Genomic DNA, 57,671 nt, shown 5'->3' on the forward strand with positions numbered 1-57,671 from the left:
GTCGCGCGGCGGCAAGGGCGTCATCAACATGAAGGCCAACTCCAAGGTCGGCAAAGTCGTCAGCATCCAGCTCGTCGACGACACCACCGAGATGATGGTCATCAGCCAGTTCGGCAAAATCATCCGCATCGACACCAAGAGTGTCCGCGCCGCCGGCCGCTCCACCTCCGGCGTCCGCCTCCTGAATCTCGAGGCCGACGACAAGGTCGCCAGCGCCACCGTCATCCCACCCGAAGACCCCAAAACCAACGGCGAAAACGGCACCCTCGTGCAGTAACCGCCGCTTCAAAGAGCGCAGCCTCAGGGCTGCGCTCTTTTTGTTGTCATTCCCGAAGGGCATCTGCCTCTCCTTCGGATCACAACCAAACTTGAAGGGGCACGGCTTCAGCCGTGCCATAAGACACCCCATAACACCAAAGGCTCGGGCTTCAGCCCGAGCCTTTGATTTCGTTGTGAGCGCGATTATAGCGATCGATGAGTGAGCGGTAGGTATCTGCAGACGTCATCCAAAATGACCAGTATGTCTCGAAAAAAAGTTTTCCATAAAGCCTTTGGGTGGTATTAATCTGTCTGCATTCATAACAACTAATCCGCCGCAGTACTAAACCGCTGAGTAATAGGAGACTGCTATGGCAACCCCCTTCAAGCGCCTTGTGGTGTTGATGATGGAAAACCGCTCGTTTGACCACATGCTCGGTTTTCTGAAGGCAAAAGACTATCCGATCGATGGACTGAACGGCGACGAAACTAATCCCGCCGCAGATGAGGGAACACCTATTAGGGTCAGTCCGGATGCCCGCAACGTGAATGATCTAACTCCAGATCCAAGCCACGAGTTTCCCGACATCAACTGGCAGATATTTTCTAATGCCGAAGGCACCGACAACGGTCAGGAGAAAATGCAGGGCTTCGTCCAGAACTATGCAACTGATAGCAACGACGCTGTGCATGGTGCAGTTGTGATGAAGTGCTTTCACGAAGGTACACTGCCAATCCTATCGACACTGGCCAAGCAGTTTGCAGTTTCGGACAAATGGTTTTCATCGCTACCAGCATCAACCATTCCGAACCGGTTGTTCGCGCACGCCGCATGGTCTGGTGACTCAATCACGCAAGATGCAATCGCAGCGCCAGCAAAGGCCAGAACGATTTTCGAAGTTATCGACGATCCCAACAATCTAGATGCAACGTACCGCATCTACAGCAGCGGCTCTACGATTCTATTGGCGAACATTTATCTGATGCATCATCAAGACAAATTCTTCGACATAGGAGACTTTGCTCAGGACTGTAAAGATAATGTCATCCCTCAATACACATTTATCGAGCCGATCTACGATGGAGTGAACGCCAACAGCCAGCACCCTGATTTCGCGGTAGACAAAGGCGAGAGTCTTATCGCGGAGGTCTACAACGCTATACGGGACAGCCCATTGTGGGAGGACACCCTACTCTTAATTGTTTACGACGAGCATGGCGGCCTCTACGATCACGCGTATCCGCCTACTCTTCAGAACAACACTGGTTTGCCCGATCTACCGCCCACTAAGGATTTCGGGTTCCGCTTCGACCGCTTGGGGGTCAGAGTTCCGGCCGTCTTCGTGTCGCCATGGTTGGCGCCTGGAACTATTCTCGCGGATCAGTTTGACCATTGTTCGATTGTCAAGACCGTTCGGGAACTGTTTTGCCTTGATAAGCAACCGTTCAATTGGAGAGAGGCGCAGGCGGCGAGCTTTGCCAACATTGCGAATCTGACCGAGATGAGGGTTGACAAACCCGCACTTCCCGACGTTGTAGCGTCAGACGGGACGATGCAGCTGTCGGCTAGGCGGAAAGTGCTTCCAGCAGCACACAGAGGCTCTCAGGCTCAGAGCCCTGGAACCATCCAAACCATCCAAGCTCTATCGAAAAGCACTCGAGTCCCCAAGCTTCCAGCTCAGCAACCGCCAAAACTCCGAAAGCCCACGGACCTCACAATGCTAATGGCCCAAGCGATGGAGTACTCACTCCACACACAAGGCATTAATTTGAGCAAGAGTACCCATCAAATCTACTCAGCCCAGGATGCAGTGAATTACCTCAAGGAAGCCAAGAACGCGATAAAGGCTATAGGTCAATAATGAGACGACTGTCATACGCGATCTTAGGTTCCACTGTCCTTTTTGCCACGTTCCTCCATGCACAGACGATCGGGGTCTCGTGCCCGCAGTTCTTCAAAGATGGCCATCAACGTATCGCCTGTGTGGAAGCCTTGCTTTCGCAGGATGACTATCATTTCACCCTCGCATCCTTGCCCCCCTCTAACGGGTTTGGCCTCGGGCTTGTTCTTATGCATTCGTTCAAAAGCACCAAGAGTGACAACGAGGTCGACCTCAGTGTCACTGCCGCCGGCACAACGAATAATTCGTGGTACACAGGTGGCGATATTGTCTGGTCCCTACCTTTCCGCACGTCGGAAACGGACGGTAACGAGGCAAAGCTTGCATCCGCTACAGAAAAGAATTGGCATCAAACAGCATTTCATTTCCAGGTAGCTCACCAATCGGTGAAGACGCTGTACTTCTATGGAATTGGCTCAAGGGCTCCTGCTACTGCCTACGTCTACGCAGAAGACGACACATGGGAAAAGTTATCAGGTCGATTGCCAATCTCTCATCATATTGTGCTAGTAGCCGAAAACGGCGTGCAGGCGACGAATCTGCCTATGTCATCCGATCCGTCCGCCATCACCGCCAATGTGCCAAGCAGCCAAGTTCCAGGAATAGATCATCAACCCACCATGTTGGAGACCAACGTCGGTCTTCAAACCCGTGCTCTCAAACGTATTAGTCACGAAATCGAGAAATTGCCTAAAGGCGGGACCCCACACCTTCAACCATTATCGCAGTTCCTGTTCGAGAACGACGCGACCGTCCAGTGGGATCATCCCCTCGACGGATCGCAATTGGCATTTAGGCAATTTCGTTTTGATGGCGACGAAAAGCTCAATCTGCGAGCATGGCTGCGGAACTCATTCGTTCCGGCGCAACACCCATTTGTCTATCATGTGCTCTGTCAGGACAGTAACAAGCAGACCGATGAATGCAATCTGGGTCAGTTTGATGTTAGAAGCAGACTCATCTTGTCAGGAACGCCAGCCAATAACCAAGTACCGTTCTATCTCCAACCCACATTGGGTGGCAGTGATATAGACAACAACGTCACCCTGCGTGGATGGGACAATTACCGGTTTCGCGGACGTGATGCCGCGCTGCTTCAGTTCGAGTCGAATTTCGTTGCATGGGATCCGTTTGGTGTATACCTCTTTTACGACGCGGGCGGTGTTGGCCAGAACGCAGGCGACCTTTCTTTAGCTCACCTGCGGCAAGACGCAGGAGCGGGAGCATCGTTGCGCATACAAGGCAGTATTGTGGCGCAAACCTACTACGCGTGGGGCGCAGGCCACGGAGGCCGGTGGGGATACAATTTTGCAAAGGTTTTTTAAGCTCCAGTGTTGGCTGATTGGGACATTGCGCCGCTTCGCCAAAAAAGCTTAGTGGGCCAGAGAAAGGCAGGCTACACGGCTACCTTCGCTGCGGCTCCGCCCACGTCTAACCTCTGCGGAGCCTCACCATGATCCGCGCGACTCTCCTGCTCGCCGCTGCAGCCGTCCTCATCCCCACCGCCCACGCGCAAACTCCGCAGGACCCCTGCACCCTCCTCACCCCCGACCAGATCAAAGCCGTCCTCAACTCGCCGGTCGAGCCCGGCCAGCCGGGCGTTGCCAAAGGCTCCAACGAATGCACCTGGGGCGACGCCCACGGCGAGGACCGCGTCTACATCGCCCTCCGCCCCGCCGCCGACTTCCGCACCACCCGCACCAGCCTCGAGAAGTCCGGCGTCCACCCCACCCCCGTCGTCGGCCTCGGCGACGACGCCTTCTTCGTCTCCCCCGACGACTCCTCGTCAGCCCTCTATGTCCTCACCAAAAACCACCTGCTGCTCCTCACCGTCACCCTCCCCGACGCCACCCAGCAGACCAATCAGGCAGCCGAAAAGTCCCTCGCCACCCAGATCCTTCCCAAACTCTAACCAACAGAAAAAAGTGACCCCCCCCACCCGTTAACTTCCCTGAATCCAATACTTTACCTATAACTCAATTCAAGACTTTGCGCAAAAAGTCCAAGCCTAAGTCCCATCTTCTGAAGACTTTGCACAAAAACCGGGGGGAGGGGTACCCGTCCTTTATTTGCAAGGCGCCGGCAGCCGCGAACTCCCGCACGTGAATTTCGCAGTTGCATTCTTAAGTGGAAAGGCCGATATCGCCTTCGAGCACTTGCTGGACGAGCTTCGGCCTTTCGCCCGCTCGCCAAAGCCGCGCGGTATGCACGACGCGATAGCGAAGGGGTCCGCCGTCGGCGCGTTCACTGCGCGTGATCGGCCGCGGGATGCAGACGAACTCGGTGCGCATTTCATTCGCGGTGAGCCGAACCGTTGCATAGCCGTGGCCGCCAAGGTCGACGAACTCGAGGTGTGGGGCGAGTTCGGGGTTCGAAGCGGCATGGGCGCGCTTCAGGTCAAAGCTCTTCGCGTACTCAAGGCACGACCGGACGCCGTGCTTGAGCAGCATGTTGTAGGTCCAGTCGGGTTTGCCTCCGCCGGGGCGATCGGCAAGGAACAGCGGACGAAGCGGATCGGCTTTCGGAAAACCATGCTCGAGCGCTTCCATGGTGCCAGCGCTCGAAAGCGACGCGCCGACGAAGCTCAGGCCTACGGGATAGAACTTGCCCGGCGGCAACTCCGACGTTGCGTAGCCCGCCCAGAAGCTGTGCCGGTCGCCGGAGACAATCGCGAAGCCCGTAATTTTCTCGTCGCGCACAAGGTCGTATATCTCGGCGCGCTCCCGATAAGCCGATCCATAGTCGCCGCTACTCATCAGGGCGTAGGTGGACTTCGGCCATGTCTCCTTTGTGAGTCCAGGCGGAAGGTTTTGCGGGTCGCTCCGCCAATCCGGCGCGCCTTCGGAATTGCCCCAAATCTTCCAGGTCGCATTGGATTTGCGTAGCTGGTCCTTGAACCAGGTCTTCTGGGTGGCGCCGAGGATCGTTTGCGGTGGCGCATCCTTTCGCGTGTTCGGAACGTGCGCGCCGTTGAAGGAGATTTCGTTCGGCGGGTTGCCGCCATTGAAGGTACGGCCTCCATCAAAGATCTGGGCGGCATCCTCGGGGTACATGCCGGTGAATTCCGGACCAAAGCTGGCGACAGCTTTGTCGGTGAAGGGATCTGCACTGCGGTAACTATGCTGGTCGGTGATGATGAGATCGAGATGCCGACCGTAGCGGTAGGACCGATAGCCGATGAGGCTGTTGATCGCCGTGAGATTGTTGGGCTCGAGGCCGAGGCCGTTCTCATCCCATTGCTCGATCCGCACATCCTTGACCGGGGGCGGACCGAACGTCTCGAGTGATCCGCTCGGCGGAGCGACGCGCGCGGGCAGATATTCGAACCATGCCTGGTTGGCGGCGATCTTGATGCTCTGTCCCGGGCGTTCTGGGCCACCTGCCTGCTGGATGCTCTGCCAGCCCTGCCAGGAGAATTCGTGATTGTCCCACATGGCCACGAACGGCCAGCGAGCCCTTGCATCCTGCAAGTCTGGATCGGCAAGATAGCCGCGATAGATCGCGCGGTAGCCTTCGACCGTCAGCGGATAGTGGAAGTGGCCGACCTTGCCGCCATCGGGGATCCGCGCGACCTCGTAAATCGTGCGGTCGTAGCGTGTCTTCACTTCGTCGGGGTATTCGACGACCTCGTATATGAAATCGCCGAGGTGCAGGACAAAACCGAGTTGGTCGGCCGGCGCCGCCCGCTCGTCCTCGAAGATCATGCGGCGGTAGGCGTTGAGCTTGCCTTCGTTGACGTCCTGGCAGCTAATGAAGGCGAAGTTGACCGGGCGCGGATCATTGGTTGTCGGCGCAGTAATCGTTCGGCCCACGCGACTTCCATTTCCCTCGCTGTCGGTAAAGCGATACCAGTACACCCTCGCCGGCCTCAGTCCACCCGCCAACACGCGGCACGTCCAGTCGGACTCCACCGAAACTCGCGCTGCCGCGCTCACCACGACCCGCCGGAACGCAGGGTCTTCGGCCACTTCGACATGCAGCGTCCGCGGCGCAACACCTGCAGCGTAAGGCCGTCGAGTCCACAACAGAACGCTGCTATGGTCCGGGTCGCCCGAAGCGACGCCCTCTGGGAACATCGTCCGTTGCTCACGCCACGCAACCCGCGATGCGTGCGCGACGCCATTGCCCCACGCCGCCGTGGCGCCGACGCTCAGAGCTGCCTGGAGAAACGCGCGGCGATCGATGCGCGACATGAGTATCCTCCGTTGAGCTTCTGATTATTATTTGTCCGGGCAGCACATGGCTGAAATTGTGACGACTGGTATGTATGCAAGGCTGAATGGCGCTTTACCGCCGCCGTAGCCAGTAAACTCAAAAAGAAGCTCCCAAAGCTTCCGGTCGCCGCGCCGCTGTTACTAGCGCTTTGAAAAGAGACCGGCTACACCACAGCTGAGAGGGCAATGTTCGCGCATCAGGGCCAAACGCCCCATTGGGACCGGGGCAAGAAATCTAATTGGTTGTTCCTCTCGTCTGCGCGGACATCGGTTCCAAGGTAGATGGCAATAAACCGCTTAATAGAACGGGCACAATACTGCAGTCTCTTCACTTCTTCTCGAACAGGGACTTGAGCATCGACTGCCCGGATGGCCTCGCTGCAGGTTCGCCACGTACGGGGAGAGCGCTTTCCAAGAACCGCTACGATAAGCCGCGGATTGCGGGCGGGTCCAGTTGCTGTCCAAGGCCGCCTTGGATTTCCGCTGTCTGCCTTCACTGCGGCGCCGTCCATCCGACGAAACGTCTTATCGTCTTCAAGCCTCCAATACTGTAACGCCCCGGCCGGCCCATTACTGTCTTGCGGAGTCACCGCTAACTCCTTTACTGCTCTCGTTCGCGGCGTTAAGTTCGCCATGGGCGAGTTATCTCCTTCGTTTTTCAGCGGCGGTATCCCACCTCCGCGTCATTGGTGAACTAAAGTCGCATTGGCCTTTTCTTTAGTAACCCCTACACCTATGCCCACGACTTCTCTGTTCCTGTGAGGATGCTCAAGAGCACGGAACGGCTGAATCGTCGGTCGTAATCGACCGTTGGGTATGCAATGACGTTTCCGTCCAAAGCGGTTGTATGCGCGGTGGTGACTGCCGGCGCTGCCAGTCTCTACTCGGCGCGCGGAACCCCGGGTCGGCACTGGCTGCATTTCTTCGTCTACCTTCTCGCGATACTTCTCAGCTCGGGGATGAAGGTCGCGATGCCCAAGACCAACGGGACGATGTCAGTAAACTTCCCGTTTGTCCTTCTCGGTATCGTTCAGCTTTCGCCGCTCCAGGTCATCGCTTTGGCGGTCGCGAGCGTCATTGCGCAATGCCGGATCAAGGTCGTCAAGTCATTCACCGTAGTTCAGATTATCTTCAACGTGGCCAACGTTACCACGGCGACGGTGCTGGCATGTTTCATCTATACACGGTCGCTGCATGTGGTTCACGGCGAAGTCGCGCCCGCACTCACGATAGCGGCAACAGCGTACTTCCTGGCGAATACCGTTCCGTTGGCTCTGGTGCTCTCTTGCGAGTCGGAGTCCTCGCCTTTCAAGCTCTGGGGCCAGGAATTCCCATGGTATTTCCCGTTTTACGTCGTGGGCGCGATTCTGGCGTTTCTAGCCGATTTTGTTGGCATCCACTTCGGCTGGATGACATCGCTGCTGATTATTCCAATGGTCTACACCGTCTACCGCGCGTATCGCGCTCAGATGGCGATCATTCGCGATCGCGAGCAGCACATTGTTGAGATCGAGGCTTTGCACTTGCGCACCATCGAAGGCCTTGCTATGGCCGTCGAGGCAAAGGATCAAAACACCCACGAACACCTGATGCGGGTGCGCGTCTACGTGTCCGAGTTGGGCAAGATCATGGGCCTCGACTCACTGCAAATGAAGGCGCTGGCCACGGCCGCCTCTCTGCATGACATTGGCAAGCTGGCGGTGCCTGAACACATCATTAACAAGCCAGGCAGGCTGACCCCGGAAGAATTCGAAAAGATGAAGATTCACCCTGTGGTCGGCGCCGATATTCTGGAGCGCGTACGGTTCCCGTATCCGGTCGTTCCCATCGTACGGTCGCATCATGAGGCTTGGGACGGCAGTGGCTACCCGGATGGCCTGGAGGGTGAAGAGATTCCGATCGGAGCGCGCATCCTTTCCGCGGTCGACTGTTTCGATGCGCTTGCTTCGGACCGGCCATACCGCCGGGCATTGCCGGTTGAGGAAGCTCTGGCATACCTGAAGAGCAAAGCCGGCGTTCAGTTCGACCCTGAAGTCGTTCGCCTGTTGGAAGAACATTACCCAGAGCTTGAAGCGCGCGCGCACCAGGAAATCGAAGAGATGATGCCGCTCGACACAGACCTGGTCATCGAGCGCGGCGCAGCGCCCAGCGCCGGATTTGAGCAGGAGCATGTCGCGCTGGAATCCGCCTCGCCGATATTGCAGTTCAAATCTCCGCGACTGGCGGCCACGAGCGATCAACGAGCCCAGGCAATTGCCAAATTGAAACAGGCGTTGGCAGCGTCGCGTAGTTTGCGCGGAGCAAGCAGGGCGATCGCTGAGGTCTTGCAGTCCGTGACTCCCTTCGATTGCTTTGCGGTGTATCTGAAGTCAGAAGCAAGCATCATTGCGATGTACATCGAGGGTCCTGGCGCCGAAGGATTCTCGACGCAGCCGATTCCGATAGGAGAGGGTCTATCGGGATGGGTCACGAAGAATGCACGTAGCATTCTCAACGGTAATCCCACGGTGGAACCCAACATTCTCATCGAAGCCGACTTGTTTACAAGCCGCAGTTCTGCACTTTCAGCTCCCGTGTTGAGTTCAAGCGGCGATGTCATGGGTGCGATCACGCTTTATTCCCGCGAACAATCGGCGTATTCGAAAGACCATCTGAGAGTCCTTGAAGAGATCGCGCGGGAGTTTGCATGGGCGATGCAGAATGTGCCCCAAGACACGGATGCAGCATTGGAGGGAATTTACTCGGACGCAGTGGACGGCTCCATTCTTGAAGTCGAACACGCGTCATGAGGCGAATCTTCGCGATCATCAAGTGGCTTGGCAGAACGCTGGGCATCGTTGTCCTGGTCATGATCGGCTCTACCGTTCTCGTTCGCTACGCTCCCGGATACTTGAGCGACCCGGGTGAGATGGACGCGCGTTACGCGCACGTAGTTCGTGCAGAACTGTCGGAGGAGGCCGCGCGAAGCCACTCCATCACGCAGATGCTCGGCACCGAAATCACGGGAATGAGCCGGGGGAGCGCCGGGATTTCGCGGCAATTTGACGTCCCGGTCCTAGAACTCATCCGCCCGCGCCTGGCAGTTACAGGAGAGCTGCTGCTGCGCTCGCTGCTTGTTGGCTGGGCGCTGGCGTTGTGCGCTTCGCTTATTGCGAGCGCAGGAAAGGAGCCGTCCCTGCTGTGGCAGGCCCCAGGGACGCTTTTACTCGCGGTGCCCACCGCAGCCATGGCGACTCTGTGTCTGCTGGCGGAGAAGGGCGGTCCGGTTCTCGTGATGGCTCTCCTGATTGCAGCACGCGACTTCAAATTTCTCCATCGGCTATTGCGCAAGGCATGGCTTGACCCGCATGTGTTGCACGCGCGCGCCCAGGGGATCAGGCAGCGGCGCTTGCTTGTGGCGCACCTCTTGCCGGCGTTCGTTCCCCAGCTTGCCGCGCTTGCCAGTCTCTCCATCGTGACGGCGCTGAGTGCGTTGGTGCCCGTCGAAGTCCTCTTCAACGTACCCGGGCTCGGCCAATTGGCATGGAACGCCGCGCTCAACCGCGACCTTCCCGTATTGCTGGCCGTTACGCTGACGATGGCGATTGCGGTTGCGTGCTCTGGAATGGCGCCGAGCCGCAAGGTGGAGCTGTGCGCATGAAGTTCCATCGCTTGCCGGCCTGGCTCCTTCTCGGTCTTGTTCTGATTGCAGCGGCGATCATCGCCGCACCGGGCGCAAGCTATTCTCATCAGGATCGCGACCAGCCTCTCGCCATTGCTTCCGTGCGCCACCCGGCTGGCACCGACGCTCTCGAACGCGATCGCCTGGTGCGCGTCTCGGCTGCTCTCTTGCTCAGCCTGATCGGGGCGCTGGCTGCCGCAGCCGTCACGACCGCCGCCGCCGCAGGTGTGGGGACGTTGGCAGCCTTCGCGGCGAGCGGCCTTGGTTGGATCCTCATGCTCGCTTGCGACGTGTTTCTCGCGCTCCCATGGCTCTTTCTGCTCATGATGGTTCGTTCTGCGCTGCCGCTGAACACGTCGCCTGCCCATTCGGCAGCCATTACGTTTTTCGTCCTTGCGGCTCTGGGTTGGCCCGCATGTGCCCGCGCGGTCTACCAGGGAGCAATCGACCTGAAAAACTCCGAATGGATGCTGCAAGCTCGTGCGGCAGGACTGCGGCGCCCTCAGGTGGTTCGCCATGTTGTACCCAACCTGCTGCCGCTGCTTCTGCCGCAGTTTCTCGTTTGTGTTCCCGCATTCGTGATGGCCGAAGCGAACCTTGGCGCCCTGGGGCTGGGAATCGGTGAGCCGCTGCCGTCCTGGGGAGGGATGCTGCTCGAACTCGACAACTCCTCTATGCTGCTCCAATCCAATTGGGTGTATTTTCCCGTTGCCCTGCTGGTTGTGGTTCTGCTTCTGCTTGAAGCAGTCGCGGTGGAGAACTGAGATGCGGCGCGTTCGCATTCACACGGTCTCGTTCGCTGCCGTCCTGGCGATCTCGGCCGTCACGCTGATCGCGAAGTGTGGTGCCCAGGCCGCGCAGCGCCTGCCCGGCGAACTCGCATGGACCATTGGCTACGACCCGAAGACCTTCGATCCCGCCAAAGTCGACGACCTCGATTCGGAGACGATTCGCTATCTCACGGCCGGCGTCCTGCTGCGCGTCAATCGGCTTACCCAAAGTGTGGAGCCGCAGCTCGCCCAAAGTTGGGACCTTTCGCGGGACGGCAAGACTATCGTCTTCAAGGTTCGATCCGGACTCAGGTTCTCTGACGGCAGCAGCCTGACTTCACGCGACGCGGCCTGGTCTATACGCCGTGTTCTGCTTCCGGCCACGGCCGCTCCGGTCGCAGATGAGTTCATCAATGCGGGCGGCGTCACCGTCGAAACCCCCGACCCAGCCACGGTCATCGTTCATCTGCCCCAGCGAGTGATTGGCATCGGCAAGGTCTTCGACGAGATCGCCATTGAACCTGCCGACCGTCCCAGCGAAGGCCGGATCACCTCCGGCCCGTTCGTCGTGGCCGATTACCTGCGGTCGCAATACGTGCGCCTGCACCGCAATCCTTACTACTGGGAAAAGGGCTCGAACGGTCTCTCCATTCCATACGCAAGCGGCGTACGCCTCGACATCCTCAACAATCCCGAGCAGGAGACCCGGCTCTTCCTGCGCAGCGAATACGACCTCATCGATCACATCCCACCGGATTACTTCGAGCTTCTGAAGAAGAAGGCTCCATCCACAGTGCGCGACCTCGGCCCATCGCTGAACACCGAACAGATGTGGTTCAACCAGTCGCCGTCGTCGCCGCTTCCTGCGTGGGAGAGATCCTGGTTTCAACAACGAGCGTTTCGCGTCGCTGTTTCGGAGGCCATTCACCGCGACGACCTGGCGCGTATCGCCTATCAGGGCCACGCCACTCCGGCTTATGGTTTTGTCTCGCCGGTTAACGCGGTCTGGTACAACCGAAACCTGTCCGCGCCCCACACCGATATCTCAGCCGCAAAGGCTGCGCTCGCCCGCGCCGGCTTCCATTGGGCTGGCTCGCGGCTCGAAGATGCGGCAGGCCACCCCGTCCGCTTCTCAATCCTGACCAACGCCGGAAATGCCGCGCGGCAAAAAATGGCAACTCTGATTCAGCAGGATCTTGCTGCACTGGGCATGGAGGTCAATGTCGTCGCACTCGACTTTCCCGCGCTTGTCGAGCGCTTGATGCATACCCAGGACTATGAAGCCTGCTTGCTCGGACTCGAGAACGTCGAGCCCGACCCCAACGCCATGATGAACGTATGGCTCAGCTCCTCGCCCAACCATCAGTGGAGCCCGTCGGAAAAAGCGCCGGCAACACCGTGGGAGGCAGAGATCGACCGTGAGATGAACGTGCAGGCCACGAGCATGAAAGATCCGGTCCGTAAGCAGGCTGTCGATCGTGTGCAGCAGATCGTCGCCGATCAGCAGCCTTTCATCTACCTCGTTTATCCCAATGTTCTAGTTGCGGTCTCACCGCGCATTGAAGGCGTGCAGCCCGCAGTGCTCGAACCGGAACTGATCTGGAATGCTGAGTATCTTCGGCTGCGGAGTTCGCGATGAGCACCCAGCCTCTTCTGCGTGTGCGGCTTCGCGCCAGTTATGGCGACAAGTCCGTCCTGCACGACATCGACTTCGATCTTCATCGCGGTGAAGTGTTGGGACTCGTCGGCACCAGCGGCGCGGGGAAGAGCACGCTGGTCCTGTCGCTGCTAGGCCTGCTGCCCTGGCGTGGTGGGCGAGTCACCGGCCAGATCGTCCTTGACGGACAAGACCTGCTTCAACTCTCCGAGGGCAGACTGCGCGAACTGCGTGGTCGTCAACTTGCCTTGATTCCGCAGAGCCCCATGACCGCGCTCAACTCTGCAATCAGTCTTGAGAATCACTTCCGCGAAGCATGGAGAGCGCATGAGAAGAATGGGAGTGCAGAATTCTCGGCGCGCGTGCAGAGGCTTTTCGACGAGGTCCAACTGCCATCGGACCCGGAATTTTTGCGCCGGCGGCCATCGCAGATTAGCGTTGGCCAGGCCCAGCGCGTACTTATTGCACTCGCGCTGCTGCACTCCCCGGCGCTGATTATTGCCGACGAACCCACCAGCGCACTCGACCCTGTAACGCAAGCCCAAATCGTCGACCTGCTCAAGGGATTGAGCCGCAATCACGGCGCCACGCTTCTCTATGTCTCGCATGACTTGGTCTCTGTGCTCAGGATTTGCGACCGGATCGCTGTGCTCGAATCCGGGGCGATTGTGGAGACGCTGCCTGTTCACCAGCTCGCTGCCGCTCGGCACCCCGCCACCCTCAATCTCTTATCGACGCTCCCCGTGCCTCCTTCCGTTTTACTGAGTTACCGTAGCCGACCTGTACGAAAAGGTAGCTATGCAGAAGAGCATTTCCGTACCAAAGCGCTCTCGCAATTCGTTACCTAAGTCGATAATGTGACCCACTCTGGTTACAACGAAGGGGTCATTGAGGTTGTAGATCCCCCCCCACTAAAGTTGCGTGAACACAGGGGTATTTCAAGTTGAACGGCCCTCTTGCCGTCACAACTTCGTACCCACGTGAGCCAGCAACTGTGAGACGACCTGGCGGGAGGTAACCATCTTGAATTCGAGGCTTCGTTCGATTCTTGTCCTTGGGTTAACGATTGCGATTGTGGGCTCGACCTCTGTCGACGCGCAGACCACAAACAGCAAAATATCGCCTGATCTGGCGGCGAACCCGACCTCCGGAAATGTCCAGGTAATCGTGCAGTACTACAAGCCGCCTTCTGCTGGTGAAGGTGGGCTGCTGGGCGGCGTGCTCGGCCTTGTTGGAGGCTTGGTCAAAACGGTGCTCGGGATCGTCGATGCCGTCGTGGAGGTCGTTCCCTACAGCAATCTCAACAGCATTGCCGCTGATCCAAACGTGAAATACATATCGCCCGACCGGACGGTCGGCGCGCGCCAGGTTGTGTCGATCCCCAGCGCCGAATACACGACCGAGCCCATCAACGCACCTGCGGTGTGGCACGCGGGCTATCAGGGAACGAACGTCGGTGTGGCCGTGATTGATAGTGGAATCACACCGGTGCCCGATCTCAACCTGACCCCCTCACTCATGCTGGGCACTGCCATTCTGTCCGAGCCGCTGTTCTCGTCGACCGAGGCGCCTCCTTATGCCACCGGCAGGATCGTGTACAGCCAGAATTTCGTGCCGGGTCAAAACGATGCGCTGGATCACTACGGACACGGCACGTTAGTCGCGGGCCTCATCGCCGGAAACGGCGCTGCGTCTACGGGCTCGCAATATTTCCGCACCTTCCGCGGCTCCGCTCCCAACGCCAACATCATCAACCTGCGGGTCCTCGATCAGAATGGCGCGGGAACCGATTCGGCAGTGATTAGCGCGATCGGTCAGGCGATCTCTCTTAAGAGCAAGTACAACATCCGCGTCATCAATCTTTCGATTGGGCGCCCGATCTATGAGAGCTTCACACTGGACCCTCTTTGCCAGGCCGTGGAGAAAGCCTGGAAGGCCGGCATCGTGGTGGTGGTCGCGGCAGGCAATGATGGTCGCGACCTGACGCTGAATCCTGAAGGCTACGGCACCATCGACGCGCCCGGCAACGATCCGTATGTCTTGACGGTCGGCGCGATGAACACCAATCTCACGCCGCAAATCAATGACGACGTCATTGCAAGTTACAGCTCTAAGGGTCCTGCGTTCATTGACCACACAGTGAAGCCGGACATCGTTGCGCCGGGCAACATGGTTACCAGCCTCAGATTCGCGAACGATCCGCTCGCTACCGATAATCCCGGTTTCTACACGTTGTATTCCTTCTACCAGACCCACGGCGCGAACAGCCCGTCATCATCCTATTTCGCGATGAGCGGCACCAGCATGTCAGCAGCTGTGGCTTCCGGTGCCATTGCCGATCTGTTGCAGGCCGCCCCGAAGCTGACCCCGGATCAGGCCAAGGCTCTGCTCATGGCCAACGCCGACCGCAGCTATTTCCCGGTTACCAGCAGTGTCTCGGCTGATGGAGTGAACTACGTCGCGAATTACGATGTGTTCACCGTCGGCGCCGGCTATCTCGACATCGACAAAACAATCCAGGCTGCGCTCGTGAAGAATGGCTCGGTGCCGTCGGGCACCGCCATGTCACCGATCGCAACCTACAACACGTCGACCGGCAATATCACTGCCATTACTGATCCAAGCGCGCTTTGGACGAACTCCGGGCCTTGGTCGGCATCCAGCGTCTACGCCGGCAATGCGTTTCTCTCTGGAACAGATTCCGCCGCGATGTGGGGCGTAACCCCGCTGTGGACCAACGACGACCCTGATGGCGCCACGGCTCTGTGGGGTAAGACGGCTCTTTGGGGCAAAGGTTCCCCCGAAGCCGAAACGGCTTTATGGGGCAAGACCGGAACCGACGCCTCGTCAGTGCCACTCCAATTCTGATCGGCCAGTTGGCCGATCAGAGTTCGCCACTATAGCTCAAGTAATAGGGCTCACTCTCGCCACCCCAGCCTTGCCGCCTGCTCCGCAGTGAGGTGTAACAGATATAAGAAGCCCTCATGGCTCTCAATGTGAGCCAAGACATCTCGCACATCAGAACCCTGCGGGAGAAGGGGATTTACGGCTTCGACTAGTTCGAACTCGTCGCCGAAGTCGTGCTCCCGCGGCCTCGCCCCTTGCCGGGTGCTTGGTACCCACGGGCGTATGTGCCCGACGTAGTGCCACTTCCCGGATTCCCCCCCCCAAGTGCACGAAAGATGGAGTACGTACCGTCTGGTCCGCCGGGCAATGCTCTGTTTTGGATCCAGCGAAGTCATGAGAGTGCAGTAAAAGAACTTGTGCGTGCGAAACGAGCAAGTAGGATCCTGTTATAGCGTTGCGCGAGGATGCACGGCAGATTCGCTGCCGACGCATAGGAGATGATCACCACTCGCGCCCAGAGTGGATTCCACAGCAGAAAAAGCGGCAAGAACCCGAGCATGCACCAATGGGCGATCTCTGCGCGACGCGTCTCGGCAAGAAACCTGAGAACCTGTTTGTGGTTCCACGCAAAGAGCCCCGTCTTTGCTACGCCGCCAATCCAGGGCGCACCGTCTGGCAAAAGGCGCTTCCACTTGCGGATGGCGAACACGTCGCGGTAAATCCTGCCGTCTCGCTCCCAGTGTCTCGGCGCCGTGAGCCATGTATCGTGTGCGAAGAACTCGTCCGGGATGCGAACGGCAGCGCTGCCAATGAGAAGGTGAATCGCCGGCCAACCAAGCACGTTCGCGATCCATGCTCCTGGGTTCATACCTCCCGCCCTCGCCACACCGATTTTTGCTTTAACATGCGTCGCAATGCAGACCGACTGAATACCGCACAGTAGTAGCTGAGCGGGACAGGGTAGATGAGACACGTGAGGAGCCGGTAGCTCCCGAACTGCCGCGCCAGCCACGCGAGCTGCAACGCAAGCAGAAGATAGATCATCAACAAGGCGCCGCGATTCGCGACATCGAATCCGATCATCAGGACGACGCTCCAGAGTGCTGAGATCCAGACGATGGAGTACATAACAACGCCTTGACCTGAGGCAGCGGCGCCCTGCACGAATGCTTTGGCCCAGCTCTCCGACATCTGACGCATCCCGTCAGGGAACATTCGCATGTGCATTGTTCCGCGGCCGCCGAAGCAGAGAATGCGTCCGCCGGATTCCTGAATTCTGCTCGAGAGCCGCAGGTTCTCGAGGATGACATCGCGTACCGCGGAATGTCCTCCTGCAGCAAAGTACGTCGACTTATCGATCAGCAGCGACTGCCCGAAGAGGCGAGGCACAACGCGAACTCCGAATCCGCCGGCACCCGCAGCCATCAGGATGTTGAAAACCAGCGAGAGTTGCTCATACTCTGCTCTCGTCTCGTGATACGGCAGGATTGAAAACACAAGGCGGGGGTCGCGGTAACGAGACCACAGTGAGAGCGTGCGATCAAGGCCGCCCGGTCGCAGGTATGTGTCTGCATCAAGAAACAGCAGTATCCTGCCCGACGAACCTTCTGCTCCTTGCTGACAGGCCCACGCTTTTCCCGTCCAGCCGGGTGGTAAAGGCTTGGATCGCACCACCTTCGCGCCTAGGGCCTCTGCTATAGCCGCGGTTTCATCTGTAGATTCATCGTCAACGACGAGGACTTCAAGTGGAGGTGCTCCGGCCGCCGGAAGCGAGGCTAGCAATCGGGCCAGGTTCCGTTCCTCATTGCGAGCGGGAATGACGATCGATAACCCCGGTGCGTCGTACGCGCACGCTGGTGGACACACGGGTACCCTCCGTATCAAGAAAAATCCCGCGCTGAGTCCAACCACCGCAATGATTAGTGGCACGATCACGAGTGTCGCTCCGCTGCATCCTCAAGTATGGTCTTCGCTACCAACTGTCCGCTGAGCGCAACCATAGGCATCCCTGCGCCCGGATTCACGCTTCCGCCCACGAAGAAGAGATTGCTGAACTCCTTACTACGCTTAGGCGCTTTGAACGCGAAGTTGCGACGCCTGTCGCACACCACGCCGTAGATCGATCCGCGATTAGAGTTGTAGCGCTCTTCAATGTCGAAAGGTGTCCAGAAGTCTTCCACAATAATGTGGCGGCGCAGATCCGTGAGTCCCATACGCTCCAGCTTGTCGAGACAGAGCTCCTTGAGCGCTACATAATCCTGTCGAGTGTAGGGATGCCGCTCATTAACGTGCGGAATATGCGGAAGTATCTTGATGTTGTCGCATCCTACCGGTGCCTGCGTCGGATCACTGCGCGTCGGTGCTACCAGGTAGATCGTCGGATCGTCGGGCAGCTTCTTCTCGCGGAAAACGCGGCGGAAGTGAGCATGAAGATCGTTCGAGTAAAAAAAGTTGTGATGAGCGAGCTGCGGATAGACGCGATCAAGCCCGAGATGCAGCACGATGCCGGAGCACGAAGGCTCGAAACGCTCGAGCTTCTTCATGGCCTGATCGGGCATATCGAGCAACCGCCGCATGGCGGGGATCACTTCCATGTTCGAGACAACATAGTCGGCAGGTAGTATCCGGCAAGTGCCGTCGCCATTGCGAACCTCCACGCCAGTCACTTTCCTTCCATTGCGAGTAATTCGCAGCACCTCGTGGTTCAAGCAGAGCGCGACGCCGGTCTCATCGAGACGCTTTTTAAACGCGCGCGCGAGTTGATACATTCCGCCCGCGACGTACCAGAGCCCGAACTGCATCTGGATATTCGGCATGAGATTCATAAAAGCCGGCGAGTCGAGCGCACTAGAGCCCACATACTTGATGAAGTACTCGAATGTGTCGCGAAGGTACTTATTGCTCAGCCGCTTGTGGATGCTGCCGGACATTGTGTGCAGAAAGTCGAGGTCCCGCGCGTCTTTCCACCCGTAGAAACGCATGAACTCACCGAAGGTGTCGAATCCGTGGCTCAGATATCCACGCTCAACGATGTCGTATTGACGGCGCGAGTATTCCAGGAAGCGTTGGTACTCTTCGAATGCGGTGGGGCCAAATCGAGCGAGTTCGTATCGCATGCGTTCGCGATCTTCCCAAAGATCGAGCACGACCCCGTCTTCGAAGAAGTTCCGCCACTGCGGATCGACCCGCTGAAGGGAAAAGTAATCTTCGAGTGTCTGCCCGTCGCCTTCGAACAGCGGTCGAAATATCTGTGGGAGCGTGAAAATCGAAGGGCCGAGATCAAAACTGAATCCTTTTGTCTCGAGGACATTCAACTTGCCGCCGACGTGCGCGTTCTTCTCCAGGACGGTTACTTGAGCGCCACTGCGTGCCAACATAATGGCTGCGGACATTCCGCCCAAGCCGGCGCCAATTACGATGACCTTTTGATTGTTCATCATGCTGTTGGAACCACCGTGATGGATATCGTCTGGTTGGCTCCACTCAGCCGGAACGAGCATTCCTCAAATCGTGGCGCGCCATGGCGAGCAGGCGGATTGTTGGAGACACCCACCGGTTCGCGCGGAATTCCTAAAAAGTTGCGATCCAACTTGTGATTTCCGTTCAGATCTTCGTAGACGCTCACAGCGTACGTGCCGGCGGGAAGATCCGTGCTGAACTCGATCATTTGCGAGCGATTTGCAATCGGAAGAAAACCGCGGCGGACAGCTTTATCGCGGTCACTTGGGAAGCCGTTTGCTGAAGCAAAGATCAGGTACGCCAGCTCGCCGTGTGCGCCGGGCGCCAGGCTGACGCGTACTGAAAAATGAGTTTCCGGGCCTGTCCGTCCCGCCCACGCGACCGCTAAAAACGCTGAAAAGATCAGCGATAGCAATATGGAAAAGCGCGCGAACGAACGGAATCCCCCGTGCCGCAGCCGGATGACCGACGCAAGCTGACGAGTTATCTTTTCTGCGAACGGAAACCAATGGATCTCCCGCGCTGCGCTGTCATTCGAGATCATGACAGTCTTAACCCGCGAAAACGTACGGAGCCCTTCCGGGCCGTGATAGCGCCCGTAGCCGCTCGAGCGATTGCCGCCAAAAGGTGCGAACGGGTTTGCAATCACACGGATTACGTCATTGACGGCGCAGCTGCCGGACGAGAGTTGCGACGCGACTTTGCGGCCGTGCTTGCGATCGCTCGTCCACACGCTACTGCTCAATGCAAACTCGCTGGCGTTTGCGAGCGCTACTGCTTCTTCTTCATCTTGGAACGAAGAAACGCAGACAACAGGGCCAAACAATTCTTCGAGGAGGATACGGGCTTCCCGAGGAACATTCGAGAGCACCACAGGACCGGCAGTAAGCTTTTCCGCTTGCTCTGGAAACTCAAGGATGGCACCGCGGGCCAGCGCATCCTCGATCTGTTGTTGCAAGCAGATCGAGAATCCGCCCGGCTCGGGGCAGAGATCGGCTCCGAGATCTGGGCCAACATTGAGGCGCTTCAAGCGATCCTTGAAACATTCAAGGAAGCCGGCATATATGCCGGTCTCGACATAGACGCGCTTGACAGCAACGCACACGCGTCCGTCGTTCGAAAACGCACCGTAGGTGATGCCCTCGATGGCGCGTTTGAGATTGCAGTCTGCGAATACGATTGCGGCGTCTTTGCCGCCCAGTTCGAGAGCGCAAGGAATCAGATTCCTCGCTGCATGCTCAGCTACCGCGCGGCCGTTTGCGCTGCTCCCGGTAAAGAAGATAAAGTCTGGCCGAGCGTCGATGAGCGCCGCAGCTTCATCTGGTCCGGAACACAGAACCTGCACAAGTCCTCTCGGCAGCCCGGCACGCTCGCAAAGGTGTGCGATGACCGATGCCGTTGCAGGAGTGCGTTCAGAACACTTAAGCACCACGGCATTTCCAGCAACAAGAGCCGTCGCAAGTGGTATTACGGATAGTTGGAAGGGGTAGTTAGAGGCGCCGAATATGAGAGCTACGCCGTGAGGTTCCGGATAACTCTCGAATTGTGATCCGCGGAAGAAGATCCATGGCTTGCCTACTCGTTCTTTGCGAAGAATTCGCACCGCATGGCGTTCGTAGTACCGAAGATGCTCTAGCGTGACCAGAACATCTCCTGAGAGCGCATCAAGAGCAGGCTTAGCTACTTCCGCTGCAATGGTGCCTGCGATTTGTTCGGCGCTGGCCGCAATCTCACGCCGGAGACGTCGAAGCATCTTGCACTTTCTGGATACCTTCAGCGCGGCCCAATCCCGCTGCGCCTCTCGTGCGCGGAGTAGAATTCGGCTTGCCGTGAGCGGGGTCATGCGTGTGCCAGCTCCAGCGGCTTAGCCACCGGATGTGGAATCTCGTACTTTTGGCAGAGCAGATTCGCTGCGATTCGGGCGGACTCGAAAATGGTTGGCAGACCACTGCCTGGATGCGTCCCACCTCCAACGAGATAACAATTCGAAAACTCTTCGAATTCGTTATGAGGGCGCATGTAAAGCATCTGATTCCAGCTGTGCGCCATGTTGAAGGTGGCGCCCAGAAATACGGAGTGCTTGTGCTCCCAGTCTTCGGGAGTGATGATCATTTCCTGTCTAATGTGCGGCGTAATGTCGCCAAAGGCTGTCCGTTCGCGAAGTGTTCTGAGAACGTATTCCCGGCATTTCTCCTTCTGCTCTGTCCAGTTGATCCCGCTGGTGTTGTTAGCGACCGGAACGAGAACGTAGACGGCCGAGTGACCCTCAGGTGCCGAGGATGGGTCGGTAACTGCGGAGTTCCGGATATAAAGCGACATATCCTCAAAGCTCGCTTGCCCTCTGGTGATAGCCTCGATGTTCTTCTTGTAGTTCTTGGCAAAGATGATTGTGTGATGGTCAACGTTGTACTTCCGATCGAGACCTATGTACATCATGAAGGTTGAGCAGGAGAAGCGCTGCTTCCTCAACTGATCGGGCCGATAGCGTGAGCGAAGGCGCTCGCTCTCGAACAACGTGCTCATCGCGTGGCCGAAGTCGGCGTTGATAACTACGTCATCGCATAAGATTTTTTCACCATTCTCCAACTCGACTCCGCAACTCCGGCGACCATCGAGAAGGATGCGCTTGACTGGAGTAGAGACGTGGATCTCAGCTCCTTCCTCGCGCGCCACTTCGGCGAAGGCTTCGCTGATTCTCGACAGACCTCCCATCACGTGGTAAACGCCATGAGCGTGCTCCGTGTAGGGAATCATTGTGAACAGTCCGGGACAATCCCACGGTGACATGCCCAGATACTTAGACTGAAACGTGAATGCCAGTCGCAGCTCCTCGGACCGGAAGTAATCGGCGAGCACGTTGTGCAGAGAGCGTCCAAGGGCGACGTGCGGTACGGCGCCGAGAAGAGTTGGACTGATGAGGCTCGCAAGTGTGCCGTAGGGCTTCTGCAGGCACGGATAAAGCTTCTTGAAGCGCAGACTCTCGCGCTCAATGAAGCAGTCGAAGCTCGCTCCCTCTCCGGGAAAGTGGCGCTCGATCTCAGCCTTCATCGCGTCCGGTTCGGATCGGGCGCGCATGATCTTGTCCGGAAAGGTCAGCGCGTACATCGGATCCAGCCTGCGAAACTGGAGATAGTCGCTTGACCTGCGCCCTCCCTCAGCGAAGAGTTCGTCGAGAAGGAACTTCATCATGAGGAAAGTGGGCCCAAGATCAAAGCTGTACTCGCCCAGCGTGACCCTGGCGTTACGTCCTCCGATGGTGTGCTGTTTCTCAAAGACCTGCACACGGAAGCCACGCTGCGCAAGAAGCATTGCACTCGCCAGGCCACCGGGCCCCGCACCTACGATGATGATGTGTTTCTTGGACCATGGCTGGTAGCCGCTCATGAGCCCACATTAGTTGTCAGGGGAGAGCCATTGAACGCCGGCGGATCGTCGCCACGCAATCATTTGACTGGTATGCAAGATAACGGACTCACAGTTAACTGCCACTCAATCGCACAAAATTGCTCGGCGTTATCGGTTCTGACCGGTCGTAACAACGACAGCTGCGCATGGAGCTTTGGACAGACTCCGGTAGGAATGCTTCTGCATGGAGTCGAAATAGATTGAATCGCCCCGGGAGAGTGTGTAGTGCTCTGTACCAACGATCATTTCCAGCTTTCCCTCGATTAGATACAGAAGCTCAACTCCCGGATGGAAGTGCGGAGTGACACGTTCGGGAGCAACCGGGTGGAAGTGAGCTAGGTAGCCGTTAAGCTTACGTTCGTTCACGCGAAAGTCGAGGCTCTCGAAATGCCACGGAACCGAACCTGCCTCTTTTGGATCTGACGGTAGAATCTCGCGTTCGCTGCGTCGGGCGACGGCGACGACATGGCGCTTCCTTGGATCGCTGAAAAAATAGTCAAGACCAACGTTGAAGACCAGAGCGATTCGGGTAAGGGTCGGTAAAGTTGGCAGTAGACGACCATTCTCTAACCGGGAGAGCATCGCTACTGAAAGTCCGGTGTGTTCGGACAGTTGTGCAAGGCCCATACTGCGCCTCAGCCTCAGGGTGCGCAGTTTGTCCGCAATCGCATACGGTCGTATCGACTCTGCGATCGCAGAGTCTCCTGAGGCGAGCCGAGATTTGTCCTTATGGTTGACTTTACGCACGCTCAAAATGCTTTGCATTATTGTAAATGTCGCGTGCAGTAAGAATGACAGGAACGTAGGTCGCGCCAGACATCACCTACAGGAGCGAGTCTCGCTTGTCGTTCAAAGTATTGCGGATAACCTATTGATTATAAAAGGGAATTATAAACTTCGCTTTCGGGGCGTTGCAGCCCCCGCAGTGTTACTGGTGCGAGGGGCGCAGCCGCAGCATAACTACTCCGTGGCTTGGTACCACTGCGGTATAGCTTTCGTGCAGGACGCCGATCTTGCTGTGCGTCCACAGGTCTTCCGCTTCCGCGTCGCCGTGAATTCCGAGATCTGTGAGGTTGAGGATCATGTGAGTTGCGGATGTGAGTTGATTGAAGAGGCCTACTGCCACTGCGCCACCGCTCAGCGGACGTGCCCACACCTCAAGTGGTCCTTGCTGCGACACGCGCTCGCCAGCCTTGCCGAGAGGATCCTGATCCACCGCAATGACATCACGATTCAGCAGAATGCTCTTCGTCTGCGCTGACATATCCGTGAGATCGTTGCCTGCCATCAACGGGGCAGCCAGCAGTGCCCATAAGCTGAAGTGCGACTTCTGTTCGTCAAAGGTCATTCCACTGTTTCCGACTTCGAGAAAGTCGGGATCATTCCAATGGCCGCGGCCGGCAAAGCGTGAGAGGCCGGATTGGCGGTCCGCGATAGACATCATGCGCTCATAGGTGTCATTGATGTCATTGCTTGTGCGCCACATGTTGCCCCCCACCTGCGGACCCCATTCCCATACCTCGCCAAGTCCGTACTGGCACAAGCTAAAAACCATCGGGCGCCCGGTCTTCAGGATTGCCCGGTGCATTTTGTCGTATGCTGCCCGCATCATTGACTCGGCCTTTGTTACATCGCCGCCGGATTCAATCTGCATGATCATGCGATAGCTGCAGAGGTCGTATTTCAGGTAGTCCACACCCCAGCTCGCAAACATCTGGGCGTCCTGTTCTTCGTGCCCGTAACTTGCCTCGGCGCCTGCGCATGTGACCGGGCCCGGGCCGCTGTACAGACCAAACTTCAGACCTTTGGAATGGATGTAGTCGCCGAGCGCTTTCATGTCTGGAAACGTGGGCAGCGGATGCAGGACGCCGTTTGCGTCGCGCTGCCCCTCCCAACCACCGTCAATGTGCACGTACACGTAGCCCGCGTCGCGCATACCGCTCGCAACCATTGCATCTGCCTGTTCACGGATCAGCTTGTCCGAGATGTTGTGAGCGTAATGGTTCCAGGTGCTCCAACCCATCGGTGGAGTCGCAGCAATGATTGTTGTCGCGGGTGGACTAACCTCAGGTGCACGCTGCGCCGTACTTACTGATCCAGCGCCAAACATCAGTAACAGTGCGCATGCGAAGGCGCGCATCGTTCTTCCCTCCTAAATTCGTTCTTTCAGGCGTGCGACGAAAGCTGCTGGCGTACGAAAGCCATGTTTGCAACTGTGTCTGCGATGCATCGCTCGGGCGAGGCGTGCTCGGTCTCGAAGCAATACCAATGGTTGTAATGGATCACACGAAACTCACGAATCGCTTCCGCCCAGTTGACCTTGGCAGGCTCCTGGTTTAATAAGCGGTCTCCATTCTTGAGGTGAACCTCGCCAATATAGTTGCGAAGAGTCAGGATGCCAGACAGCGACGAACCAGGATGATAGGTTTCGACATTTGTTGCGTCGAAGTAGACGCGGAACGCCGGATGGTTCACCATCTCGATCAGCTTGCGATCATGCTCCGGAAGCAGGGAAGTCTCCACACAAAGCTTTGTGTGCGCGTCTGCTGCCCGCGGCGCCATCCTGCGAAATAACTCCACGACCGGACCGTACGACTTCGGGTCACTCATGTCCGGACAATTTTCCTTGAACATGACGACAAGGATGACACCGGCTTCGAGTGTGGCAGCGGTGCGGATCGCATTGTTGATCGCACGCTCAGCTACCGCGCCGGCGAAGATGTTTTCGCCGTGTTGCCAGATGCCGGCGATCGATGGCGTGAGCATTCCGTTGTCGCGTGCCTGCAGTTTCAATTCGCGTGCGCGGTCACCCTGGGAGATGTCCTCACCCTGCCAGAACATCTGCAGTTGCACACCCGACAGCCCCGGAATCTTCGCCGCAAACTCAAACACATTCTGACCAGGCGGTAGCGGCATTTGCGCCTGGCGATGCGCGAACCGCGGCCCCTCAGGACGAGACGGTTGTGCGCTGACTGCAGTGGCCGCCAAAGATGCGGCGAGGAATTCCCGGCGATTCACGCTCACACTCCAAAGATCCTATGAATGTAAGCACGATCAGGACCCACGGCGGCGCTGTCGGCCGTCTTGCCGCCGCCTTCTTCATCGATCAGCCAGCCGTGCCATCCTGTGCTGCGGATGGCGGCGGCAAGATACTCAAAGCCGAAGTCACCCTGGCCCAGAGGTACTTGTTCTGTTTTGTTCCTGAAGGTCTTCAGGTGGCATCCGACGAGTCGGCGGGGATTTCGGCGGAGAAACTCGGCAGGATCACCTCCGCCCTGATAGGCGTGCCCTGCATCCATAAGGAAGCTGACCAGTTCTGGGTTCGTGCGGTCCGCGAGTCCTTGCATCTCGGCATTGTGGTTGGCGAACTCCGGCATGTGGTTGTGGTAGGCCAGAGTTATCCCATGCGCCTTGCATATCTTTCCGTAGCGTTCGAGATGCGCCGCCTTCTCCGCCAGCGCGTCGGGCGTAAATACGCCTGCAGGAGAGAGCCCTGCGGCACTCATGACGATATTGCGACAGCCGAGCGCAGCACCTCCCGCGCAGATCGCGTCCAAACTACTATCAGCTTCATTCATGGACATGTGCATCCCGATAAACTCGAGCCCCGTGGCCTGAATCTTCTTGTGGGCCTCGGCTGGATTCGCAAATTGGCTTTGCACCAGATGGTTGTTGCACTCGAATCCGGCATATCCCAGTGAGGCGATCGTCCTCAAGACCGGCAGCAGCGCTTCAAAGTCGCCGGTACGCGTCACAAATCCATTCGCTTGGCAGCCGACTCGCGGCTTCAGGGCTTGCGCCATTGACCTCCACGTGAGGCTTGCTGCAGCCGCTGTACCGAGGAATGTTCTGCGATTGAGCTTGTGCATATTGACCGGGTGTCTCTCCTGAACATTCTGCAATGTGAGAGTCGGCACCCTGGAAAGAGTGCCGACTTCGATTGAGCGCTGACCGCTGGCTAGAAGATGATCTTCGCGCCGAACTGGAAGACGCGCGGCAGGCCTAGGCTGTCCAAACCGGTGCTGCTCGGTGTCGCGGTGATCTGCCCGAACGTTCCGGAGTTCACGGCTGAGGTTGGATTTGCAAAGTTTGGATGATTGAAGAGATTGAAGCACTCTGCCCGGAACTGCCCATGCACACGTGCCTCTGGGAAGAAGTTTTTGAACAGCGAAGCATCCACTTCTTCGTAGCCGGGGCCCGTGAGGTTGTTGCGGTGGACACTTCCAAAGGTGCCCAGCGCTGCTGGTTGGAACGCTGCAGTATTGAACCACTCCTTGTGGAAGTCCACTCCCGATGGGCGCGCTGGGCTCACGCCCGGGACAGGATCGGCAAAATCGTTGCCCACGCCGGACAGCGAACGATCCGTTCCGCTGGTGACCGTAAAGGGAAGGCCGCTTTGACCTTGCCAGATCAGGTTTGCTTCATAGCCGTTAACCACCTCAGAAAAGAATCCGTTCCCGACCGGGATCTTTTCCTCAACATAGTTGACTGAAATGTTGGTGCGGAACTTCTGATTGAAGTCGGCTGGACCATAGGCGGCACTCAGGTTGAATGGGTTGTTCGGACCGGCGCTACCCTCATTTCCGCCCGACGCATTATCCATGTCCTTCGACCAGACGAAGTTTGCCATGACCTTAAAGCCATGCGAGACGCGGCGAGTCAGTGTCGTCTGTAGAGAGTTGAACTCTGCATACTCGTAGGCGTCGGCGAACTCGACTGCGCCCAAACCCGGAAATAACCGTCGTGCATTCTCGTTACCGGTAGTGCAGGTGGAGCATGTCGAGTTGTTGAAGTTTGAGCATGGTGCACCAGCGGCGCACACTGCAGGATTGAACTGACGCGAACTCATAATGTGTTCGGCGTGGTTGCCAACGTAAGCGACAGTCGCGGAAAAGCCTGCCGGAAGCCTCTGGTCGATGGTGAGGTTGTAGGCCTGCGTGTACTCCACGTGCGACGCCGGGTTGAGCACACCGCCCGAGACCGGCAGCAGGAACGAATACGTAGAAAACTGGCTCGGCGTTACGTGGGCGCGCGGGAACGGGTCCCCGCCCGGGTAATTGTTGTAGGTGTTGTCCCACGTTCCGCCAGGGTTGTTCCCGCCCGGTGCCGAGATGTTCAGGTAAAGATCCACCGGCTGCATTGCGTCCGTGCGCTGATAAAGCAAACCTTCGGGGAAGCCATAAAAGAGGCCGTAAGCTCCGCGGACCACTGTGTTCGCCTTGCCTCCGATGTTGTATGCGAATCCGATGCGTGGGGCAAAGTCCTTCCAGTCCTGCCGGTAGATCGAGGCAGACACGCCAGGATCCCCAACGAACTGCATCCCGACTGGCGCATTAGGAGCAATGGTTGATTTGAATCCTGGTTGAAAACCTACGAGCGTACCGTTACGGTCGATCGGCGGAAGCCATGGATCCCAGCGGAGTCCCAGGTTCAGAGTCAACTCTCTGGATACCTTGTAATCATCCTGAAGGTACGCAGCGGGCCGGCTTTCGCGCAGATAAAAGCGGCGACCATTGTCCTGGAAGAATTGGGAATCCAGGCCGAAATAAAAGTCGGACATACCCAGTCCACTACGGCTGCCGTCAAACGTGTTGTCGCCCGGCGTGTAGGAGTAGTCGGTCGCGTTGATCTGGTCATGCTCGAATGTGAACCCGAAGCTGAACTGGTGAGGTCCGTGAATCTTTACTGCCTCTGCGCGATATTCCAGGGAGGTCGGATCCTGTTGCAACGCTCCGCCGGAGAAGATGTTCACAAAGCCGCCTGAGATATTCGAGCGGATGCCCGGAAAAATCGGAACCTGAGTACCCAGCGCCACCTTCGACCCAAGGTCTTGCAGCGATTTCAGTCCTGGGGCCACAGGAATCTGTGTGCGTGCGTAGCGCCCGAAGTCCAGATGGAACATTGCCGTCAGCGTGTTGCTGAACGTTTGCACGTCAGAGAGAACAAGGTTCTGGTTGCGGAAAAGATTGAGAGCGAAGAATCCCAGCGGTGCGGCGAAGGGGCGTTGGAAGTTGTCCTGGTTGTAGAAGTAACGCGCCGTGAAATGGTTGCTCTGCGTGACCTGATGGTCCATGTTCAACACGTACTGCGTGCTATCGATGTTCTTATTCTCAAATGTGATATAGCCGCCGCTAACCGGATCGACGCCAGCCAGGGGAATTGTGTAGGTCTTCGCGACCGCCAGCGAAAGCGGATTCACCGCATCGGTGATGATGTTGTTCGCGTAGGCGGCGCCGGTCACTGGATTTTTGATCTGCTTGCACGCCGAAGTGCCAAGCTTGATCGCTGCAGTGGATGCAGCCGGGCAGGTGCCCCCGCTCGGATAAAATGCCGAAAAGTCTCCGGACATCTCTTTCGCCGTGGGTAGAAAGATCGTCGCGGTTACAGGAGATGAGCGCCTCTGCAGGTCCTCGGCGGAAAAGAAGAAGAAGGTCTTATCTCGCCCGTTATAAATCTTCGGGATGTACAGCGGACCGCCAATGGTTCCGCCGAATTGATTTAGCTTGAAGGGCGGTTTGGCTTGCGGTGGTGGATTGAAATAATTGCGTGCGTTCAGCACTGTATTCCGGATGAACTCGAATGCATCCCCATGCAACGAGTTTGTTCCTGACTTGCTCGAGAGTTGCACCAAGCCACCGGCGCCTCCATATTGCGCCCCGAAGTTTGCGGCTTCTACGGTGAACTCCTTCAAAGCGTCCGGATTCGGCATGATCGGTACGGAGTCAAAGAAGCGGTTCTCGAACACTGCTCCGTCCAGCTGAAAGTTGTTTTCGGTCGCGCGCAGACCGTTCACCACAAGTCCGGTCTGATCCTGCTGTCCACTTTCAGTGCCGACCGTCGTAAGTACGGCGCCAGGAGTGAGTGACGTGAGTTGAAGTGCATTGCGCTGGTTCAGTGGCAGATCCACCATCTGCTGCTGGTCAACCGTGCTGGCCACCTCTGAGGTCGCGGTCTGCACCTGCTGGGTCTCCGTGCCTACCTCGACTGTTTCCACCTGGGTACCGATCTTAAGAGAAACGTCGATACCGATGGTTTGCCCCGTCAGCAATTCGGTTGCGGTGCGCTTCTGGGTCTCAAAGCCATTTTTCGAGATCTGCATCGTGTACGAACCAATGGGTAGATCAGGAAACAAGAAGACGCCGCTGGCGTTCGTCTGCACTGAGCGGCTCTGTCCAGTGCCGACGTTGTTGACGGTCACGGTGGCATCGGGGATGGCAGCATTCGTGGGATCGATCACTGAGCCGGTGATGGTGCCGGTCGACTGTGCCCTCGCGCCGGTCGCGGCGAGGAACAGCACTAATAACGCAAAAAACAGATAGGTGAGTTTACGAGCTTCTTTTCCAAGCGTCATGGCGGAGCGGCATCCTTTCAAGGTCAATCGAGCAGCTGCGGCTTCAGGTTTTATCGTTTTGTACTGTGATTTCTGGGGCCGTAGGGTTACGAAAGGTCTTCAGGAGTTGCAGTCTTGTGAGACCAGTAGGACTTGAGGCACATCTGTACCGGAAGCGTCGCGTCCAAGCCGGCGCTGAGGGGCGCGCTGACGGGCGTTCCAGTGATGATCGCGTCCAGGAAATTCCTGGTGTGCGCCACCTCGAGATCTTGCGTTGACTTAAAGATCACCGGTTCACCTTTGTTGGGCGAGTAGGTGTAACCGGCACGTGTGATGTTCAGCGTTCCGTCCGTTCCTTCAAAGAAGACTGAAGGGTGCTCGTCCCGCAGAGAGAGCACGCTGGACTCAAAGTTCAGATTCCAGCCCTTGTACTGCACGATTGCGCTGACAGTATCAGGGTTCTGGAAATATCCATGCAGATCGTACAGACCACCCAGCGCGGCCGCAGAGACCGGATGCGCGTCGTTCAGCATCCACTGCGCCACGTCCACCCAGTGCGTCAGAATGTCGGCGAGCACACCTGCGCCGTAGTCAGGGAAGGAACGCCATGAGGTATAGCGCGGATACTCATATGGAACCTTGGGCGCGGGTCCAAGGAAGAGCTCCCAATCCAGATCCGCAGGCTTGGACGTATCTGGAAGCTGACGCCGCTGCCAGGGAAAGTTATGCCACACGGCGCGCGCGAGAACCACCTTGCCCAGCTTGCCGGAGTCAAAGAACTCCTGCTTCGCCTGCGCATAATGCGATCCACTGCGCTGTTGCGTACCACATTGCAGAAGCTTTCCACTGCGTTCAAGCGCCTGCTCCAGGCGCATGCGATCGTTCCAGTGGTGAACGGTAGGCTTCTCCAGATACACATGCTTGCCGGCGGAAAGTGCATCGGTCGCAATCATTACGTGCAGGTGATCCGGCGTCGCGATGTAAACCGCGTCGACATCTTTGCGCGCCAGGAGGTCCTGGTAGCGAATTGAGACGGCCGGCTGCGAAAGATGTGCCTGCATCTTCGATTGGTAATTGCGTGTTTGTTCTCCGTAAACATCACAGAGAGCGACAATGCGGACGCGCGGATCCTGCACGAAGCCGTTGCTCACGATAAGCCCACGGCGTCCCAGCCCAATCACACCGAGTCCGACGCGATCGTTCGCGCCCGGCACAGCAGCATACGATCGCGCCGTCATTCCGGCGCTTGAAAGTGTCCCAAGGGCCGCTGCTCCGGCCACAAACTCACGGCGGTTCATCACGCGAATGCCTCTTTCATAGCGCGGTATGCGGGCTCGATGACCTTGGCGCCGTTATGCGACAGGTCTTCTCGCTCCTCTTCGTTCTCGACCCAGCCTTTCCACCCAATCTCCTTGATGGTCGTCGCAACCTCCTTCAGCGGAAACGTGCCGGTACCGAGTGTCACCAGGTGGCCATCCTTGTAGTCCCGCAGATGGAACACTACGATCCGATGCTGATGAGTGCGGATGAACTGTGGCACATTAGCCCCGCCGCGATAAGCGTGCCCCGCATCCAGCACAAAGGAAACGATGCTTGGGTCCGTGCGGGTATAGAGGGCATCAATCTCCCCGATCTTGGATTCGAACTCGGGCCAGTGATTGTGGTATGCGGCCTTTAGGCCCACCGACTTTGCAAAGCTCCCCGCCTTGTTCAGCGCGTCGATCTTGCGTTTCAGCATGTCACTGTCGGAGGCGGGCGCCCCGCTCAGGATAAGGTAGCGGGCGCCAAGGGCCGCACCGCCGCGCGCGACCTCCTCATACAGTGACTCGGGTGCGATGCCGGTCGCGGCGTCGTACATTGGCGTGCTCAAAAAGATGTGGATTCCAACGAAGGTCAGTCCGGACTGTTCAATCCGTTTGCGTGCTGCCCCGGCATTCTTGAACTGTCCATTTACAAACCGGAAGCCGCTCTCGAAGCCCTCGTAGCCGATCCGCTTTACCTCTCCGAGCGCGCCGAGAAACGTCTCAAAGTTCGCTGGATCGATCGGAAATGCGTTGAGCTGCACGCCAAAATGCACGTTCGAACGCGCTCCTTCTTCCTGCGCAAATGCGGAGCAGATTGGTGCCCGACCGAACGCTCCGGCCGCTGTTCCGGCAGCGAGACACTTCACCACCGATCTGCGCGTTAACCCCCGTCCGTTCAGCATTCAGCAACGCTCCGACTAGGCTCTGGATTTTCGGCCGGAGTATAGATACACGGCAACTGCTATGTCAATCGATTGAAATCGATGAAGGGTGGATTTCGTCTGGACGGACTCACCAGGCTCGAGACCACCGCGCACTTGTTGAGTCCTCACGTAGTCGCGCATCATCTCCAGCATTTCTCTCCAGAACCCGGCCAAAGAGCCAAATCAGGTCAGACAGCCGGTTCAGATAGGCAATCGTTTCCGGCTGGACGTCCTCGCCACTTTCCGCCAGCCGAACCGCGCATCTTTCCGCACGGCGGCATACCGTCCTCGCCACCTCAAACGCCGACGAGGGCACCTGCGCCCCGGGCAGTGACCAGTCAGCCAGTATCCCCTCGATCGCTTCTATGCGATGGACTTGTTCTGTGAGGTCTTCCACATCAGCAACGCTCAACACTGCTACGCCTTTTCGGCTCTGCGCGGGTGTCGCAAGCGACGCGCCCACGTTGAATAGCATCCTTTGGATCTTCTCGGTGGCAGTGCGAATGGATTCATCCGGGCAAAGACTACGGGCAAGCCCCAAGGCCGCATTCAGTTCGTCTACCGTTCCATAGGCCTCGACTCGCATATCCGCCTTTGATACACGCGAGCCCCCGATAAGACCTGTCTGCCCGCTGTCTCCCAGTTTCGTCGCAATACTCATGAGCGTCTCCCGCTAATTACTCCAATGGTAATGTGGTTATTCCAACTCCACGCGCGTTGAGCCGAGAGCGTATTCTTGCAACCAGGAGCGAGTACTTGGCTACACAATCGCGCAATACGCGTCAGAAAGCAGCGATTCGGGAGGCATTTCTCCGGGCCGATCGTCCGCTCTCACCTGAAGAAGTTCTAACAACAGCACAGACTGAAGTCGAAGGGTTGAGCATCGCTACCGTGTACCGCAACATCGGTTCGCTGCTCGAGAAGGATTGGCTCACAACCGTCTCAATGCCCGGTGAAGCCTTGCGATACGAGGTTGCAGGCAAGGCGCATCATCATCATTTCCGCTGCAATGGATGTGGGAAGGTCTTCGAACTCCAGGGATGCGATCTCAGCGCTCACCCGAAGCTTCCGCGCGGCTTCCGCGTCACCGGCCATGAATTCTTCCTTTTTGGACGTTGCGCCGATTGTGCCTGATGACTCTCGCTACGACGCCAGTCGTGTAGCAAAAAATATGAGCAAAGCCCCGCCTGCTACAGCCAGCGCCAGGAGAATCCGTGGTGTGCTGTCGGCGCGCAGTTGAGGCAACAACTCGTCGGCTACCATGTGCAGAAAAAAGCCCGCCGTAATCGCGAGTAGCGCAGCCGAGCCAGCCATCGACAGCGGCAGCCATGCGGTTAACAGGCCGCCAGCTAACGGTGCCAGGCTATCTGCGGCCAGCATCAGATAGTCGAAGCGTTCCGGGTTATTACCACGCGTGCTCAACAGGATTGTGTTAACCCCATCGCCGATGTCATGCGCTGCAATTCCTGCCGCAACGATGTAACCCGCCTGCCTCGACGCAGCGTAGGACAACCCGATCGCCATCCCATCCCGGAAGCTGTGCGCAATCAGCAGTCCGCCGCCGATCCGGCCCAATGTACGCGGAGAGTTTTGCAGATTGAGGTGCGCACTCCACGTGTCGAACAGATTCTGTAGCAGCAGAAATGTGACAAATGACAGCAGCACCAAGGCAAATGTTGTCGCTATCCCATGGCCTGCAAGGCGTTGGAGGTTGACCGCCTCCGGCAGGAGATCGAGCAGCGCGGCTCCAAGCAGCAATCCGGTACTCAGCGCTACCAATATCCCCAGCGACGACCGGAGGCGCAGTGCGAGCAGCCCGCCCAGCAGGGTTGAGAAAACCGGCACGATAAGGAGATAAATCGGCAAAGAAGAGATCACTCTCTTCTAAATGATACTAAATTCTCAATAAAGGCACGGCGGTATTGCGGTTGGCCTATGCAGAGTTGACTCACGCTGCGTGCGCTGCGAGCCCTGGTTGCATCTCGGTCGGCGGGCGAAGTATCGTGCGACCGGCGAGCAATGCGCGATACATCTGTTCGTATCCATTCGTCATTCGCTCAGCCGTAAGTTCGCTCGCTCGCAGGAACGCCTGCTGGCGTAACATCGCGAGCTCTCCCGGATTCCGATTCAACTGGTGAAGCACCGCCGAAAGCGATCGTGCTCCACTGAAGTACAAGGCTGCGTCTCCCCAAACCTCTCTCAGAGACGGAATATCGTTTGCTACCACTGCGCATCCGCACAGTGCAGCCTCGAGCGGCGCAAGCCCGAACGGTTCGTAGATTGACGTCGCGATGTAGATACTGCTCCGGGTGAGTAGAGAGACAAGCGCCGGGTCCGATAGAGAGCCCAGCAAAATCGAGTGGCCGAGCTGCTTCGGTGCGACAGCCTTTCCATGGTGTCTCTCGCCTGCCACGTAAATGGGAATCGGCGAATTTACATCCCTCAGCATTCCGACGTTCTTGGCTACATCCCACAACCGCCCAACGGTGACAGCCTGCACTGTCCGCATCTGACCCTGCGGCGCACTCAGGTTTCGGCCATTCGACACCACATAACAGCCTGGAAGCCCATCGTAGTGACGCGCCAGTGCGTTCGCCATCCACTGCGTCGGAGTAGTGACTGCCTCACAAGCGTGCAACCCATGCGTCACGAGCGACCGATACTGTCTCAGCCAGCGCGAGTTCTCAAGCCCGCGAGGACGGCAGGCGTCTGCCCAGCTCAACACATCACTGTGCGCAGTTATCAGCTTCGGAATGTCCAGGCTCATTGCGCCGAAACAGAATTGGTTGGAATGCAGCAGGTCTGGGCGGAAGTGCCTTGCGACGTGGGACAGAACCCCCGCGCCTTGAGTAAACACAAACTCGTTCTTCTCCATCCACTCCAGCGGAGCATTGGAGGCAGTGAATTGAAAATCGTCCCCATGCCTCAAATGGAGTCCGGCACACCATGCCTGTTGCTCGTGTGACGGCTGCCGGCCAAAGCTTACCAGCGCGACTGCATGACCCCGGTTCAGTAGCTCCGTCGTCAACTCTTTTGTAAACGTCCAGACACCGCCAATTGTGTCAGTCGTCAGCAGAATGCGCATGCAAACTCCTTATCTGAAGCGTCCCGTCGCAGAACGCGCGGGAATGCGTATCGAAGACTGCTCTTCGCCGAAAGTCAGGTTCTGTTGTGCGCAAAGGAGGCACCGTGTGTAGACACGCAGCCGAGTCCGGCAGTCGACATCAGTCGTTGCGCGCGACGACCTCATATCCGTAGCACTCACCCCCAGGTGTTCGTGCTGGAAATCGTTACCGCGTCAATGTGTACAAGACACACCGCACCCGGCGCATATGCTGGTAGAAGCTCGAAATGTGGATTTGGTTGCCTGCACTGTTTCGAATTGGTTTCGATCGCCGCTGGGCGGATTAGCCGGATCCTGATACGCTGGCCTCCCATGATCGATGCAGCGGCAGTCATCTCGCATCTTGAAGAGCTTCGCTCACTTACGGCCGACGAGAACGGCGCGCAACGCATTGCCTGGTCTCCCACGTGGCTCCGCGCACGCGCATGGTTCGAGCAGAAGCTCGACGGCCTTCCCGTCGAGCACCATTACGATGCCGCAGCCAATCACTGGATCACACTCCGCGGCGAATCCGAACGCGCTCTCGTCCTCGGCAGCCACCTCGATTCAGTCCCCAACGGCGGTTGGCTGGACGGCTGTCTCGGTGTTATCACCGGTCTCGAAGTCCTCAAGCATCTCGCACGCAAGTACAACAACCGCCCTCCCTGCACGATCAAGCTCGTCGACTGGGCTGATGAAGAAGGCGCGCGATTCGGCCGCAGCCTGTTCGGCTCTTCTGCCTTCGCGGGCACTCAGACTATCGAGGCCGATCGCAAGCGCGCGGATCGCGATGGCACGACCCTCGAAGCCGCGCTCGCCGGTTGCGGCATCTTGGTAGACAACATCGGCGAGGCTGCAGTCGAGCGCAAAAACCTCGCCGCATACCTTGAGCTCCACATCGAGCAGGGGCCCATCCTCGAACGCCTCAACAAGCCTCTCGGCGTGGTCCTCGGCACCAAGGGTGTCGAACGCTGGGCCATCACCTTCCACGGCCAGGAGGCCCATTCGGGCTCAACACCGATGGAGGTTCGCCGCGACGCACTGGCAGCCTGCGCGAAGCTCGCGCTCGAGATTCGACCTATCGCTCGCAAGCATCCGAACTCCGTCGCCACCATGGGCAGCGTCAAAACCTTTCCCGGAATCGTGACCTCTGTCGTCGGCCGTTGCGAGGCCACGCTCGACATGCGCGATCTCAACGCAGAAGTCCTTGCCAGCATGCTTCGCGAAGCTCGCGAGGCTAGCGAACGTTTCGCCGCCGAAGAGCGCTGCACCGTCGAGTGGTCACAGATCTGGTCCATCGAACCCATCCCATTCAACCCTGACCTCATCAAGCTCTGCGATAAAGCAATCTCGGAAACGGTCGGTGTCACCGAACACCTTCCCTCCGGCCCGCTCCACGATGCTGCTGAGGTCGCGCGCCTCGGCATTCCCACCGTCATGATGTTCGTGCAGTCGCTCAATGGGCTCAGTCACAACCGCGCCGAAGATACAAAGCGCGAACACCTTGAGCAAGCTGCCACCGCGATGAATCGCCTCGCTGAGCTCACCATGGATTGGATCCTGCGCCACTAAAGAGTTACGGCCCATGTTCACCATTCGAGTCCAAATGATGCATAATCGTGACTTCCAATCGCCGGGGCTGGGAAACTCCTGAACCTGCAGCCTCGCTGCCCGGTTCTATCGTCTCTCCCCACTCGCCGGCGGGAAGAGGAGTGCACGACGCCTTTGAGTGAGCCGTTGACCTTCTTTGAGCAGTCCCCTTGTAGTCCGGAGATTGCTGCGCGTTTTCCCGACCTGCATCCGCCCTTCGACAAAACTGCAGCCGTGGCCGAGGCCAATCGCTGCCTCTATTGTTTCGACGCGCCCTGCACCACCGCCTGTCCCACACACATCGACGTCCCGCGCTTCATCAAGAAGATCGCCAGCGACAACCTCGAAGGCTCCGCGAAGACCATTCTGGACTCCAACATCCTCGGCGAGAGCTGCTCGCGCGCCTGCCCCGTCGACGTCCTCTGCGAGGGCGCCTGCGTCATGCATCGTTACAACAAGCAGCCCATTCAGATCGCGCGGCTGCAGCGCTTCGCCATGGACTCACTCACTGAATCGGGCGCTGGCCTTCCATTCACGCCCGCACCCGACACCGGAAAGTCCGTCGCGCTCATCGGCGGCGGCCCCGCATCGCTCGCCTGTGCGGCCGAGCTCCGCCGCCATGGCGTCCGCGCCGTCATCTACGACGCGCATCCACTCCCCGGCGGTCTCAACACCTACGGCATCGCCGAGTACAAACTCACTCCCGCCGCCAGTCTCCGGGAGATCGACCGCATCGCCGCACTCGGTGTCGAGTTCCGCCTCAACACCACCGTCGACGCCGACATGCTCACGCGCCTTGAATCCGAGCACGACGCCATCTTCATCGGTGTCGGTCTCGGTGCCATCCATCGCCTCGGCATCGCCGGCGAAGAGATGTCCGGCATCACCAACGCGCTGACCTTCATCGCCGACTACAAGCGCGGCGCCCTCACGCAACTCTCCGGACACGTCGCTGTCGTCGGCGCAGGCAACACCGCCATCGACGCCGCCAACGCCTCCGTCCGCCTTGGCGCCGACTCCGTCACGATGATCTACCGCCGCGGCCCCGAACAGATGTCCGCCTTCGACTTCGAGTACGAACACGCCAAGCAGGAAGGCGTCAGCTTCCTCTGGCACGTCCAACCCGTCGGCCTCAAAGGCAAACAGCACATCGAATCCCTCCATCTCGAGCGCCTCGAAACCACCACCGACGGCTCGCTCATCCCCATCGCAAACTCCGCCTTCGACCTCCGCGTCGATCACGTCGTCCTCGCCATCGGTCAATCGACGCACACAGACACCCTGATCGCCAACAGCACCACACCCGCGAAGCTCAAGCTCGAGCGCGGCCGCATCCTTATCGACCGCGCTACAGGTCAGACATCGAACCCGAAATATTTCGCCGGCGGCGACTGCACCAACGGCGGCCGCGAAGTCGTCGACGCCGTCGCTGACGGCAAACGTGCCGGCATCGCAATGAGCGCTTGGATTCAAGGGAGAGATGCCAATGCCTAACCCAACCCTCGAAACCACCTTCGCCGGCATTAAATGCCTCAATCCTTTCTGGCTCGCTTCCGCTCCACCCACCAACTGTGGCGAGCAAATCATGCGCGCCTTCGACTCTGGCTGGGGCGGCGCCGTCTGGAAGACCATCGGCGAGCCCATCACCAACGTCTCCTCGCGTTACTCCTCCATCGACTACAACGGCACCAAGATGATGGGCCTTAACAACATCGAGCTCATCAGCGACCGCCCCATCGAGGTCAACCTCCGCGAGATCGCCGAGGTCAAACGCCGCTACCCCAAGCACGTCGTCATCGCCTCGCTCATGGTCGAATCCAAACGCGAAACATGGCACGACATCGTGAAGCGCGCCGAAGGCGCCGGCGCCGACGGCCTGGAGCTCAACTTCGGCTGCCCGCACGGCATGAGCGAACGCGGCATGGGCTCCGCCGTCGGCCAGGTTCCCGAATACTGCCAGCAGATCACCGAGTGGGTGAAAGAAGCCGCGCGCACTCCCGTCATCGTCAAGCTCACGCCCAACATCTCCGACATCCGCATGCCCGCGCGCGCCGCCAAGCGCGCCGGCGCCGACGCGCTCTCCGCCATCAACACCATCAACTCGATCACCTCCATCGACCTCGACACCTTCGAGCCGCGCCCCAACGTTGACGGCAAGTCCTCGCACGGCGGCTACTGCGGCCCCGCCGTCAAACCCATCGCACTCAACATGGTTCAGCAGGTCATGAGCGATCCGGCCGCCGCGCTCCCCATGAGCGGCATCGGCGGCATCGCCACCTGGTCTGACGCCGCTGAGTTCATCCTCCTCGGCGCCGGCACCGTGCAGGTCTGCAGCGCCGCCATGCACTACGGTTATCGCATCGTCGAAGACATGGCCGACGGCCTCCTCGCCTGGATGCGCCGCAAAAACTTCGCCACACTCGACGACTTCCGCGGCCGCTCGCTTCCCAACGTCACCGAGTGGAAGCACCTCAACCTCAACTACAAAATCGTCGCGCACATCCACGAAGACAAGTGCATAGGCTGCGAGCTCTGCTACACCGCCTGCTGGGACGGCGCGCACCAGTGCATCCATCTCGACCGCACCCTGCCGCACCCAGACACCACACGCACACCGCAGTCCATCGCTGCTGAAGCGCCGCTACGCATCACCACCACACCCATCCCCAAGCTCGACCTCAACGGCGCCGGTGCAGACGGCCCATATCTCACGCCACTGTCTCGCATCCCACGCGTAGACGAACACGAGTGCGTTGGTTGCAATCTCTGCTCGCTTGTCTGTCCTGTGCCCGACTGCATCACGATGGAACGCATCCACAACGGTCTCCCGCCGCAGACTTGGGATGAACGCGTCGCCGCCGGCATCGTGCCCGAAGCTGCAGAACACGCAAGGTTGGCGAACCCAAACGCTTAGCATAACTATGGCCGAGATCGACGTTACTTTCGCAAACCAGATTCTGAACGAGGTTGTGAATGGATTCCGCATACCGCATTTCGAAGAGACGTTAGGCGTAACCCACACCAGCGCTAGGGAATTGCTAGCGAAAGTCCATGCCGCAGCTATCCGGCGCGGGGGTAACACGCAGGCCTTCACTTTTTCGGAAGAAGAAACTCGCTTCTTTCGAAGAGCGCTTCTAGCAACGCTCGATGAACTTGGCGAGGACGAGTTTGAGACGCGAACCGGTTATTCACTCGAAGACGGGCAGAAGACGCTAGCCGGTTTGCCGGAGTAAATATGGGAACCCTGATCAAGAATGGAACCGTCGTTAACGCAAACGGCTCACAACGCGCCGACGTCCTCATCGAAGGCGAGAAGATCGCGCAGGTTGCACCGAACATCGCCAACGACAGTCACAAGATCGTCGACGCAACCAACCTTCTCGTCATGCCCGGCGGCATCGACGTGCACACACACCTCGACATGCCCTTCGGCGGCACAACCTCAGCCGACGACTATACCACCGGCACGCAAGCCGCAGCCGTCGGCGGCACGACCACCGTCATCGACTTCGCGCTGCAGAACCAGCAGAGCACGTTGCAGAACGCCCTCGAAACCTGGCTCAAAAAATCCGACAACAAAGCCTGCGTCGACTTCTCGCTCCACATGGCCGTCACCAACCTGCACGGCAAGAACGGCGAAGAGACACTCCACGAGATGGAAGAGATGGTGAAGTTCGGCATCACCAGCTTCAAGCTCTTCATGGCCTACCCGAACGTGCTGATGATTAACGATGAGCTCATGTTTCGCGTCATGCAGAAGGCCGCGAAGCTCAACGGCCTCTGCCTCATCCACGCCGAAAACGGCAGCGCCATTGATGTTGTTGTGGCGCAGATGATCGCCGAAGGCAAAACCGCGCCGCACTTCCACGCACTCTCGCGCTCGCCGAAAGCCGAAGCCGAAGCCACGCATCGTTCTATCGCGCTCGCCGACATGGCCGGCGCCGCCGTCTACATCGTGCATCTCTCTAACGAGTACGCACTCGACGATCTCAAGTTCATGCAGCAGCGCGGCGCACGCGCCCTTGCCGAGACCTGCACGCAATATCTCGTTCTCTCCATCGAAGACCAGATGCCCGGCAAGAGCTGGGATGAAGCAAAGTTCGTCTTCACGCCCCCGCTGCGCGAGAAGCGCCATCAGGCGCCGCTCTGGAACGCGCTCAACGATGGCTCGCTCTCCGTCGTCTCCACGGATCACTGCCCCTTCCGCTTCAAAGACCAGAAGGAACTCGGCCGCAACGACTTCACAAAAATCCCCAACGGCGGCCCCGGCATCGAAAACCGTCTGCAGATCCTCTGGCACTTCGGCGTAAATCAAGGGCGCATCACACCGGAAAAGTTCGTCGAGCTTAGCTGCACCAACCCCGCGAAGATCTTCGGCATGGGCAAGCAGAAGGGAAGCATCACACCGGGCCTCGACGCCGACATTATGCTCTGGGACCCGAACGCCAACTACACCATCACCGCCGCAACGCAGTGCATGGCTACCGACTACAACATGTTCGAAGGCTGGACGGTGAAAGGCAACGCCGCCAAGGTCTTCTCGCGCGGCGAACTCGTCGTCGACAATACAACGCAGCCCGGCAAATTCCTCGGTAAAACCGGACGCGGCCGCTTCGTCAAGCGTGAAGCGAACGCTGGAGGGCTCGCCTGATCTCATCCGCCAACGCGATGGATCCCGAAATGGATCCAGGCTCGCCGCATCGTCTCGACGGCCGCGATCTTGCGCCTGACCCGCGCCTCTACAACGCCGATCTCGCACCCACCGAGCCCATCCGCCGCACGTGGTCGACCTACAACTACATCGCGCTCTGGTTCTCGATGTCGATGGAGGTGACGACCTACATGCTGGCGTCGTCGCTCATCGCCGGCGGCATGAACTGGAAGCAGGCGGTGCTTACGATCCTGTTGGGCAACCTCATCGTGCTCGTCCCGATGCTGCTCAACGCGCATGCAGGAGCAAAGTACGGAATTCCATTTCCAGTCTTCGTGCGTGCGCCATTCGGTCCGGTTGGCGCAAACATTCCTGCCATCCTGCGCGCCATCGTTGCGTGCGGATGGTTCGGAATTCAGTCATGGATTGGTGGGCAGGCGATTGATGCGATGATCAACGTGCTCTGGCCGCAGACCACAGGCAAGCCGCTTGTCCTTTGGCTCTGTTTTCTCGGCTTCTGGCTGCTCAACATGCTGGTGGTATGGCGCGGCGTCGAGTCCATCCGTTTCCTGCAGAGCTACTCCGTTCCATTCATGATCGTGATGTCCGCGCTTCTGCTCGGCTTCATGCTGCACAAGGCAGGCGGGTTCGGTCCCATGCTCTCCGCGCCCGATCACTTCGCCACGCGTCACGATTTCTGGAAGTTCTTCTTCCCCTCGCTTACGGCGATGGTGGGTTACTGGGCGACGTTGTCACTCAACATTCCGGACTTCACCAGGTATTCGAAGAACCAGGAGGCGCAGCTCGTTGGACAGGCGATCGGTCTGCCGGTTGCGATGGTGCTGTTCTCTTTTCTGGGCATTGCAGTCACGTCAGCATCTGCGGTTGTCTTCGGCAAACCGATCTGGAATCCGGTCGAACTGCTCGGCCGTTTCCATCAGCCGCTGCTCGCCTTTCTCGGCTTGATCGCGCTGCTCGTTGCGACGCTAAACGTCAATATCGGAGCGAACGTCGTCGGCCCTTCGAATGACATTTCGAATCTTGCGCCGCGCTACATCAGCTTCCGCATGGGCGGCCTCATTACCGGCTTCCTCGGGATACTTATGTGTCCCTGGTACTGGTTGTCTACGTTCGGCAATTACGTCTTCGGCTGGCTGCTTGGTTATTCCGGACTGCTTGGCCCTGTAGCGGGAATCATGGTCACGGACTACTTCCTTGTGCGCGGCACGAAGCTTGACACGTACTCGCTCTACCGCCGAGGCGGCCTCTACGAATACCGCAACGGCTTCAATCCCGTCGCGATCTTCGCGCTCGTCTGCGGTGTCGTCACTGCATTAATCGGCCGCTTCGTGCCAAGCCTCGCGTTCCTCTACGGTTACGCTTGGTTCGTCGGTTTCTTCGTCGCCGGCGTTATCTATTATTTGTTGATGGTCAGGCTGCGCTCACGCCTCGAACATCCACTCCACCAGGAACGAAAGGCAGCCGCATGAGCACTACTACAACGAATCCATCCGAGACGACGCAGAACTCCCTGACCTCTCAGGAGGTCGTGCAGATCACGCGCGAGACGAATTACGGCACATGGCGCTTCCAGAAGGGATGGAACCCTCTGCACATCGTCGATGCGGAGGGATGCTACATCACTGACGCGAACGGTAAGCGCTATCTCGACTTCAGCGCGCAGCTCATGTGCATGAACCTCGGCCACAAAAATCAGGCGGTGATTGACGCGATCAAGCAGCAGGCGGAAGACCTCGCCTATGCAATGCCTGGATATGCGACGACCGCGCGCGCGGAGTTGTCGAAGCTACTGCTCGAGGTGCTGCCGAAGGGGCTGAACAAGTTTTTCTTCACGACCAGTGGAACCGACGCAAATGAAGCTGCGTTCAAGATCGCCAGGATGTATACGGGCAAGACGAAGATCATTGCGCGTTACCGCTCGTATCACGGGTCTACATCATCGAGCATTGCTGCGACCGGCGATCCGCGGCGGTGGGCGATGGAGCCGCGGGGGAAGGGGCCGGGGGTGATCTTCGGGCCGGAGGTGCACTGCTACAAGTGTCCGATCCAGCATTCCTATCCTCAGTGCGGGATCGCGTGCGCGGACTATATCGAACACATGATCCGGAACGAGAGCGATGTGGCTGCGGTGTTGGTTGAGCCGATCGTGGGGACGAACGGTGTCATCGTTCCGCCGCAGGAGTACATGGCCAAGCTGCGCAGGATCTGCGACGACAACGGCGTGCTGCTGATTGCGGATGAGGTGATGAGCGGGTGGGGCCGGGCTGGGGCGTGGTTTGCGATGGACCTGTGGGGGGTCGCACCGGACATCCTGACGACGGCGAAGGGGATTACGTCAGCGTACGTGCCGCTGGGGCTGTGTGCGACGAGCGAGAAGATAGGGGACTACTTTCAGGACCACTACTTCGCGCATGGGCATACCTATGAGGCGCATCCGATGACGCTGCTGCCGGCGGTGGCGACGATCAACGAGATGAAGCGGCTGAAGCTGGTGGAGCGGGCGAAGGAGCTGGCGCCGTTCGTGGAGCAACGGCTGAAGGCGCTGAAGGCGAAGCATCCGAGCGTGGGGGATGTGCGCGGGAAAGGGCTCTTCTGGGCTGTGGACTTGGTGAAGGACCAGCAGACCAAGGAGCCGTTCAACACGTACTCGGACAAGGTCAGCGGGAAGCCGCTGCTGGTGGACCAGATAGCGGCGAAGATGGCTGGGGATGGAGTGATGATTCAGGCGTGGGTGAGCCATTTCGTGATTGCGCCACCGCTGATCGTGACTCGCGAGCAGCTGGATGAGGGAATTTCTGTTCTCGACCGGCACTTGTCGATTGCGGATGAGCAGTGCGTTTGAGGAGATGAGGGAGGGTCCCCCTCCCCCCGGCTTTTTGGCAAAATCTTCATAAAAGGGGACTTAGGCTCGGACCTAATGCGCCTGTGTTGTGCAAAATATTGAAAACAAATGGTATTATCTACAAAATCTTAGAAACAAAGGACTTAGATGGTTGAAAGCCGGGCTGCGTGAGGTGAGTTAATTTTTGCCCCCTGCCTGGACGCTCGGGTTTGTCAAGCAGGGTGGATTCGGTTCGTGGTTGAAAAGGGTCGCGAGCTGGAGGCGCGCCGCGCGGTCTCGGGGTCCTTCGACTGCGCCCGCTATGCGGCTTCGCTCAGGATGACGGTCCATCGGTGAGGGCGGCAAAAATACTGAGGTCCTTCGCCTGGGGCTCAGGATGACGGCTCTTTTACGCAGCTCAATATGACGGTTTGTCGGTGAGGGCGGCAAAATAGCGAGGTCCTTCGCCTACCACCGACGAGGAGAGAACGCTCGCCGGGGGCCCCGGACGGCTCAGGATGACGGTGCGCCGGTGGGCGCGGGCGTGTTGCCGCGTACGGGCGTGTTGCTGTGCGCGTGGGTTGGTTCGGTGAGTTGGACGGAGCCGGAGGGGGTGGAGGTGAAGGTTTCGGTGTAGAGGCGGCGCTTTTCGATGTCGAGGTAATCGATGGTGAGGTGGGGCCCGGAGATGGTGAGGTTGGCGTAGCCGTTCCAGCCGGCGGTGTCGCCGTTGCCGATGGGGTAGTCGTTGCGAGAGTCGTAGAAGCGGAGGGGGACTTCCTTGAATTTAGGCGGAGTCTTTTCGACGGGCATGCCGCCGTGGCCGATGCAGCGTCCGAAGCAGCTGAGGGCGGGGGTGTCGGGTGGCGCGTGGAGATCGTAGACGGCGAGGCGGTGCTCATGGCCCCAGAGCCAGAGGACGTCCTGGTTGGGGAAGAACTCGGCGAGCTGCTGGCCGGGCTTGGGGAAGGTTTCGTCGGGGAAGGCGGAGTAGTACTGGTGGTGCGAGAGCAGGATGGTGGCTTTGGGGCGCTCCTGCGGGCGGACGTTGGTGCGAAGCCAGTCGATCTCGCTGGGTTCAAGCCGGCCGTCGCCGCCGATGGCTTTGATGGAGCGCAGGCCGGGGACGGAGCCGAGGATGGGGACTCCGGCGGAGTTGTAGCCGGTGTCGAGGCCGATGATGCGCCAGTGGTCGGACTCGAGGCAGAAGTAGCTGGCGCGTTGCTGCTGACCGGGTGTGGGCGAGCCGAAGGGCAGGACCTTGGTGTAGTAGGGGCGGCCGCCGGCGTAGAGCTCATGGTTGCCGGGCATGGTGAGCGTGCCGACGGCGCCGCGGGGGAATCGGACGGGAGTCTGGCCGGTGCATTGGATGCCGAGGAAGTTTTCTTCGACCTCGACCTCATCGCCGATGTAGTAGACGTCGCCGAGATGGATGGTGTAGTCGGGGTGAAAGTCGGCCATGTTGGTGGCGATACGCGCGGCCTCTTCGGTGCCGGTGCCCCAATCGCCGGCGATGGAGAGGCGGATGGGGTCGTGGCCCTTGGCGGAATGGAGCGGGTAGATGCCGGAGTGGCCGTCGAGTGGGTAGGTGGGGAACGGCTTGTAGCGGCCGGTGAAGATGCCGCGAATATATTTGCGGATCCAAGGCCAGGGACGCTGCACGAAGATGGCGAGCAGAGGATAGCGGCCGATATGGCCGGACTCGGCGAGCGAGCTCTGCATGTGGGCCATGAGCGGCGAACGGCCGATCAAGGGGATATTGCTGTGGCGGGCGATTCGATTGGACTTGTAGTGGTGCTTAGCGTTCTTGGACATTCGATGGGTTGGATGCAAAACGGAATGAAGGATTACTGTTGCCGTGGGTGGGTGAAACAGCCCCAACCGTCATTGTGTCCGCCCCATACATCGGCAGTCTTTTGCAGCAGCGATTCAAACTCCTCTATTTCCTGATGAGACGGCTGCATACGCTTAGCAACAACGACGTCCCACGGAAACTCCTGCTTACATTCTGTCAACTTGACCGCTACTCTGTAGCCGAGTTCTTCCAAATCTCGAGCGAAGCCTTCTGCCGATGCCTGGTCGGGAAACACCACTGTGAAATCAACGTTTCGTGGCAGGGACAGATCATCTCCTTCTGCGAGTAGCCGCCTGAGGGCATCTCCATTGTCGTCATTGGGAAGAAACATTCTGGTAACAGCAAGTGTAGCTGCAGTGTCAATGCGGAATTGCGCCGGGCAGGCGGTTCTGGAAAGAGGTACGCAATCGCTTCCAGCTGCGAGCCGCGAGCTGCCAGATAGAGTTGCGGCGTGCGATTCATCTATTGCGGGCAGACGGGCTGCTCTGGAAAGGGGCAGGCAATCAGCTGTGAGCTGTGAGTTGAGGCGACATCGCGGCCACGAGATGAGGAAAGCTCCGTCCCATGCGTAATGAGGGCGAGTTATCGGACGATTTCGTTGTAAGGTGGGGCGGAGTTGTGGGCTACGACGGGAACGATTTGTAGAAGCGAGGGGTGAGTGAATATGCGATCTGAGCAGCGGACGAGCGATAACCCCGGGACGGGGAATGTGACGCGGCGTGAGGTGCTTCGAGGAGCGGCGGCGGTGGGGCTGGCTGCGCTGGCTTCCGGCGGGGAGCCGTTGTTTGGTGAGGCGAAGAGCGGACGTCCGAATGTAGTCTTCATCATGGCGGACGATCTGGGTTATGCGGATGTGGGGTGCTATGGGCGTCCTGATCTGCGAACGCCGAACATCGATGGCCTGGCAGCAAAGGGTGTGCGGTTTCTGCAGGCTTATGCGAACTCCGCGGTGTGCTCGGCGACGCGCACGGCGCTGATTACGGGTCGCTATCAGGATCGGCTGTCGATTGGGTTGGATGAGCCGCTGGCGGGACGCGATGTGGGTCTGCCTCCGGATGTTCCGACGCTACCGTCGTTGCTGAAGAAGGCTGGGTATGGAACGACCCTGGTGGGCAAGTGGCATCTTGGACTGCTGCCGGCATATGGTCCGCTGAAGAGTGGATATGACCATTTCTACGGGATTCGGAAAGGAGCGGCAGACTACTACACGCATTCGAATGATTTGTGGGATGAGGATGTGCGAGTGGACCAGGTGGGGTATCTGACGGACCTGCTCGGCAACCATGCGGTGAATGTGGTGAATGGATATGCGAAGGCGGGGCAGCCGTTTCTGCTGAGTCTGCACTTCACGGCACCGCATTGGCCGTGGGAGGTGCCAGGAGATGACTCAGAGTCGAAGCGGCTGGTGGGCAAACGTCTGGATGACTTTGATGGGGGCTCGCAGAAGACGTATGAGCTGATGGTCGAAGACCTGGATCGGCAGGTGGGGCGCGTGCTTGAAGCGCTGCGCAGTAACGGGCTGGATGAGAACACGATTGTGATTTTCACGAGTGATAACGGTGGCGAGCGCTTTGCGGATACATGGCCGTTTACGGGAAGGAAGACGGAACTGCTGGAAGGTGGGCTGCGGATTCCGGCGATCTTCTCGTGGCCGGCGCGCAATCGGCAGGCGCGAACGACGAACCAGGTGGGGATCAGTATGGACTGGCTGCCGACGTTGCTGGCCGCGGCGGGCACCGCGCCGGATGCAGGGTTTCCTTCGGATGGGATGAACCTGCTGCCGATGCTTGTGGGAGATGCGGCGCCGGTGGAGCGCAGGCTGTTCTGGCGATACAAGGGGAACGCGCAGCGGGCCGCGCGAGATGGCGATTACAAGTTTCTGAAGATTCTGGACAACACGTTTTTGTTCAATGTTGTGGAGGACCCGATGGAACGAGCGAACCTGAAGGTACGCGAGAAGGAGATCTACGATCGGCTGGAGGCGGAGTGGTTTGCGTGGAATGCGACGATGCTGCCGGAGATCGACGAGAGTTTTACGGACACGTTTGACGGATCGCAACTGGCGGACCACATCGGTCTAAAGCCGGCGAGTGGGAAAGCGGATAATCCGACGCAAGGCAAGCCGGGGCCGAAGTAGATGGGGCTGCGCTTTGCTTGTCGTGCCGGGTTGACGTAGTGTTTTTGGTGTTGTCTCAGGAGAGCGCGATGAAGCGAGTTTTGTTTGCAGCGGCAGCGGTGTGGTTTGCGGCGGTGACTTGTGGAGCTCAGAGTGCGGCGCCGAGTGGGCCGGCGGCTGAAGTGCAAGGGAGCTATAACCGGCTGAAGCCGAATGTGATCAAAGCGGCGGAGAAGATGCCGGATGCGGATTATCAGTTCAAGCCGACGCCGGATATCAGGACGTATGCGCGGATTGTGAATCACATTACGGAGGCGCAGCAGCATACGTGCTCGGCGTTGAATGGGACGGCGTTTGATGCGAAGACGGTGCCGAGCGATACGGCGGACAAGGCGACGATTGTGGCGGCGCTGAAGGCGTCGTTTGATAACTGCGATAAGGCGTATGGCGCGCTGACGGATGCGAATGTTGCGGAGATGGTGGGCACGGCACCGAGACAGCGGTCGCGGATTGGGATGGCGTGGGGGAATGTGTCGCATGACAACGAGCAGTATGCGGAGTTGTCGACGTATTTGCGGCTGAAGGGATTGGTGCCGCCGACGGCGGAGAAGTGAGCGGCGCGTTCGTCAGAAGGTGACGGAGGGGAGGAAGGCGCCGGCGGGGGCGTTGTAGAGGCCGAGGCTCATGAGGGTCATGGGCTGGGTGACGCGGAGGCCGTTGGCGAGGCACCAGCGGAAGAGCGCGGCGTTGCGGGTGGGGACGAGGATGCCGGGGCCGGCGAGGGTGTCGGCGGCGGCGATGAGGGCGCAGAGGTCCGGGGTGGTTTCGGCGGTGGCGTGGCCGAAGAAGCCGAGGATGTTGGCGTAGGCGGTGATGCGGCCGGCGCGCTCGGTGACGATGGCGCTGCCGTGCTCGATGGAATGCGCGAGGTCGGCGGAGCGGTCGAAGCCGTGCACGGCCATAGAGAGCGCGTTGCACGCGGCGAGGTCTGCAGGTGTGGCGGGGCGTACGGTGCAGCCGGGGATTTCGCGTGTGGTGCTGCGGCCCTGCATGCAGGCGAGAGGCTCGCGGACGTCGAAGCCGAGGCTGGTGTAGAGCGAGAGCGAGCGGTTGTGGAAGGCGGCCTGCACGAGTCGGACGCCGGCGGCGTGCTGTGCGGTGGAGCGGTCGAGCACGGCCTGCATGAGGAGGCGGCCGACGCCGCGGTTCTGCGTGGTGGGGTCGACGGTGATGGGGCCGATGCCGTGGATGATGGCGCGCTCGTCGAGGACGTTGCTGCCCAGGATGCTGCCGCTGTCTTCGGCGACGAGGCAGTAGAAACCGGGCGTGGAGAAGAGCATGGTCATGAGGCCGATGGCGTGCTCGGGCGCGGGGAGATCGGGAGGGAAGTTGTGGGCGGTGCTGATGGTGTGGAAGGCGTCGTAGCAGATGCGGCCGGCGAGGGGAGCGTCGGCGGGCGTGGCCGGGCGGATGGTGATGGACGTTTGAGAGGACATGAGTGGTCGGTTGAGTGACCCGCGAAGTATACAGGTGGCTTGGAGGAGCGGATAGGATGGGGAACATGAAGAGCTTGCGGTTGGCGGCGGCGGTTGTTTGTGCGGGGTTGATGGCGAGTGCGGGGATTGCGCAGAGCGGAGCGGGAGCGGTGACGATTGATCCGGGATTGAATATTCACACGGTGGAGCTGTGGCCGGGCGGGGCTCCGGGGCAGCAGGGGAGCGAGCCGAGCGATGTGCCGGCGCTGAGTGTGTTTGCTCCGCGCAAGGGGAAGGCGAATGGGACGGCGGTGGTGATTGCGCCGGGAGGGGCTTATCGCGAGCTGGCGTCGGACCTGGAGGGGCGCGAGGTTGCGGATTGGTTTTCGGCGCGGGGCGTGACGGCTTTTGTGCTGCGGTACAGGATGGGAGACAAGTATCAATATCCGGTGCCGCTCGAAGATGCGCAGCGCGCGGTGCGGTGGGTGCGGGCGAATGCGGCGAAGTATGGGGTTGATCCGCAGCGGATTGGGCTGATGGGGTTTTCGGCGGGCGGCCACTTGGCGGCAATGGAGTCGGTGAGCGCTGGAGCGGCGGATGCGAATGCAGCGGATGTGATCGATCGGGTGTCGGGCAGGCCGGACTTTGTGGTGCTGGGGTATCCGTGGCTGAATGCGATGACGCCGAATACGACGGGGCTGATTACGTACTGCGCGAATAATCCGACGGTGCATGAGGTGTCAGCGGCGAAGTGCAAGGAGTTTGCGACGAAGTACGATCCGGTGCGGTTTGTGACGACTGCGACGCCGCCGACGTTTATCTACATCACGTCGGATGACAAGACGGTGGATGTGCAGGCGTCGATTGATTACTACGAGGCACTGCGCGCGGCGAAGGTGCCGGTGGAGTTTCACAGCTTCGCGCATGGAGCGCATGGAAGTGGGATGGGGAGTGGAGATCCGGCGCTGGATTTGTGGCCGACGCTGCTGGATGCGTGGTTAAGAGGGCAGGGGTTTCTGGGGGCGAAGCGGTAGGTTCGACAGAATGGCCGCAGCGTATTCTGGAAGCCATGCAGAGACGAATCTTGTGCGTGGACGATGAGGAGATGATTCGCCTCACGCTCGGTACCGTGCTTCGACAGCACGGTTTTGAAGTGACCACGGCGGCAACCGTGGCCGAGGCATTGCAGAAGATCACTTCAGAGAAGTTCGACGTACTGCTGTCGGACCTGAACATTGGGAATCCGGGCGATGGGTTGACCGTGGTCAGTGCGATGCGGAGAACACAGCCGGAGGCGGTGACGATGATCCTGACCGGTTATCCGGCGTTTGAGACCGCGCTCGAAGCGATCCGGCAGCAGGTGGATGATTACATCGTGAAGCCGGCCAGTATCCCGGTATTGGTCAGCACGATTGAGAGCAAGCTGGCCATGCCGCCGAGACAGCGGCAGTTGCCGCCGCCGAAGCGAGTGGCGATGCTTTTGCAGGAACACATAGAACGCATCGAGGAGCTGTGGCTGTCGTCGATTGAGGAAGACAAGGCGCTGTCGAGGGTGTTGTTGAGCAGTGAACGGCGGCTCGATCATCTTCACGGCGTTCTGGCGGAGATTATTCCGGTGGCGCAAGCGTACAGCGGAGAGAAGCTGCCGAAGGACGAAGACGTTGTTGCGAGGCCCACAGCCGGACGGACTTTTGAGGGATACACGCCAAGCATGATGCTGAGCGAGTTCTGCCTACTGCGGCGGATCATTGCGCAGATTGTTCAAGAGAATCTGCTCGCGGTGAATCTCAGCTATGTGATTCCCGACCTCGCGCAGATTAATGAATCTCTGGATGACCAGGCGCAGGCCGCGCTTGTGGCTCTGGCTGAGCTGGTCGGGCGTGCGAGGGGTTAGTTGGGGGTGGACGATAGCATGGGAGGCGCGTGAAGCCGAAATATCGAGTTCGCGTGGAGGATGCATCCGTCAGCGTTGAACACCGGGCGTCATTTGGGCCCGCTGTTTTTGGTCCCCTGTTGCTCTGTTACGCGTGCCTCTGCCTATTGCCAGATGTAAGAAGAAATTTGATCGACTTCTATACCTCGCGCGATCTTGCATCGGGTGTATCTGTTTTCTTTGTATTGCTCTTTCCGGTGCTAACAGGCGTGAGTTGGCTTAGGTTCGCTTCCGGCGAAGTTCTCCATTGCGATCGCGATCAATTACGTTTTGCACGAAGACGAACATGGGGCCGATGGCACCGGTTTCGATTTCATTCAAGTGAAATAAAGAAGTTGCGGCGAGCTATTCGAGGCTCGAGTAAGAGTCGGAATTATTCGGTGCTGACTTTCGAAGTTCAGGGCCGGACCTATGACATGTTAGAGGATTTGAGCTATACGGACTCGGACCGAGTGCTACGCGCGTGTAGGTCGATGGGAGTCGACGTGGTCATCGACGAAACAGCCGATGCAATGTTGAAGGATATTGAGAAGCGCGGTTGGTGGATCAATCCGTTTCGAACCGATGACCTCGGAGCTTCTTCGGACTCTTCGCAAAAGTAAAAGGCAGAGCCGCGTCGCTCTGCCTTGTTGTTCGTGATTTGGAGCCTAGCCGAGGGTGGGCATGGAGGTGTCGACGCCGGTGCGGATGCCGGTGGGCCAGCGGGCGGTGATGGTCTTGAGGCGGGTATAGAAGCGGACGCCTTCGGGGCCGTAGATCGAATGGTCGCCGAAGAGAGAGCGCTTCCATCCCCCGAAGGAGTGGAAGGCCATGGGCACGGGGATGGGGACGTTGATGCCGACCATGCCGGCCTGGACGCGGCGGCCGAAGTCGCGGGCGGTGTCGCCGTCGCGGGTGAAGATGCTGGTGCCGTTGCCGTACTCGTGCTCGTTGATGAGCTCGAGGGCCTTTTCGAAGTTGTTGACGCGGACGACGCCGAGGACGGGGCCAAAGATCTCTTCCTTGTAGATACGCATGTCGGGCTTGACGTGGTCGAAGAGGCAGGCGCCGAGGAAGAATCCTTCGCCGCGCGGAAGGGTTTGTGCGCGGCCATCGACGACGAGCTCTGCGCCTTCGGTTCTGCCGAGGTCGATGTAGCTGGAGACTTTTTCGCGATGCTGTTTCGTGATGAGCGGGCCGAAGTCGGCCTCGCCGTCTGAGGAGTTGGGTGCTCCGTCACCGATGCGGAGTTTTGCGATGCGGTCTTCGAGTTTGGCGAGGAGGTCGTCGGCGGTCTGGTGGCCGACGGTGACAGCGACGGAGATGGCCATGCAGCGCTCGCCGGCGGAGCCGTAGGCGGAACCGACGAGGGCGTCGGCGGCCTGGTCGAGGTCCGCGTCGGGCATGACGATCATGTGATTTTTTGCGCCGCCGAGGGCTTGGACGCGCTTGCCGTGTTTTGTGCCGGTGGCGTAGACGTACTCGGCGATCGCGGTGCTGCCGACGAAGGAGACGGCCTGAATAGTGGGGTGCGCGAGGATGGCGTCGACAGCGGACTTGTCGCCGTGGACGACGTTGAAGACGCCGTCGGGAAGGCCGGCTTCCTTGAGCATTTCGGCGAGCAGGATGGACGCGGAGGGGTCGCGCTCTGAGGGCTTGAGGACGAAGGTGTTGCCGCAGGCGATGGCGAGCGGGAACATCCAGAGCGGAACCATGGCGGGGAAGTTGAAGGGCGTGATGCCGGCGACGACGCCAAGCGGCTGACGCATCGACCAGGTGTCGATGCCGGTGCCGACCTGCTCAGTGAATTGGCCTTTGAGGAGCTCGGGGATGGCAGTGGCGTACTCGATGTTTTCGAGGCCGCGCATGACCTCGCCTTTGGCGTCGGAGAAGACTTTGCCGTGCTCGCGGTTGAGGAGTGCGGCAACCTCGTCCATGCGGGACTCGAAGATGTCGCGGAGGCGGAAGAGGACGCGGGAGCGCCGGAGCGGCGGCTGGGCGGACCAGTCGGGGAAGGCTGCTGCTGCGGCTTCGACGGCGGAGTTGAGTTCGGCGTCAGTGGCGAAGGGGACGCGAGCCTGCACGGTGCCGGTGGCGGGATGGAAGACGTCGCCGAAGCGGGCTGATTGCCCGCGCACAGGTGTGCCGTTGATCCAGTGGGTGATCTCGCGGAGGTTCGTGCTTTCAGTGGTGGATTCGGGTGCGGACGCGAGTGTGGCCATCGGGTGCTCCTTGAAGAAAGAAGCACCCATGGTAGCAGGGGAGTTTGAGCGGTGTCAGGGCTGGGATTTGCGCGGTTTGGGTTTACTGCGGGTTGTTGCGGGCGGCTTCAGGTCTTTATATCCGGGGTGGACTTTGGGGGTGAGGCCCTGCGCAGCGGCGATCTTTTGGAGCAGCGCTGCAAGTTGTTCTACTTCAGCGCTGTTGAGGCCGGAGGACATGAGTTTTGTTGTGGGTTCGGGCGAGGTCGCCGATTTGCGCGAGCGTGTCCGAGCCGCGGTTGCAGGAACAAAAGGGGAGTGGAAGGCGTATCACCAAGCACGAAATCGCAAGAGCACGAATCGTGTTCCCTCATCCATTCCGGTTGCCGCCGGTGAGCCCACGAAAGACACCATCGGTCAGATGTTGTCGCAGGCCAGCTGGTGTTCTTACATGCGAATTGGCGACCAGGAGTTGGATATGTGGATGTTTCCCTCGAAGGCCCTGATCGGACGTGTCTTTTTCGCCGTTGTTCTAACAGCATCGTCTGCCGCGATAGCTCAGAGTCCCAGCGCATCGACGGACGCTGGCGTACTATCGGGCGTCCACGAGAGCGGATTGAGTGTTTACAAGGGCGTGCCGTTCGCTGCGCCACCGGTGGGTGATCTCCGGTGGCAGCCTCCGGCAGCGATGACGCACTGGGCGGGTACACGCAAGGCGGATGCGTTTGCGCCGGCGTGTATGCAGACAGGTGTGTCGATGCCGGGCGAGACGCCGCCGGTGGTGAGTGAGGATTGTCTCTATCTCAACGTCTGGACGCCGGCGAAGAGCTCGAAGGAGCGGTTGCCGGTGATCGTGTGGATTTATGGCGGGGCCTATACGAACGGATCGGCCTCGATGCCGCTGTACTGGGGCGACCGCCTGGCGCACAAAGGCGTGATCGTCGTGACGATTGCGTATCGGCTCGGGCCACTGGGATTCCTGGCGCACCCGGAATTGACGCGCGAGTCACCGCACCACACCTCCGGCAACTACGGCTTGATGGACCAGATTGCTGCACTGCAGTGGGTGCAGAGGAATATCGCGTCGTTTGGCGGAGACGCGAAGAATGTAACCATAGCCGGTCAATCCTCGGGAGCAATCTCGGTGAGCATCCTGATGGCTTCGCCGCTTGCGAGGGGATTGTTTCAACGCGCGATCGGAGAGAGCGGCGGTCTGTTTGAGCCGCTGCAAATCGCGCCAAAATACCTGCTGGCCAATGCGGAACGCGATGGGGAGAAATATGCGCTCTCGCTGGGGGCGACATCACTTCAGGAACTGCGCGGTCTGCCGGCAGAGCGGTTCACCGGCAATCCGGCTGGCATTGTTCACCCGGTGATCGAACCTTATGTGCTTCCGGTCTCACCGTACGAGGCGTTCGCGGCAGGGCAGCAGAATGATGTGCCACTTCTTGTTGGTTCAAACGCCGAGGAGGCACGCTCGCTGACGGATGTCAGGGGAGTGAAGGCGGCGACGTTTGAGAAAGATGTGGAGCAGAGTTTCGGTCAGCTTCCGCCGGCGCTGCTCGCGGCGTATCCGCATGCGACTGACGCAGACGCTCAACAGGCGAGGCTCGACCTCGAGCGCGACCTGCGGTTCGGCTGGGACATGTGGGCGTGGGCGCGGTTGCAGGCAGGAACCGGGAAGAGTCCGGTGTACTACTACACATTCCGACAGCGGCCGCCATTTCCGGCCGGCTCAGTGTACGAAGGCTGGGGCGCCGGCCACTTCGCGGAGCTGTGGTATGTCTTCGATCATCTGGACCAGGAGCCCTGGCGCTGGACGAAGGCCGATCGGAGAGTGGCTGCGCAGGTGTCCGGCTATTGGGTCAACTTCGCGAAGTCGGGCAATCCGAACGGACCGGGCCTGCCATTGTGGCCGGCTTTTGGCAATTCCGACAGCAAGGTTATGTATCTAGCCGACCCGGTGCGCGTTGGTCCGGTGCCGGGTATGAGTGGCCTCGGTGTCTTCGATACGGTCTACACGAGCGTGCGTAAGGCACCAGTGAGCGCGCCCTAGCTTTATCGTTTGATACCCCACCCAGCGAACAAGTTGACTGGGAATCCGGACCGCAAGCGACAAACCTACCCTTTCACTTCGTGAAAGGGTAGGCCGCCAGATTTGTGGTGGTCCGGGTGTGGCGTTAGCTGACGGGAGTGGGGCGGCGGCGGGGTTCGGATTCGCGGTCGAAGCTGATGATGAGGGCGCGGGCGGGCTCGTCGCCGGCGCAGCGGTAACTGCGCGCGGTTTCGCCGGAGATGTAGCAGACGTCGCGGGCTTCGAGAAGATGCGGCTCGCCCTTGCGGCGGAGTTCGATGGCGCCGTTGAGGACGTAGACCATCTCGACGCCGGGGTAGCGGTCGGGGTGGAAGGCGGAGCGATCGTCGCCGGCGAGGAACTCGGCGACGCAGGGACGCATGCCGCCTTCGGGGACGAGGATGCCGAAGCTTTCGGCGACGTAGTCGGGGTCGGGCGAGCCTACGGGCAGGCGGACGCGGTCGCGACGTCGCTGGATGCGGAAGACGGATTGACCGGAGGACTCGAAGAACCAGGAGAGGTCCTTGTTGAAGACGAGGGCGATGCGGGCGAGATTGCGAAGCGTGGGGACGACGCGGCCGGTCTCGAGCTGCGAGAGGAAGCTGGCCGAGAGGCCGGTGAGGCGGCCGAGCTCGACGAGGCCCATGGAACGCTTGAGGCGAAGGCGCTTGATGCGCTGGCCGAGTTGGGCGGCCGAGAGCAGGGCCTCTGCGGCAGTCGGATCGACAGAGAGGCTGTCGTATGGCTGGGGCGGCACCGGGGGCAGGTGCTGTGCGGTGGCAATGTCCAAAATTTCGGCAGGGGTCTCGGCGGCCATCGGGGACTCCAATAAAAGAGGGTACGTGCTAGACGGTTGGATGCGAGACGAGGGGCGCGCGGGCGACCACCCAGGATTCATCCGGTAACGAGGGCTGCTGGGTCGAGGTTCTGTCGGAGGGAGAGCATGGGCTTCCAGGGGTCGGAGCGAAGGTGTTTGCGGAGCTCGGAGCCGGGGTCGTCGAGGTCGGTCACGCGGAAGATAGGGCGCTCAGGCAGCTTGAGGGCAGACCAGGGCAGCGGGAGCGAGATGGAGGCGCCAACGCGGGCGCGGGGAGAAAACGGGGCGACCGCGGTGGCGCCGCGCTCGTTGCGGAGGTAGTCGAGATAGATTTTGCCGACCCGGGCGGATTTGGTCATTTTCGTGAGGTAAAGCCGGGGGTTGGAGCGCTCCATGGCGAGGACGAGGTTGTGAGCGGCCTCTTTGACGGTGCTCCAGTCGTGTTTGGGGTCGATGGGCGCGACGATGTGGAGCCCCTTACCACCGGTGGTTTTGAGGAAGGATTCGAGGCCGGCGCGTTTGAGGCGCTTGCGGACATCGGCGGCGGCGTCGGCGAGCGTGGTCCAAGGGAGGGACTCGTCGGGATCGAGGTCGAAGATCAGGCGATCGGGATGCTCGAGGTCGTCGTTTTTGGATCCCCAGGGGTGAACTTCGAGGACGCCCATCTGGGCGAGGCCGGCGAGGGTTTCGGGCTTGGCGTTCGCGGTGGTGATGGTGATGTAAGGCTCGGGCTTGCCGGTCTTCTTGTCGGGGACGTCGACGCCGGTGATGCCGGGCGGCAGCATGGAGTTGACGTGCTTCTGGAAGAAGCAGGGCTTGCCAGCGCCCTCCGGGCAGCGGACGAGGGAGAGCGGACGGTCGACGATGTGGGGAAGCATGCGGTCGGCCACGGTGAAGTAGTAGGCGGCGAGCTGGTGTTTGGTGAGGCCGGATTCGGGGTCGAGGAGTTTTTGCGGGTGGGTGAGGCGGACGGTGGCGGGGAGCGCGATGGGATCGCTCGATTTGTTTTTTGGATTTGAGTTTGCAGTTTGCAGTTTGGAGCTTTCAGGTTTTTTGGCTGAGGAGCTACGAGCTGTCGGCTGTGAGCTGCGAGCTGAGGCGGTGCGGGCGGACTTGTCGGATTTTGGTTTCACAGTAGCGACTTCGCGAACGACTTCATGTGGGGATTTGTCTTCGCGAAGGCCGAGGAAGGCGGCCTGACGGATGTTGTTGTCGGCGGTCCAAGAGGCGAAGCGGACTTCGGCGACGAGTTTGGGTTGAACCCAGTGGTAGCCGCGGCGGATGTCCTGTGGCTTTTGAGAAAACG

Annotated in this window: 46 protein-coding genes (1 of these 46 running past the window's edge); 23 read left to right on the plus strand and 23 right to left on the minus strand. The window is 59.3% G+C overall.

Going from position 1 to position 57,671, the window contains the following annotated elements:
* From VGU25_02685 to VGU25_02700, 4 genes are all read left to right on the plus strand, one after another.
* Positions 1-277: DNA gyrase C-terminal beta-propeller domain-containing protein (locus VGU25_02685; protein ID HEV2576095.1), on the plus strand; the 277-nt coding region annotated here is incomplete at its 5' end.
* Between the two features lie 352 nt (positions 278-629).
* On the plus strand, positions 630-2,120 hold the full coding sequence (locus VGU25_02690; GenBank protein ID HEV2576096.1) for an alkaline phosphatase family protein: 1,491 nt from the start codon (positions 630-632) through the stop codon (positions 2,118-2,120).
* On the plus strand, positions 2,120-3,484 hold the full coding sequence (locus tag VGU25_02695; protein ID HEV2576097.1) for a hypothetical protein: 1,365 nt from the start codon (positions 2,120-2,122) through the stop codon (positions 3,482-3,484). The genes VGU25_02690 and VGU25_02695 overlap by 1 nt, the downstream gene beginning before the upstream one ends.
* Before the next feature lie 128 nt (positions 3,485-3,612).
* A complete protein-coding gene (locus VGU25_02700; GenBank protein HEV2576098.1) occupies positions 3,613-4,071 on the plus strand; it encodes a hypothetical protein in 459 nt (152 codons plus the stop codon).
* Between the two features lie 211 nt (positions 4,072-4,282).
* Here VGU25_02700 and VGU25_02705 read toward each other — a convergent pair whose 3' ends face one another.
* Positions 4,283-6,352 (minus strand): alkaline phosphatase D family protein, encoded by a 2,070-nt coding sequence (locus tag VGU25_02705; GenBank protein ID HEV2576099.1) that lies wholly within the window; start codon positions 6,350-6,352, stop codon positions 4,283-4,285.
* Positions 6,353-7,650: 1,298 nt separating this feature from the next.
* Between VGU25_02705 and VGU25_02710 the strand changes: the two genes are divergently transcribed.
* The 6 genes from VGU25_02710 to VGU25_02735 all read left to right on the plus strand — a co-directional run bounded on the left by VGU25_02710 (position 7,651) and on the right by VGU25_02735 (position 15,329).
* A complete protein-coding gene (locus VGU25_02710; GenBank protein ID HEV2576100.1) occupies positions 7,651-9,162 on the plus strand; it encodes an HD domain-containing phosphohydrolase in 1,512 nt (503 codons plus the stop codon).
* A complete protein-coding gene (locus VGU25_02715) occupies positions 9,159-10,013 on the plus strand; it encodes an ABC transporter permease subunit (protein HEV2576101.1) in 855 nt (284 codons plus the stop codon). The genes VGU25_02710 and VGU25_02715 overlap by 4 nt, the downstream gene beginning before the upstream one ends.
* Positions 10,010-10,798: an ABC transporter permease subunit gene (locus tag VGU25_02720; GenBank protein ID HEV2576102.1), complete on the plus strand. Its 789-nt coding sequence runs from the start codon at positions 10,010-10,012 to the stop codon at positions 10,796-10,798. Before VGU25_02715 ends, VGU25_02720 begins: the two co-directional genes overlap by 4 nt.
* Position 10,799: 1 nt before the next feature.
* Entirely contained in the window at positions 10,800-12,443 is a 1,644-nt protein-coding gene (locus VGU25_02725; GenBank protein ID HEV2576103.1) for an ABC transporter substrate-binding protein, read from the plus strand.
* Positions 12,440-13,309: an ABC transporter ATP-binding protein gene (locus VGU25_02730; protein ID HEV2576104.1), complete on the plus strand. Its 870-nt coding sequence runs from the start codon at positions 12,440-12,442 to the stop codon at positions 13,307-13,309. Before VGU25_02725 ends, VGU25_02730 begins: the two co-directional genes overlap by 4 nt.
* Before the next feature lie 175 nt (positions 13,310-13,484).
* Entirely contained in the window at positions 13,485-15,329 is a 1,845-nt protein-coding gene (locus VGU25_02735) for a S8 family peptidase (protein HEV2576105.1), read from the plus strand.
* Positions 15,330-15,699: 370 nt separating this feature from the next.
* Here VGU25_02735 and VGU25_02740 read toward each other — a convergent pair whose 3' ends face one another.
* From VGU25_02740 to VGU25_02800, 13 genes are all read right to left on the minus strand, one after another.
* The gene (locus VGU25_02740) at positions 15,700-16,176 is read right to left on the minus strand and encodes a hypothetical protein (protein HEV2576106.1); all 477 of its coding nucleotides are present in this window, start codon (positions 16,174-16,176) and stop codon (positions 15,700-15,702) included.
* Positions 16,173-17,243, minus strand: a complete 1,071-nt coding sequence (locus VGU25_02745; protein ID HEV2576107.1) for a glycosyltransferase — start codon at positions 17,241-17,243, stop codon at positions 16,173-16,175. The genes VGU25_02740 and VGU25_02745 overlap by 4 nt, the downstream gene beginning before the upstream one ends.
* Positions 17,240-18,748, minus strand: coding sequence for a phytoene desaturase family protein (crtI, locus tag VGU25_02750; protein ID HEV2576108.1), 1,509 nt, complete (start codon positions 18,746-18,748; stop codon positions 17,240-17,242). The genes VGU25_02745 and crtI (VGU25_02750) overlap by 4 nt, the downstream gene beginning before the upstream one ends.
* Positions 18,745-20,610: an aldehyde dehydrogenase family protein gene (locus VGU25_02755; GenBank protein ID HEV2576109.1), complete on the minus strand. Its 1,866-nt coding sequence runs from the start codon at positions 20,608-20,610 to the stop codon at positions 18,745-18,747. The genes crtI (VGU25_02750) and VGU25_02755 overlap by 4 nt, the downstream gene beginning before the upstream one ends.
* Positions 20,607-22,151 carry a phytoene desaturase family protein gene (crtI, locus tag VGU25_02760; protein ID HEV2576110.1) on the minus strand — a complete coding sequence of 515 codons (1,545 nt, stop codon included), beginning with the start codon at positions 22,149-22,151 and terminating at the stop codon, positions 20,607-20,609. The genes VGU25_02755 and crtI (VGU25_02760) overlap by 4 nt, the downstream gene beginning before the upstream one ends.
* 129 nt (positions 22,152-22,280) lie before the next feature.
* A complete protein-coding gene (locus tag VGU25_02765; GenBank protein ID HEV2576111.1) occupies positions 22,281-22,865 on the minus strand; it encodes an XRE family transcriptional regulator in 585 nt (194 codons plus the stop codon).
* 235 nt (positions 22,866-23,100) lie between these two features.
* Positions 23,101-24,312: a glycoside hydrolase family 27 protein gene (locus tag VGU25_02770; GenBank protein ID HEV2576112.1), complete on the minus strand. Its 1,212-nt coding sequence runs from the start codon at positions 24,310-24,312 to the stop codon at positions 23,101-23,103.
* A 26-nt stretch (positions 24,313-24,338) separates the two neighbouring features.
* On the minus strand, positions 24,339-25,190 hold the full coding sequence (locus tag VGU25_02775; protein HEV2576113.1) for a TIM barrel protein: 852 nt from the start codon (positions 25,188-25,190) through the stop codon (positions 24,339-24,341).
* Positions 25,191-25,192: 2 nt separating this feature from the next.
* Entirely contained in the window at positions 25,193-26,041 is an 849-nt protein-coding gene (locus VGU25_02780) for a sugar phosphate isomerase/epimerase family protein (GenBank protein HEV2576114.1), read from the minus strand.
* Between the two features lie 89 nt (positions 26,042-26,130).
* Positions 26,131-29,523: a carboxypeptidase-like regulatory domain-containing protein gene (locus tag VGU25_02785; GenBank protein ID HEV2576115.1), complete on the minus strand. Its 3,393-nt coding sequence runs from the start codon at positions 29,521-29,523 to the stop codon at positions 26,131-26,133.
* A gap of 86 nt (positions 29,524-29,609) precedes the next feature.
* Complete coding sequence (locus VGU25_02790; GenBank protein HEV2576116.1) at positions 29,610-30,800, minus strand: Gfo/Idh/MocA family oxidoreductase; 1,191 nt, start codon at positions 30,798-30,800, stop codon at positions 29,610-29,612.
* Positions 30,800-31,708, minus strand: a complete 909-nt coding sequence (locus VGU25_02795) for a sugar phosphate isomerase/epimerase (GenBank protein ID HEV2576117.1) — start codon at positions 31,706-31,708, stop codon at positions 30,800-30,802. The genes VGU25_02790 and VGU25_02795 overlap by 1 nt, the downstream gene beginning before the upstream one ends.
* A 109-nt stretch (positions 31,709-31,817) precedes the next feature.
* Positions 31,818-32,390 (minus strand): cob(I)yrinic acid a,c-diamide adenosyltransferase, encoded by a 573-nt coding sequence (locus VGU25_02800; protein HEV2576118.1) that lies wholly within the window; start codon positions 32,388-32,390, stop codon positions 31,818-31,820.
* A gap of 32 nt (positions 32,391-32,422) precedes the next feature.
* Here VGU25_02800 and VGU25_02805 point away from each other — a divergent pair, with 32 nt between their 5' ends.
* Positions 32,423-32,863 (plus strand): transcriptional repressor, encoded by a 441-nt coding sequence (locus tag VGU25_02805; GenBank protein ID HEV2576119.1) that lies wholly within the window; start codon positions 32,423-32,425, stop codon positions 32,861-32,863.
* 9 nt (positions 32,864-32,872) lie between these two features.
* On the opposite strand, the gene VGU25_02810 is transcribed toward VGU25_02805, so the two are convergent.
* Positions 32,873-33,595 (minus strand): ZIP family metal transporter, encoded by a 723-nt coding sequence (locus VGU25_02810; GenBank protein HEV2576120.1) that lies wholly within the window; start codon positions 33,593-33,595, stop codon positions 32,873-32,875.
* 82 nt (positions 33,596-33,677) lie between these two features.
* Positions 33,678-34,814, minus strand: coding sequence for a glycosyltransferase family 4 protein (locus VGU25_02815; protein HEV2576121.1), 1,137 nt, complete (start codon positions 34,812-34,814; stop codon positions 33,678-33,680).
* A gap of 351 nt (positions 34,815-35,165) precedes the next feature.
* Here VGU25_02815 and VGU25_02820 point away from each other — a divergent pair, with 351 nt between their 5' ends.
* From VGU25_02820 to VGU25_02850, 7 genes are all read left to right on the plus strand, one after another.
* Positions 35,166-36,404: a Zn-dependent hydrolase gene (locus VGU25_02820; protein ID HEV2576122.1), complete on the plus strand. Its 1,239-nt coding sequence runs from the start codon at positions 35,166-35,168 to the stop codon at positions 36,402-36,404.
* Between the two features lie 153 nt (positions 36,405-36,557).
* Positions 36,558-37,916, plus strand: coding sequence for an NAD(P)-dependent oxidoreductase (locus VGU25_02825; GenBank protein ID HEV2576123.1), 1,359 nt, complete (start codon positions 36,558-36,560; stop codon positions 37,914-37,916).
* Positions 37,909-39,336 (plus strand): NAD-dependent dihydropyrimidine dehydrogenase subunit PreA, encoded by a 1,428-nt coding sequence (preA, locus tag VGU25_02830; GenBank protein HEV2576124.1) that lies wholly within the window; start codon positions 37,909-37,911, stop codon positions 39,334-39,336. The genes VGU25_02825 and preA overlap by 8 nt, the downstream gene beginning before the upstream one ends.
* Positions 39,337-39,343: 7 nt before the next feature.
* Positions 39,344-39,655, plus strand: a complete 312-nt coding sequence (locus VGU25_02835) for a hypothetical protein (protein HEV2576125.1) — start codon at positions 39,344-39,346, stop codon at positions 39,653-39,655.
* Positions 39,656-39,657: 2 nt separating this feature from the next.
* Positions 39,658-41,073: a dihydropyrimidinase gene (gene hydA, locus VGU25_02840; protein HEV2576126.1), complete on the plus strand. Its 1,416-nt coding sequence runs from the start codon at positions 39,658-39,660 to the stop codon at positions 41,071-41,073.
* Between the two features lie 29 nt (positions 41,074-41,102).
* On the plus strand, positions 41,103-42,563 hold the full coding sequence (locus VGU25_02845; GenBank protein ID HEV2576127.1) for an NCS1 family nucleobase:cation symporter-1: 1,461 nt from the start codon (positions 41,103-41,105) through the stop codon (positions 42,561-42,563).
* Positions 42,560-43,936 carry an aminotransferase class III-fold pyridoxal phosphate-dependent enzyme gene (locus VGU25_02850; GenBank protein ID HEV2576128.1) on the plus strand — a complete coding sequence of 459 codons (1,377 nt, stop codon included), beginning with the start codon at positions 42,560-42,562 and terminating at the stop codon, positions 43,934-43,936. The genes VGU25_02845 and VGU25_02850 overlap by 4 nt, the downstream gene beginning before the upstream one ends.
* A 492-nt stretch (positions 43,937-44,428) precedes the next feature.
* Here VGU25_02850 and VGU25_02855 read toward each other — a convergent pair whose 3' ends face one another.
* Positions 44,429-45,730: a metallophosphoesterase gene (locus VGU25_02855; protein ID HEV2576129.1), complete on the minus strand. Its 1,302-nt coding sequence runs from the start codon at positions 45,728-45,730 to the stop codon at positions 44,429-44,431.
* A 32-nt stretch (positions 45,731-45,762) separates the two neighbouring features.
* Positions 45,763-46,101, minus strand: a complete 339-nt coding sequence (locus VGU25_02860; GenBank protein ID HEV2576130.1) for a ribonuclease E inhibitor RraB — start codon at positions 46,099-46,101, stop codon at positions 45,763-45,765.
* Between the two features lie 333 nt (positions 46,102-46,434).
* Between VGU25_02860 and VGU25_02865 the strand changes: the two genes are divergently transcribed.
* Together VGU25_02865 and VGU25_02870 are read left to right on the plus strand one after the other, a co-directional pair.
* Positions 46,435-47,907, plus strand: coding sequence for a sulfatase-like hydrolase/transferase (locus tag VGU25_02865; GenBank protein HEV2576131.1), 1,473 nt, complete (start codon positions 46,435-46,437; stop codon positions 47,905-47,907).
* Positions 47,908-47,975: 68 nt separating this feature from the next.
* Entirely contained in the window at positions 47,976-48,500 is a 525-nt protein-coding gene (locus VGU25_02870) for a DinB family protein (protein ID HEV2576132.1), read from the plus strand.
* A 12-nt stretch (positions 48,501-48,512) separates the two neighbouring features.
* On the opposite strand, the gene VGU25_02875 is transcribed toward VGU25_02870, so the two are convergent.
* Positions 48,513-49,382 (minus strand): GNAT family N-acetyltransferase, encoded by an 870-nt coding sequence (locus VGU25_02875; protein HEV2576133.1) that lies wholly within the window; start codon positions 49,380-49,382, stop codon positions 48,513-48,515.
* A 65-nt stretch (positions 49,383-49,447) separates the two neighbouring features.
* Here VGU25_02875 and VGU25_02880 point away from each other — a divergent pair, with 65 nt between their 5' ends.
* Positions 49,448-50,395, plus strand: coding sequence for an alpha/beta hydrolase (locus tag VGU25_02880; protein ID HEV2576134.1), 948 nt, complete (start codon positions 49,448-49,450; stop codon positions 50,393-50,395).
* A 35-nt stretch (positions 50,396-50,430) separates the two neighbouring features.
* Positions 50,431-51,255: a response regulator gene (locus VGU25_02885; protein HEV2576135.1), complete on the plus strand. Its 825-nt coding sequence runs from the start codon at positions 50,431-50,433 to the stop codon at positions 51,253-51,255.
* Between the two features lie 686 nt (positions 51,256-51,941).
* On the opposite strand, the gene VGU25_02890 is transcribed toward VGU25_02885, so the two are convergent.
* Together VGU25_02890 and VGU25_02895 are read right to left on the minus strand one after the other, a co-directional pair.
* Positions 51,942-53,495 carry a CoA-acylating methylmalonate-semialdehyde dehydrogenase gene (locus VGU25_02890; protein ID HEV2576136.1) on the minus strand — a complete coding sequence of 518 codons (1,554 nt, stop codon included), beginning with the start codon at positions 53,493-53,495 and terminating at the stop codon, positions 51,942-51,944.
* A 54-nt stretch (positions 53,496-53,549) separates the two neighbouring features.
* Entirely contained in the window at positions 53,550-53,714 is a 165-nt protein-coding gene (locus VGU25_02895; protein ID HEV2576137.1) for a hypothetical protein, read from the minus strand.
* Here VGU25_02895 and VGU25_02900 point away from each other — a divergent pair.
* A complete protein-coding gene (locus VGU25_02900; GenBank protein ID HEV2576138.1) occupies positions 53,713-55,530 on the plus strand; it encodes a carboxylesterase family protein in 1,818 nt (605 codons plus the stop codon). The genes VGU25_02895 and VGU25_02900 overlap by 2 nt on opposite strands.
* Positions 55,531-55,654: 124 nt before the next feature.
* Here the strand turns inward: VGU25_02900 and VGU25_02905 are convergent, their stop codons facing one another.
* Together VGU25_02905 and ligD are read right to left on the minus strand one after the other, a co-directional pair.
* Entirely contained in the window at positions 55,655-56,365 is a 711-nt protein-coding gene (locus VGU25_02905) for an XRE family transcriptional regulator (GenBank protein HEV2576139.1), read from the minus strand.
* A gap of 77 nt (positions 56,366-56,442) precedes the next feature.
* Positions 56,443-57,671 carry the final stretch of a DNA ligase D gene (ligD, locus tag VGU25_02910; protein ID HEV2576140.1) on the minus strand. It continues 1,855 nt past the right edge of the window, so 1,229 of the gene's 3,084 nt are visible here — the last part of the coding sequence; the start codon falls outside the window, past its right edge — the gene reads right to left on this strand; its stop codon occupies positions 56,443-56,445.

This window comes from Acidobacteriaceae bacterium, from assembly GCA_035944135.1.
GTDB lineage: Bacteria > Acidobacteriota > Terriglobia > Terriglobales > Acidobacteriaceae > Granulicella.

Bases quoted from the DNA above. Each gene is read 5' to 3' on its own strand.
- VGU25_02690 (HEV2576096.1), top strand. From the start codon at position 630: ATGGCAACCCCCTTCAAGCGCCTTGTGGTGTTGATGATGGAAAACCGC.
- VGU25_02695 (HEV2576097.1), top strand. From the start codon at position 2,120: ATGAGACGACTGTCATACGCGATCTTAGGTTCCACTGTCCTTTTTGCC.
- VGU25_02700 (HEV2576098.1), top strand. From the start codon at position 3,613: ATGATCCGCGCGACTCTCCTGCTCGCCGCTGCAGCCGTCCTCATCCCC.
- VGU25_02705 (HEV2576099.1), bottom strand. From the start codon at position 6,352: ATGTCGCGCATCGATCGCCGCGCGTTTCTCCAGGCAGCTCTGAGCGTC.
- VGU25_02715 (HEV2576101.1), top strand. From the start codon at position 9,159: ATGAGGCGAATCTTCGCGATCATCAAGTGGCTTGGCAGAACGCTGGGC.
- VGU25_02720 (HEV2576102.1), top strand. From the start codon at position 10,010: ATGAAGTTCCATCGCTTGCCGGCCTGGCTCCTTCTCGGTCTTGTTCTG.
- VGU25_02725 (HEV2576103.1), top strand. From the start codon at position 10,800: ATGCGGCGCGTTCGCATTCACACGGTCTCGTTCGCTGCCGTCCTGGCG.
- VGU25_02730 (HEV2576104.1), top strand. From the start codon at position 12,440: ATGAGCACCCAGCCTCTTCTGCGTGTGCGGCTTCGCGCCAGTTATGGC.
- VGU25_02740 (HEV2576106.1), bottom strand. From the start codon at position 16,176: ATGAACCCAGGAGCATGGATCGCGAACGTGCTTGGTTGGCCGGCGATT.
- crtI (HEV2576108.1), bottom strand. From the start codon at position 18,748: ATGATGAACAATCAAAAGGTCATCGTAATTGGCGCCGGCTTGGGCGGA.
- VGU25_02755 (HEV2576109.1), bottom strand. From the start codon at position 20,610: ATGACCCCGCTCACGGCAAGCCGAATTCTACTCCGCGCACGAGAGGCG.
- crtI (HEV2576110.1), bottom strand. From the start codon at position 22,151: ATGAGCGGCTACCAGCCATGGTCCAAGAAACACATCATCATCGTAGGT.
- VGU25_02770 (HEV2576112.1), bottom strand. From the start codon at position 24,312: ATGCGCGCCTTCGCATGCGCACTGTTACTGATGTTTGGCGCTGGATCA.
- VGU25_02780 (HEV2576114.1), bottom strand. From the start codon at position 26,041: ATGCACAAGCTCAATCGCAGAACATTCCTCGGTACAGCGGCTGCAGCA.
- VGU25_02785 (HEV2576115.1), bottom strand. From the start codon at position 29,523: ATGACGCTTGGAAAAGAAGCTCGTAAACTCACCTATCTGTTTTTTGCG.
- VGU25_02790 (HEV2576116.1), bottom strand. From the start codon at position 30,800: ATGAACCGCCGTGAGTTTGTGGCCGGAGCAGCGGCCCTTGGGACACTT.
- VGU25_02795 (HEV2576117.1), bottom strand. From the start codon at position 31,708: ATGCTGAACGGACGGGGGTTAACGCGCAGATCGGTGGTGAAGTGTCTC.
- VGU25_02800 (HEV2576118.1), bottom strand. From the start codon at position 32,390: ATGAGTATTGCGACGAAACTGGGAGACAGCGGGCAGACAGGTCTTATC.
- VGU25_02815 (HEV2576121.1), bottom strand. From the start codon at position 34,814: ATGCGCATTCTGCTGACGACTGACACAATTGGCGGTGTCTGGACGTTT.
- VGU25_02820 (HEV2576122.1), top strand. From the start codon at position 35,166: ATGATCGATGCAGCGGCAGTCATCTCGCATCTTGAAGAGCTTCGCTCA.
- preA (HEV2576124.1), top strand. From the start codon at position 37,909: ATGCCTAACCCAACCCTCGAAACCACCTTCGCCGGCATTAAATGCCTC.
- VGU25_02835 (HEV2576125.1), top strand. From the start codon at position 39,344: ATGGCCGAGATCGACGTTACTTTCGCAAACCAGATTCTGAACGAGGTT.
- hydA (HEV2576126.1), top strand. From the start codon at position 39,658: ATGGGAACCCTGATCAAGAATGGAACCGTCGTTAACGCAAACGGCTCA.
- VGU25_02845 (HEV2576127.1), top strand. From the start codon at position 41,103: ATGGATCCAGGCTCGCCGCATCGTCTCGACGGCCGCGATCTTGCGCCT.
- VGU25_02850 (HEV2576128.1), top strand. From the start codon at position 42,560: ATGAGCACTACTACAACGAATCCATCCGAGACGACGCAGAACTCCCTG.
- VGU25_02855 (HEV2576129.1), bottom strand. From the start codon at position 45,730: ATGTCCAAGAACGCTAAGCACCACTACAAGTCCAATCGAATCGCCCGC.
- VGU25_02860 (HEV2576130.1), bottom strand. From the start codon at position 46,101: ATGTTTCTTCCCAATGACGACAATGGAGATGCCCTCAGGCGGCTACTC.
- VGU25_02865 (HEV2576131.1), top strand. From the start codon at position 46,435: ATGCGATCTGAGCAGCGGACGAGCGATAACCCCGGGACGGGGAATGTG.
- VGU25_02870 (HEV2576132.1), top strand. From the start codon at position 47,976: ATGAAGCGAGTTTTGTTTGCAGCGGCAGCGGTGTGGTTTGCGGCGGTG.
- VGU25_02875 (HEV2576133.1), bottom strand. From the start codon at position 49,382: ATGTCCTCTCAAACGTCCATCACCATCCGCCCGGCCACGCCCGCCGAC.
- VGU25_02880 (HEV2576134.1), top strand. From the start codon at position 49,448: ATGAAGAGCTTGCGGTTGGCGGCGGCGGTTGTTTGTGCGGGGTTGATG.
- VGU25_02885 (HEV2576135.1), top strand. From the start codon at position 50,431: ATGCAGAGACGAATCTTGTGCGTGGACGATGAGGAGATGATTCGCCTC.
- VGU25_02890 (HEV2576136.1), bottom strand. From the start codon at position 53,495: ATGGCCACACTCGCGTCCGCACCCGAATCCACCACTGAAAGCACGAAC.
- VGU25_02900 (HEV2576138.1), top strand. From the start codon at position 53,713: ATGAGTTTTGTTGTGGGTTCGGGCGAGGTCGCCGATTTGCGCGAGCGT.
- VGU25_02895 (HEV2576137.1), bottom strand. From the start codon at position 53,714: ATGTCCTCCGGCCTCAACAGCGCTGAAGTAGAACAACTTGCAGCGCTG.
- VGU25_02905 (HEV2576139.1), bottom strand. From the start codon at position 56,365: ATGGCCGCCGAGACCCCTGCCGAAATTTTGGACATTGCCACCGCACAG.